This window comes from Pseudoalteromonas sp. MBR-15 (assembly GCF_053628915.1).
This window is the reverse complement of record NZ_JBRJHH010000021.1, coordinates 1-43,173: the sequence shown is the minus strand read 5'-3', so window position 1 is coordinate 43,173 and position 43,173 is coordinate 1. Positions and strand designations below refer to the sequence as shown.

Genomic DNA, 43,173 nt, shown 5'->3' with positions numbered 1-43,173 from the left:
AATTATCATAGCGTAGTTGCTTTAGCCTTCTCACTGATGTGGCTACCCATGTGGGTTGATTGAATTATGTACACCAAAGATCAACAGGCTCTAGTTTTTGTTCATTAAAAAAAGCTAACGATTTTCTGTAGGCTCTTAGGTTATTTTTTTTCTTGACTGATTCTTTTGGAAACTTATTGATAAACATATCAATGCGTTTTAAACGAAAAGATGAGTAGCTAGGGTTATTAATAACACCTTCTAGTTCTTTTAAGGCATTTTCAGTCATAACTTCATCACCATCTAAATTTAAAACCCATTCATTTTTACATAACTCAAGGGCAAACTGTTTTTGTTTAGCATAACCTTGCCATGGATGATACACTACATTAGCGCCCAAACTTGTGGCTATTTCTTGGGTACCATCGGTGCTGCCACAATCCACCACTATAATTTCATCACAAGAATCTACGCTTTTTATAGCCTTAGCTATATAAGCAGACTCATTCAGCGTTACAAAAAAAACACTAATAGGTAATTTTTCCATCATTGCCTCATATTTATTAGCTTAAGCGTCTTACTAGCTATGTACAAAACGAGCAAAAAACCAATGATAGTAATTAACAGACCAACTATGACAAGACGCGGCGACTAATTACTACTATTAAATTTTAAAAAATGATTTGAATATATTACAGCGTAAAAGCGACTTACACTTAGACTAAAACATTCAATACTGTACATTTTGGCAGTCATTCTAGCACCAGATGATGTAGAGTCGAACAACTCATGGTTTGTGAGCAACTGACACACGCGATCACTCCACGCTGCGACATCATAGGATGTTTTATAACCGTTCTTACCGTTATCGACAATGTCATCAATGCCACTAGATCGCACTGCAACTACTGGCATTCCACCCGCCATGGCTTCGAGAATTACCATACCTTGGGTTTCCGACATCGATGCGAAGAGAAATACTTCGCCCAATTGGCAGAAGAGCGGGACTTCTTCAGGACTTATACTCCCCATTAACGAGATATGACGTTGCAGTTTTCGCTTCGATATTTCACTTTGAATTCGCTGTTTATCAGGACCATCACCAATAATCAACAAGCGAAACGGTTGTTTGTATTTCGCCTTCAACAATTCAACGCCAGCAAGAAGAAAGTCAATATTTTTTTCCTGACTCAACCGAGAAATACTAATCAATATACGCTCATTCGGTTCAATATATTTTCTTTTCAGATCGTCTAATTTCTGAACTGAAAAATTACTGCTTTGTGCAATGTCAATACCCGTTGGCTGTACCAAAATTCGACGTTTAACACCTATGGTTCTCAAATACTCTTCTGCACATTCAGTGGGTACAATTACACCGTCACATTGATTTGCAAAACGCCTTATCAATGAGTGAGCAATAAGATTTCTAAATACCGAGCTTGGTAGTGGCACATAGTGTGCGTAGTGCTCTAGCCTTGTATGATAAGTGTAGACAACAGGAATCTTTAAAAATTTGGCTAGATATAGCCCTGCTCGCCCCAACCAAAATGGATGATGAACATGAATGATATCAGGTTTAAAACGAACAACTTCGCGATAAAGCTTCAAAGAAAAAATATTCGCAACCCGAAATTCACTATTTCGACCAAAAGGAATGAGCGAGTTCACTCTGAAAATACCATTCTCACCACTTTCCATTTCCTCTGGGTAATTTGGTGCGACAACTAGTATGCTATGCCCAAGTTTTTCTAGACCATTTCGTAACCGCTCTACCGACAGAGGAACTCCACCAATAAATGGCAGATAGTTATTAGTGAAATGAACTATGCGCAGAGACTTGTCACTCTGGCAATCCAAATCAATATCGTAATTTGGATAGTAGTCCTTGTCACTTAATACTCTTTCATGCAACCAATACGCGAGGACAATAAAGGTACTCACCAACAGTATAAAATTTAGATACCCAACATAAAAAAGTGAATGAATAAAGAACCAAGCACTTTCAACAGTCCTAAAAATTGGGGACTGACCAACCTCCAAGGGGCGTTCCAGTACTTCAATCAAGTTATCTTTTACCGTAACCGATACAAAATGATAGTGACTCTCTTCGTCATTAATCACAAATCCACCAGCCCCACCAGTTGTGATAAAAGTTGTATCACTATGAATTTGTTTATCAAAAACAGGGGAGATTGAGGAAAAAACAACATCAACACCAAATTTCTCAATCAATGATGAGAACTGTCTTTGATAACCCTCTGTAAATGTATCCTCGTGAAAGTCAAATACACCCTTTTTTCCACTTCTATAAAATGGATGCGCGCTGAATAGGAACAAATTCTCTTCTTGTGAAGAAATCAATTCCTCCTCCAACCAGCGATACTGCCAACTAAAGTCTGTGGTGCCAGTGCTATCGATAAAAAGAAAACGACTTTTACCAGACTTAAAACTAAAATGTAAAGGCCCGAAATGATCGTAAAATCTAAAGCCTCCTAGCCGACTTTCTTCTTGAGGCCCAAATGTTAATAGGTAAGGCATATTTAACCGGGATAAAGTTCGGTAAATCGCTCTATACTTATCCTCTCCACCCGTCGAAACCGCGTTTCCCGCAGATATAACAAAATCGTAGCCTTGCTCGTTAAGCAAAGGAATAATCTTCCGCTCAAAAATACCCACAGAGTTACTAATGTTACCTACTACCGCAAATTTAAACTCGTCTTTAGTGTTTAATATGCTTTCTATTTTCTCTACCTGAGCTGCATGTTCTGCTATGAAATCCTTTTCAAAAAAATTCAAATAAATTTTATAGAAAACCAAAAGAATAATTACAGTAAAACATGCTCTATATAGCCAGCGAGCATACTTTTTAGTCATTTTTAGCTCCTGACAAAAACTCAAATATTGTGAAAAAGATACCGATGAACATTCCCAGATGAATGGTGAGAAAACGCCATGCAATGATTACAAATACTAAATCAGGCGCTTGGACTATTGCACCAAAGAATATTGCAAACACGCCCTCCGCAATACCTGAGGCACCTGGCGTAGGTGCAAAATACATTATAAAAGTGTTCACAAGCATTAACGCTAATACTGACGTGTATTCTACTTGATAGCCCAATCCCCAAAGCAGCAAAGCTGGAAATGAAAACAAACTCACAAGAAACAAAATAGTTGAACCAATAGCCATAAGCTTATCTCGCCAATTTCCCATTAGGAATATTTTTATGCAATAGGAAAAGTGAAAAAGCTCTCTGGTAACTTGCCATGTTCGGCGTTGACATGTGTTCTGACTAATTAAACCAAAGCGGTGAGTTTGATTTAAAATTACTTTAAGCGTATGAATAACCCATCGAATTCTTAAAAGCACGACTGCACTCAATAGTACGTATCCAATAGCAAATACAGACAGAAAAACGCCCCAACCGTCGTGTAGCAAGTCCGAGGATAATTGAGGGTTTATCATAAACAGAAAAGGCGTAGGTATAAAAATAAGTAAACTAGCTAATACTGTTCTTATAGAAGTCGCGGCTGTTGCAGCTCCTAACATTACACCCCGTCGATGCAGAAACCACACCTGTGCGATACCACCGCCGGTAGCCATTGGTGTGATATTAGAAAAGAGAAAGTTTATGAACACAAGAGGAAAAATAGACTTCAGTGCTTGGCTGCATCCAATAGCACGCAAAGTAAACCATAGTCTCATAGCATCACTTGTATAATAAACCAAAAGCAAAGCGAAACATGCTAAAAAGAACTCTAGGGTGAAAATCTGTAGTAACTCAGAATTAAAACTGGAATCTACTTCTCTATACAAACTAAAGGGAACAAAAAAGCTCAACAGAACAAATAATGTCGAAAAACCAACTAGCTTCAGCCATGACTTTTTACCTTTTATAAAGAAGTGCTTGCCACTTTTTACCTCATCTACCATAACGTTTATTTAAGCCAACCTTTACGCTTAAAGTATAGGTATGGCGCAAAGCCAGCGGCAACCATCAACCCAATTGCCCATGGGTATCCCAACTTCCACTGTAACTCAGGCATAAATTGAAAGTTCATACCATATATACTTGCAATCAAGGTTGGTGGCAAAAACACAACGGCTGCAATAGAAAATATTTTGATAATTTTATTCTGCTCAATATTGATGAAGCCTTGTGTAGAGTCCATTAAAAAGTTGATCTTATCGAATAAAAAAGTGGTATGTGACTGCAAAGTTTCAATATCTCGAATTACCTCTCGGAGTGTTTCTTGCTCTAATGACTGAAAAGACAAATGACGCAGCAAAAAAGAGATATCCCGCTGTGTATCCATTAAGCAAAGACGAATTTTTCCATTCATATCTTCTGCTTTTGCCAACTGTCCAATAGCCTCTTCCAATTCGGACGCTTCATCTTCTAACACTAAATAACTAACTTTTTCTAATTCTCGGTGTAAATCTTCAACTAAGTCAGCATGATTTTCAATTTTCTGCTCCATCAATCGGATTAACAGTTCTTGCGCTGATTTAGCCTCAATTTGCCCACGTTTTGCACGCAACCTTAGCAATCTAAAATCAGCTAGTTCGTTTTCACGAACTGTGATAAGACGATGTTTTTGTAAAATACACGCAACGTTAGCTGTGTGATAACGCCCTTCAGAGAGAGTTAGAAACAAAGAATGAACGTGAACCCCTGCATGATCAACAAAGCAACGCGCCGACGCCTCAATTTCATTAATTTCACCTTGGTCAGGTAAGTCTGTACGTAATATCTGTTCCAGTAGTTGACGTTCCTCATCTGTTGGCTCATGCAAGTCTATCCAGTCAGCTTCAGATATAAGTTGGCTATCTTGATTCTGATTTTCTACTTCATGAATAATCCCATCTAGTATTTTGAAAAATTTAATCATATGTATTATTTGACACCTCTATGAACAAAAAACAATTTTGAGCGACAGTGAGCATTTCAAGCACTCTGCTTAATTTTCATAAGCTATTTTGTATAACTCTCTTTGATAAAGCTTCTCACCGAGTAAAGCATGTGACAAGGCTCTGCTGACCTCACTCGCTGTTGCAGTACTTGGTATTAACTCTTTATCATTAAAGTCATATACGTAAGCAATCGGAGCTTTTTCAGGCTGCAATACCACAAGCTTGTTCTTAGTCAAATAACCAAAATTTTTATCGAATTGCATAATTGCCCTTTGTTTTTCAGGCGCTACAAATTTTGTCATATCGTGGCCTATCATTGGCGATACACTTCTTGCGCCAATTAGTGAAAGCAACGTAGGGGGCATATCAATATTACTTGCCAAACGATGGTCTTGCTTGGGCTCTATATCTGCACCTATTATTAATGCAGGTATATGAAAACGATTCACTGGAACAGGAACACTTCCCGTTGCTCTGGAGTCATGATCGGCAATGACAATAAATATAGTCTCCTTCCAATACTCAGATGACTTAGCACGAGCAAAAAATTCGCCTAATGCTTTATCTGAATATTTAATGGCATTATGGCTTGTCTGCTTTGGCTGTTCATACAGTTCTATCTGCCCATCTGGAAATTCAAATGGTGTGTGATTAGTACTGGTAAATACCAAACTAAAAAATGGCTTATCCTGCTTCGACAATTTTAAAAACTGAGTGTGTGCCATTTGGTAAAGATCCTGATCAGAAGCTCCCCAGGAACCTACAAATTTGGGATTTTCAAATTGCGGTAAGTCGACTATGTCTTGAAAACCATTACCTAGAAAAAATGACTTCATATTATCAAAGTGGCTTTCTCCACCATATATAAACTGAGTATGGTATCCTTGCAGAGCCAAAAGCTCAGCGATCGTAAAGAAACCTGATTGACTTTTACTGAGTTTTACCACCGCACGTGAGGGAGTCGGTGGAAATCCAGTTGTTATTGCTTCAATACCTCTTACGGAACGGGTGCCAGTAGCATAGAGCTGAGTAAAATTCCAACCTTCGGTCATTAACTGGTCTAAATTCGGAGTAAGTGGTAAACCGCCAAGTGCCCCAACAAACCTAGCCCCTAGGCTCTCCTGAAGTAATATCACCAGATTCTTTTTCTTGCTAAAACTTGGTTCATTGATGTTAAGTGTTGGAATATCTTCGGAGATATAACTGTCTTCGCGCTGTGAGTAACTCCTTACCTGATGAATAATGTCTTTCAGTGGTAAATCCCCATAAAACCTTTCAGCGCTCTTTTCTGCTGTTAAATTCTTTGCTGCAAACATCACCGAATAGGATGAATTTAAAACTAGATCATTTAACAAGGGGTTGGTCGAGAAAGCTACAAGAGCAGGATTCAGGGGTCTATGCTGAATTGTAGATCTTGCTCCCATCCCCCCTACTACTATAATTATTAAAATCAAGACAGGTCTCCAGTACCAGACTGGATAATACAATTTATCTGTTACGCTTCGACTCAACCTCCAACCCCAAAATACAGTGATAGCTGAGCCGACTAAACCGACCATTAACTCTAGCTTGTATCCAACCCAAAGCATACTGAACACCTCTTTAGGATAAATCAGATATTCAATAAATAATCTATTTGGACGCAAATTATACTCTTCAATAAAGCTCGGAGTCGCAAGCTCCATATAAACAAGAAGCCATAACCCAAGCACAAGCCAAACTCTTAAAACGATTAAGCCGAAACGTTGAAATTCACTTTTAACAGGCAGTAGTAGAGTAAATACGGCTGGCAATATATATAGCCAGCAGATTGTCGCAACATCCACCCTAGCTCCTTGGATGATAATGTGTAGCCAATCTTCTATAGCTGTAATATGCTGCGCTTGCCAAATGGTCAAAGCCAGTCTTGAAAAACTCAAAACACATAATGCAAAAAATGAAAATACAATAACTGGGTAAATTGGCCCTGTAATACTCTTCAACCTATTCAACAATAGTTCCTTAAAATTTTATTTTTTGATTAACTCAAAAATAATTGTCACCCACACATAACCAGCGATTAGGAGAGAAATAAATACAGCGGCTGATCCTAAATCTTTAGCTCGCCCACTTAGCTCGTGATATTCGCTCCCAATTCTATCAATTGCGGCTTCAACAGCTGAATTTAAGAGCTCAACAATTAAAACACCACCAACAGCTACAACTAGTAAAATACGCTCTATTAGTTCTACAGGAAGTAGAAAAGCAATTACTATAAGAAAGGTTGCTAAAATAAACTCCTGTCGAAAAGCCGCTTCATATTTCCATGCAGCTTGCAAACCTTGAAATGAATATTTTGTAGCTTTAATAATTCTGACTAAGCCAGTGTCGTTTGGTTTCATGTGATTCACTATTTAAATTGTCTATTTTTGTATATTATGAAACGTGGAACGTTTATAAAAAATGAGTATCCACCTAATTAACTTTAATATCTCTTAACATCATCCAATGGGTACTTTGTTCTTCTTGCAATTGACCTTCAGATTCAGAGATAAATAATGCTGCAAGACCATATTCTTTTGCTACCCGCTTGCCTTCTTTAGCCCCAAGGCACAGCAATGCCGTTGACCATGCATCTGCTTGTGTTGGGTCATCATGAAGCACTGTGACTGATAATGTTGAATGAGTAACGGGGTTGCCAGTACGTGCATCTATAATATGGCTATAGCGCTGACCTTGTTCATCGAAGTAGTGTCGGTAGGTGCCTGATGTCATAATGGCAATTGAATCATCCTGCTTAATATCAATGACCTTGTGTACAGCCCTATCACCAGGCAATGGCCGCTCTATAGCAATACGCCAAGACGAGCCATCTGGTTTATGTCCACGTGTTTGCATTTCACCACCAATTTCAACTAGGTAATTGGTTATTCCAATTTTCTCAACCACCTCGGCTATACGTGAAACACTGTAACCTTGTGCAATAGAAGATAAATCAATACTTAATTGAGGCAGCTTTTTCTGCAGTTGCGTCTGAGTTGGAGCACTAAGATATTCCAGTCCGGTATCTTTCAATGCATTATCAATATCCAAGCCTGAGGGCTTGTTAAATGTGTCTTTGTTAAACCCCCACAACTGAAAAAGAGGTTTTACCGTCAAGTCATAACAACCGTTTGATGCTTCACTTACCTTACGAGCAGCATTCACCAAACTTACAATTTCCTTACCAACCTCAACCGAGAGGGATGTTTGATTAGCATTAAACTGTTCAATGACAGAGTCTGGACGGTAATTCGACATTAATTTATCAATTCGCAGGAACTCAGCTTCTATCTCTTGCTGTAATCTTTCGGTATCAATTACAGAGTCGCTCCACACTGAAACGTGCCAAGTGGTGCCTTGCGCAGCACCACTTAACATTTTTACCTCAACAGGCTTAGAGCATGCCACCAAGCCAAGCATTAAGCTGGTCAGCGCCACCAAAGTTAATCGCTTCATGACTTATCCTTTCCGGTAGGTAAACGTTGCTCGGATACAACGTGCAGTGTACGTTGTGGAAAAGGAATCGTCAGGCCAGCCGCTTCAATGGCTTCTTTTACCTGTTTATTCAAATCCCAATAAGCTGACCAATAGTTTTCATTGGTTGCCCATGCTCTCAGCTGAATATTTACTGCACTGTCGGCCATGGACGCAACCATTACCTGAGGCGCTGGATCAGTCATTAATCTTGATTCATTTTCTGCAACACCTTGCAATATTTTAAACGCGTCATCTATCGAGTCTGAATAGGAAATACCCACAACAATATCCATCCGTCGTTTACCATTACGGGTGAAGTTTTTAATATTATTTCCCCACAAGACGCTATTCGGAGAAGCAATATACAATCCATCTATGGTTTCAAGCACCGTTGTAAAAAGATTTATCTCTTTAACTGTCCCTTGAGTTGAACCAAACTCAATAAAATCGCCAGATTTAAAAGGTCGAAGGATCAGTAGCATGATTCCCGCTGCGATGTTGCTAAGCGTATCTTTAAGCGCAAGACCAACTGCCAAACCTGCCGCACCAACCAGAGCAATAAGGCTGGCAGTATTTACACCAAAGATGTCTAAAATAAATACACCACCGATGACATATACCGCGTAACTAGCTACGGTTGAAAATATTGGTATCAGGGTCGCGTCAACTTTATTCAACTTAGAGTTAGTGTTTTGAATCGCTTTGCGCACTGCTCTTGCAATAAGTGAGCTTGCCACCAAAATAACAATAGCTAATATCAAATTGTAACCTAGCGCTACTATTATCTCTGAATGATTTTGCCAAAATTGAATAAATGAATCTTTCATATCTTTCATATCTTTCTCTATCATTGTGCGCATGTGCGTTGAACCCACATGTTCACTTGTTATTTTTGATTTTGCTATTAAATCACAGACGAAACTAACCAAGTGTTGTAGGCACAAAATGCGACTAGCAGGCCTGCACCTTCCAATCTGTTAATCCGTCCAGCGCCACGAAATCCATAGGCCATAAATAGCAAGGCGATTGTCAAACCCATCATCACTAACCAGTCACGAGACATAACCTCGGAAGACAAGCTCGTTATCGGAGATATAACGCCTGCTATCCCCGTTACTGCAAGCAAGTTAAACATGTTTGACCCCACCACGTTGCCAATGGCAATGTCATGCTCACCCTTTCTAACTGCAATAATAGACGCTGCCAATTCAGGGAGTGATGTGCCCAAAGCAACAATCGTTAAGCCGATGATTAAATCACTTACACCCAATGCCTCTGCAATACTCACCGCTCCCCAGACAAGTACTCGTGAACTCACTATCAGAAGTACCAAGCCAATCACCAGCCAAAAAACAGCTTTTTTGATAGGCATTTCGTGCTCAACCAGTTCTTGATCCATTTCACTTTCTAATTTATCCCCTTTGCCTTTCATAGCAGAGTAAATACTCCAGCCAATTAAGCTAAAGAACCCAACCAAAAGAAGAACGGACTCAAAGCGTGTTAGTGAGCCATCCCAAAGGAAATAACCGAGCACTGAACTAATTAGCAATAATAAAGGGATCTCTTTTCTGACTATTTTTGATTGCACTAATATTGGGGTAATAATGGCTGTTAACCCTAAAATTAAACCTGTATTGACGATATTTGAGCCGAGCGCATTACCGAGGGCTAAATCTGGATTGCCATCAATGGCCGCCATTGCAGAGACAACCATTTCAGGGGCTGATGTACCAAAGCCAACAATCACCATACCGATTAATAATGAAGGCATACCTGCATGTTTAGCCGTAGCAGCTGCACCTTCTACGAAGCGGTCTGCGCTCCAAACCAATAAAATAAAGCCACCTAAAATGGCCAAAATCGCGAGAGTCATAGTGTTACCTTAAGTTAAAAAGAAAAAGTAAATTAAGCCTGCTAAGAGGATGCGGTAAATGACATAGGGCCACATACCATATTGATTTAACCATTTTAAGAAAAAATGAATGGCAGTAAGTGCCATTATAAATGATGAAATGCCTCCAATAAGAAATGCCAGCCAATCAACACTTACATTTGACTGAGCGACATCTATCAGTTTTGCTGCTGAGGCAAGTGCAGTAATCGGTATCGCCATCCAAAAAGAAAAGCGGGATGAAGCTTCTCTACTGAGTCCCAAAAACAAGGCCATAGTAATGGTCGCACCGGAACGTGATGTCCCAGGGATAAGCGCAACAGCTTGCGCCAAGCCAATTAACATGACGTCCACTAATTTTAAATCATTTAATTGGTGTTGTTTATTTGGCCTTAAGTCTGCCCAACCTAAAAGTAAACCAAATAATAATGTGGTAACGAAAATGATAGCAACAGAGCGCAACTGATTATCAATTAGCTCCATAAGTAATAATCCCGCAATGACAGCAGGGATAGTGGCGACAACAATATAGAGTGCCAGTTTACCTTGCCCGACAAATTGACGATGCTGAAAAGACATCACGCCATCTCGGGTTAAAGCAGTGACATCTCGCCTAAAATAGAGCAGGACAGCCAGTAATGTGCCGACATGTACAGCAAGGTCAAACGCTACGCCTTGATCTTGCCAACCGGCTAGCAATGGAGTAAGAATAAGATGAGCGGAACTTGAAATCGGCAGAAATTCTGTTATTCCTTGCACAACTCCAAGAAAAATTGCATTAATAATATCCATACGCCCCTCTTAAATGAAACAGAGCACGTTGGACTGAAGATTTAATCATGACTATACCTTGGGGTGGATGAGACACAGGCAAACGACACTCCCACCCCGAGAGCGCCATTTGCCTTAAGTCTTGCCAATCCAGATATGGACATAACCGCCACGAACTGCTGTTCGGAGACTGTTGACGGTTATCACAGTAAAAACTGAGAGACTACTCCCCTAAGGTTAGAACGGAATGATATAACCATTTATAGCCATTTACAACTTAGCAATAAGCATTCACTCTGCGACGCAGCATGTTGAGCTTATCAACCTGGCGGCGAATATCACTGAAGAATTCTTCTTTCTCCATGGCCAGCGCTAGCTCCCACTCTTTGGCCAAACCTTGGCAGTCCAAAAATGAGTATCTCAGCTTCGTCTTTGAAATACGCAGACCTTTACTAAAGACTACGCGCTTGCCTCGTTGACCGTGAAAACTGTTGATGTACCACTCAATGCCAAAGCCATACTTAAAGTCTCTGATACGGACACCAAGCAGCCCCCAGTCTTTAAAGGGCTCATTCTCACGAACCTTGTAATGGGTAACCCAAAAGTCATCAACTTCAGCTCGTGCCAGCGCTTTTAGCCTGTCCGTTTCTTGCTGAAGTAAATCTGATACCTCTGCTTTCCATTGTTCATTGTCGATTTCTACCAAACCAATTTCCCCATCCAATTAACCCCAAAAGCCAAAACCACTATCCGTTTGGCTTTTGGATCGAAACGCCAAACATAAAACTGCCGTAGCAATCACTGTTTGGCGTCTCGATATAAATCAACTCGCGCAACCCCATACCTGACAAGGGATACAGGCCGATTTCACTTAAAAACGCCTAAAAAGACGTATCGCCATGAAGATACAAACCGTTTGGCGAGTTCAGGCCAGAATGCAAACGACGTTTGGCGTCTCGATTTTTTTGGCTCAGTCATCCGCCGCCAAACAGAGTCTATTCTCATACTTTTGCGAAAATGCAATAGGCAGATAGATGAAAGGATTTGTCACCTTTCTGCCCACCGCCAGTGCACCGAATCCTGATAATGACATTTGAGTGAACCGCCAGAGCACTTGGAAAAGCCCAAGCGTAAACAGCGCGGTTGATTGAAAACCGTTAGAGCACTTTGAGTGCACAGGAGATAAGTATGTTTGTACTAGGCGTAGATATCGGTTACTCGAACCTGAAGCTGGCAATTGGCCAATCAGGCAGTGAACCGAAAACCATTATTCTGCCTGCGGGTGCCGGTCCTGCGGATCGCATGCCGGAGCGTATCGGTGGAGGCGATGATGAAACTTGTTTGTATGTGTCTGTCGATAATGAGCGTTGGGCGGCTGGTGTGCCTGCTGGACGCCTTCAAGGCTGGGAACGAGAGCTTCACCCGGAGTATCCCACCACAAAAACCTATAAGGCGCTTTTTCATGCCGCCTTGTTAATGGCTGAAACAGAATCCATCGATTTGGTTGTCACTGGATTACCGGTTTCCCAGTTTCATGAGCCACAACGTAAGTCTGACCTTGTGCAGCGTTTAAAAGGTGTCCATCAAGTGACGCCTAAGCGCAGCATCACTGTTCATGACGTCAAAGTGCTGCCGCAGCCTGCCGGTGCCTATATGGATCTGGTTCAAACAGGTGGTGATTTGGGCTTGATTGAAGAAGGTCGCGTCGTCGTCATAGATCCAGGCTTCTTTTCTGTTGACTGGGTTGCCCTTGAGGCTGGAGAAATTCGCTACAGCTCATCAGGAACCAGTCTTCAGGCAATGTCCGTGCTACTGGAAACCATCGATAAGCTGATATCAGAAGATCACGGTGCCAAAGTAGGTATGGATCGACTTGAAAAAGCCATGAGAACCGGCGACTTACAGGTCCTGCTATTTGGAGAAAAAGTCGATATTTCACCTTATCTGAATGCTGCCATGAAAAAAGTAGCGCCTGTTGCTCTTACAGCTATGCGCCAATCCATGCGTGACGAAAGCATCAATGCGGACTTGGTATTGATCGCCGGAGGTGGAGCCTTGGCTTATAAGGAAGCTGCCAAGGAGATTTTTTCACGAAGCAAGATCATTGTGCCGGAACAGTCTGTTTTGGCGAACGTCCGAGGCTTCTGGTTTTATGGGGCTTGATCATGAGAGTCGTCGTCAACATTCCCCCAGGGAGCCACCCTGAACTGCTCAAAGAATTGGAAAAGACGCCGCCACGGGAACGTGCTGAGCGTCTGAGGATGCTGGCCACCTTTGGGCTAATTCACATGAGCCAGCCCAATCTATCCACCACATCTGCACAGGTGGATGGCCATGCACCAGATGGTGAAGTGACTTCTATGAGTACAGCGCCAGAACCCAAAGCAGAATCACGTAAACAATCATTAAAATCGAAACTAGGGCTGGGCTTATAACATGGCGTTATCAGTTAGCTGGCTCGATGCCAGGTTAAATAAAGAAGCAAAAGAAACCGTAGTAAAAGCTGACCGAGATGGACTAAGTGCTCGGGTATCGCCCAAGGGCAAAATTGTTTTTCAGTTTCGTTATCGGTTCGATGGCAAGCAACAGCGGGTAGACATAGGTACTTACCCACTTATGAAGCTTGCTGAAGCCAGGAATGAGCTGGATAGGTTAAGGGCGGTACTCGACCAAGGCAGAAACCCCAAGCTCTACCTACAGCAGGAACGGGCCAAGTATTCTGCCAATCAAAGCTTCGAATCGATTTTTCGAGACTGGATAGACTCTGCCGGTAAGCAAGGGCTAAAGGAGAAAACGTGGCACTACCAAAAACGCAGCAGTGAAATATATTTACTGCCCCGACTTGGCAAGTACCCATTAACTGACATCAATGAATTGTCCTTGCGAAACTGTCTTCGTGAGGTTTCGGAGTCGTCCCCATCAAACACAGAACGTCTGGTGTCTGTGCTGCACAAGTTTTATGACTGGCTGATTGATGAACAAATTTTGGAAATTAACGCTGCCGCTGGTATCACAGCAAAGAAAGTCGGCGGTAAGAAAGGCAAACGAACTCGGGTGCTAAATGACAACGAGATCAGGATACTTTGGCGCTATTTGCACGAGTCAAAAATTACTGAGAAGAACCGCATCTACATAAAATTGCTTCTGCTATTGGGCGGTCGCAAGGGCGAACTCATTCAAGCTGAAAAGCATCACTTTGATTTGCAATCTGCAATGTGGACAGTGCCCATAGAGATCCGCAAACAAGGAGAGAAAATAGGAGCGCCGATCATGCGGCCATTAATCAAACCAGCTATCGAGCTGATTGAACTGGCGATGCAGATGAGTAAATCAACTTACTTGTTTCCCGCTAACGGACAAGAAGAACTTGCCACAAATGGCTTTGATACCACTATTCCTAACAATGTGAAAATCTGGGCTCGCAGGTCGCTTGGTATTGAGATGGAACACTGGTCTATGCATGATCTTCGAAGAACGATGCGAACGCGAATGTCGGCAATCACGACGCAAGAAGTTGCCGAGTTGATGATTGGCCACAGCAAAAAAGGGTTGGATGCTATCTACAACCAATATCAGTACCTGGATGAAATGCGTCATGCTTACGACGTTTGGTATCAACAACTAGAAACCATCATCGAGCCGACAGGCTTTCCGTTCAACTGGCGTTTCGGACAGTAAAAGAAAGAGGCTCAGTCCTCTTTCTTCTCATACTCTTCCAAGTCTTCAATGTGCCACAGCTTGTTTCGTGTATTTCGGTTGATACGAGGTTGCGGCAAGCTGCCATCTTTTATTCTTCGCCAGAGCGTCGTATAGCTAATGTGGTAACGAGCCATAACTTCGTAAGACGTTAGAAAAGGGGTTACCTGGTGCGCTACTGCTGTCATCTGCATTCTCCTGAAAATCAATGTAAAGCTATCATCGCCTGATTCATCATTTGTTGATGGTCAGAAAGATGCATGATTTGTTAAGAAGATCAGCCCAGCATAAATCCCTGTATTTTTGACATCAAATACCAAGAACATCTTTCAACTTTTCTAGGGCTTGTGTATGTTTGTCATTCGGCATTTTTGCCAAATTGATTTGTTTCCATTTAATGGCAGGAAGCTCACTGACTCCGTCTAAGCCGAGTAGAGACCAATCAGGCTCTCGATTTTTAAAGGATAGCAAAAAAGACTTTTCACTATCGGTCAGGCCTTGGTGAATGAGGTCTACTAGGCGCCCCCTTACGGCTTCCAGCTCCACCAACGGAACATCCGTCTCGGCCATGTTGGTAAATTCACCTTCATAGGTGGCAGTAATATCCTTAAATTGCGGACTGAGTAACTCAGCCATTGGCCGATTATGGCTTGATAAATAAACGAGTAATGCTTTACGAATTTCATCCGTTAGGCCTTCATTCTCCAAAAGCCACTTCACATCAAATAAGTCTCTTGGATGCTGTCTATCTAATGCTGCACATATCTTTCCTGCATACAAATCAGCTAGATCAACAACAGGCATTTCAACATAGCCAAATTCGTCTTCTACAGCTGCGCAAACTTCCATCAACTTTGGTTCATAAACAGTACCGCGCAATACAGGTGATAGCTCGACTTTGATCTGCACACCGTTGCGAGCAACGATCAACCTTAGAGCATCGCGTTTTGAGCGATAAGCTTCCGTTAGCTCGATATCTTTAAATGCTATTTTTAAATCTGAGCTAATAGCATCAAGTGCATCGCAAATTTCCTGCAAGGCATCATCACGGCTCTTCATTGGCAGATACACCAAATCAATATCGACCGATAAACGAGGAAAGTCTCTGACAAATAAATTGATTGCTGTACCACCTTTGAGGGCAAAGCATTGCTGTTTGGCAACGAAAGGCAATACCTGTATCAAAAGCTGTACTTGTTTGTAATAAATACTATTTCTATCCATCGCTGAACTTATCCTTTACTTGCTAACGCCATATGCTGAGGTACGGTTATCAGATACTCTGTATCCAGCTTCCCACCTTTAGCAACAACACGCTTACCTGAACCTAAGTCGTAATTTTCTACATTTAACTTATCAAACCAAGGATAAGCTTGGCGTTTTGCAAACCAAAAGAATAAGCGTTTGACCTTTACGCTTTTACACTCCTTTAAGAGCGCATCAAGCTTTCTTGGAGATAAGTTCACCAACCCCTGCATTAGCTCATCGGCATGTTCAAATGACACACTTTCAGGCAAATCCATCAACACTTCCAATATGGCTTTTTCCGGACATGAAAAATATACAGGTGGTAATTGCTCTCCCCATTCATGCTTTTTAACGAACGCTATATCTTGGGATAAGCTATCAGGCCACAGTTTACTTGTACTATGTCCTTCGAACTTAATTGGCAATGACAGTCTCGCAAGCCAGGAAGGAAGCTTTTTCGTTGCATATAAATGAATATGAGGCGTACTTCCTAATGATAAATATTGCGACAAACCAGATATGGACAATGCCGACAATCCACCGACCACGATAGACGGAAGTTGTTCATCGACACTTTTTTCCATCATACGCTGCATTGAAGCTACTACGCCTTCCCAAGTGACTGCTCGGGAATACTGACTGTAAACACCTGTAGCTAGTAGCAACAACGTATCGGTTTTGACAGCATTATCTAACGCATGAGCACTCAAGCCTTGCTCTGCAAGCCACTTCTTTGTAGCTAACATGCCATAAGGTAAAAGAGTTTTAAGAGATTGCTTATATGACTCTTTCACCGTTTCACGCTGGGAATGACTAACCATTTCTAAACACCAAACCCTTCTTCTAGTTTATCTCTTTAGGATTTCGCGGCGCATATCGCCGTAAAACCTAGCTTTAATAAACTAACACAACAAAGAAAAGTTTACCATTCTTTCTATTTACGGCGCATAACGCCGTATAATTGCCATTTATTAAACCAGCCCAGCTATTAACCCTAGCGATAAAATATCAAGCCCCATCCGCAGAGGTACTTATTGGCTCAAACCTATGAATAACATGGGCTACAAGGCGGTTTGTGTCATGAATTGCAAGCAACACGCCCTACGAGAAAAATTTGTACACACTGTTTGTACACTCGTAACGATGACACATCAAAAACCACAATAATTAACCTTTTAAATTCAAAAACTTACAAACAAAAACTAGAGATGATCGCATTTATTCCGCTTTTGTAATGTCGAAACCAAAGTACCAAAAGCAGGAGGTACTTTCTTCATCATACCCAGTAACCACAGGGCCTACAGCCAGATTTGTGTCATGGAATTTTCGCCAAAGGCCTCTAAAACGGAATTTGTACTCAAGTTTGTACACACTTTCCGAGGTTACGCTTGAACATCATTGAAAAGCAAAGAAACGAGAAAAAGACAAAAATCCTTTAAATTCAGTACGTAGAGATGTGATTGTGGTGTGCAATGAAAGGTGGTTTTAAGCGTTGAAAGACTGGGCGGCATCAGGGTGCGAGATAATCGCAAAGGTGCGTCGTTTATTAATTTCGGTAGTTAAATTAGACATGTAAGCTGCTTTTAGTCATAACAAAGCACACCTAGCGGCTCTAAAAACGAGAGTCCTCGGTGCGCACTGAAAAATAAAATAGAATTGCGGGCATTATACCCTGTTTGTCTTAGCCAAAAAAGCAGCGATTGTAAGTAATTATTCCCCCTTGATAAGCAATTTTCGTTGTTCACTTTTTTGCTAAGCTTGTGTAATCAAGTTGTAACGCATACTATTGACAAATTGCACGGAGGGATATCAATTTAGGTCATGAAAACCAGTAAGCTCAGTATTCGATTATTATGGTATATCACGCCATTAGTGATCTTACCTTTGTTGTTTTTAGGTGGCTTTACGTTAACCAATGTGACCAATTCAACAAAAAAACAAGCAGAGCTTATTGTGAGTCGCTTTGTTGAGCAGCAACAGCATAAAATTTTCAACTATATTGACTCATTTCATTCCATCACTCGCCTTTTATCAACCTCTCCGGTACTTGCCGATTTTTTAGCACGCGAGCCTAATTCGAAAAATCAGTATATAGAACACCTCGGCGAGTTAATGAATGTATTTGCCAGTTACTCAGAAGCGTACCCTGATATTGTCAGCATTAACTATGTTGACTCGCAAGGTAAAAGTGATGCGTTTTATTCGAGCCAATTAACTCCTGCGCCTAAAAGTTACCCGTTTTTTGATCAAGTTCTACAGTCTAATTTACGTCAACAACAATTTATGATCCCCAAAGAAGACGGCTCAACCAGTCTTTATTTTGTGCACCCTATCTACAATATCGACTATTACTTAAAACGACCCCAAGAGTTAGGCTTTATCGTTGTTCATGTTGAACCATCAATTTTGAACACCAGTATTTTAGAAGCCCCTTTTAATAACACCTTAAACCTATTTTTGACCAGTAAAGGGCAAATACTCTTTAGCTCCGACTACGATTTACGGGGCAACTATTTAAGTGAGTATGAATTAGAACAAATTAAAGGCTTGGCCGATTATGGCAAGCTGTCTAGCATTGAACTGTCGAGTATCGATAAAGAAGAGCGTATTATTTATGCGGTACAAATGACCGATGGCGATTATTACGTATCGACCACGCCCAAAGATTTACTTTACCAATCTGGTAAAGCCATTAGTTTAATCACCGCGCTGATTGTGATCATCTCGGTTATTTCGTTACCCATTTTAATTTATATTGTGGTACGCAATTTACTACTCACCCCTGTTGAGTTATTGGGTGCGGCCAGCCATCGCGTTGGAGATGGTGACTTATCGGTGTATTTACCCGCCCACACCAATGATGAAGTCGGTGTATTATTTAACGACTTTAACCACATGGTGAACCAGATTCGTCATTATCAAGATGAGTTAAAAGAGTATAAACACCACCTAGAAGATAAAGTTGAAAGCCGTACAAAAGCACTTGAAGCAATGAACAACAAGCTTGAAATAGCCATTGCACAAGCTGAACAAGCGAATCAACTTAAAAGTCGTTTTTTAGCGAATATGAGTCATGAAATTCGCACGCCTCTTACTGCCATTATGGGGTTTACCGAACAGCTACTTCACAATAAAGATGCCGTGAATGACGACCAGCATTTAAGCACTATTTTAAGAAACTCAAAACACCTGCTTGAGCTCATTAATAACATTCTCGACTTATCAAAGATTGAAGCTGAGAAGCTTGCTGTAGAGTGTGGGCCATGCTCAGTCGTCCAATTAATTCATGATCTTGATTCGATTATTCGTCCACTGGCAAACGAAAAACGATTAGAGTTTACAATTAACTACAGCCTGCCAATTCCTAAAAGTATTAACAGTGATACGACCCGTTTAAAGCAAATATTAATCAACATAGCCAGTAATGCGGTGAAATTTACCGAACAAGGGCATATCTCCATTGATATTCGCTACAACAGTGCAAAACAATATTTAGAATTTGCGATTCAAGATACAGGTATTGGTATGTCAGAGCGCGAAGTTGAACGGGTGTTTAAACCGTTTGAACAAGCCGATGCCACAACAACTCGCCGCTTTGGCGGTACTGGGTTAGGACTTTGTATTTCGAAAAACTTGGCTCAGCTATTAGGAGGAGATGTTTACCTTAAGAGCGAGCCCGGTATAGGCAGCTGTTTTACAGTGCAAATTGCGTGTCACCTAAAACCAGAACAACAACAAAATGACGCCTTTATTCACAACTTAGAGCAATTGTCTCCAAGCAAAGATCTACAGCTTTCTTTTGCCTCAAATAGTTTTGATGCAAATATATTGGTCGCCGAAGATAACCCTGATAACCAATTGCTTATCAAACTGTTATTACAGACCTGGGGACTTGAGCCAGACATCGCGAAAAACGGTGCAGAAGCCGTTGAAATGGCACTCGTCAATGACTACCAACTCATTATTATGGACATGCAAATGCCTGTTATGGGTGGTTTAGAGGCGACGCAAATGCTGCGCCATGCAGCCTACGATGGCCCAATCATCGCGCTTACGGCAAATGTAATGAAAACCGATGTTGACACCTATCTCGAAGCAGGCTGTGATGAAGCACTTGCAAAACCGATTGATAAAAATGCCCTTGAGCAAGTGCTGGTTAGTTATTTAAATATTGAAAAAGACAGTCAAAACAAGTGGGAAAATTTACTCAAAAGTGAGAAGTTCCAGCAAATTAACGACAACTACCGTTCTAAATTACCTGACTACCTCAACCAAGTCGTGCAGTTGTACCGAACTAAAGAGTGGGAAGCATTACGCTCGCTGGCACACAGTCTAAAAGGCAGTGCGGGTTGCTTTAGCTTTGAGGAAATCCATGATACTGCGGGGCAACTCGAAACGGCACTACGCAGTAACCAAGCCCAGCAAATAGAACAAAGTTACGAAATGCTTATTAGTGCGTTAAAAAAGGCTTCTTAAACGCTAGAAGCGTAAAGTTAAGCCCATTAAAATGGCATCTTCGTTACCTGTTGCTGTCGGATAATAATTTTTTCGCACCGACATATGAGAAAAACCTGCACGCTCGTATAGTGCAATGGCACGCGTGTTTGACTCTCGCACTTCTAAAAATAGATTTTCAGCGTGCTGTTGCTCACCATGATGAATAAAAGCATCTAAAAGCTGCTTTGCAATGCCCTGCCCCTGATGATTTGGCGCCACACAAATATCCATTAACGTGTAGTCAGGCCCAGCTTGCTCACCAATGTAAAAACCAAGCATCTCATCACCTTGAAAAGCGGCAAGATTAAAGTAACGTCCAGCTAAACACGACAACATGGTTTTTTCGGTCCATGGATGACTGTGACAGGCATTTTCGATTGTCATTAGCTGAGTTATATAATTTGCATCAACAGGCTTAAAGCTTATCAAGTTGTTCACCAATTAAAGACCACAATTGTTTTTTTTGCTCACTGTTAAGTTTCTCACTTGGTAAGGCTAAACAGCCATCCTGCCAGCTTATATTTGGCGCTTTGACAACGTGTGTAATCACCAAAGGAGCACATGCTTTTTCAAGATCGTGATGAAACTGTAACGAGAGTGTAAGCGGCGTTTGCTCAGACATTGGCGCATGTTCTACTTGAACATCAGGCACTGTTCGATAGTGTTGGTTTAACTCTAAAGATTGTACAGAAAATATCGCAGCGTAACTTGGATTCATAACAACTCAATCATGATTAAGAGCAAGTAATATAGGGAGATTTGCGATTAAAGTAAAGCGGGAAGAAATGGCAGGGGCGGAGAGATTCGAACTCCCAACCGTCGGTTTTGGAGACCGCTGTTCTACCAATTGGAACTACGCCCCTGCAATGACGATGAATTATATAGAGCTTTTTATAAAGGTAAAGTAAAAAAACACAGTTTATGGTTCAACTGCTTTCAAAATAAACAAAACGGCGAATTAGCAAGCTAACCACGCGCTTTATTAAAACATTGCTGACTAAAAGTTAAACTTAAACAGGCATAACCTTTCTAGTAATACCTTATTTGGTTAATTAAAAAGAGAAAAATTTATTCTTCCAAAACATAACATTGCTGAATAACGCTCTGAATATGAGCAATAAATGCTTTCACTTTTGTGAGTGGATATCTACGTCCAGAATAAAAAGCGTATAGAACTAAATCTTCAGGCTCATCAGCTAGTGAGTCAATTTTAGTTAATAACCCTGCATTTAACTCTTTACTGCACGACTCATCAGGAAGTATCGCAAAGCCTAAGCCCTTGAGTGCTGCGGCCTTTGCCATATGCCCACTATTCACTTTGTAACGGGATGCAACATTAACGGCACCTGCTCGTTTGAATCTCCAAGGCATACCCTGCAATACTGATAAGCTTGTAATGCAGGGAAGCTTACAGAGTTCAGCAGTTGAGCTTGGTTTAGTGTATTTTTCTAATAAACAAGGGGATGCCACAACACAACTAGGCCAACGCACTAACTCTTTTGCAACCCACCCCGAATCTTCCACAGGACCTCGCCCAAAACGTATCACAACATCAAACCCTTCTAATAACCCCTCTTCGGGGTTGAGCTGAGTATCACAACTTAACTGGATTTTAGGGAACTTATGGCAAAACTCAGCCATAGCCTCAGCCATAAAAGGTAAGTCAGGCGTAATCACTTTTAAATGCCCTGACACTAAATCACTATTTTGATGGACTTCTTGTAAAACATCTCCCATCGCAACAATAAGCGGCGTTAAGTTGTGATACAGAAGCTCGCCCGCTTCTGTTGCTACCATTTTTCGCGTTGTACGTTCTAATAATCGTATATTCAACGCCTGCTCAAGAAGCGCAACATGACGACTCACATTAGATTTAGGAATTTGGCACAGCTCGGCTGCCCGCTTAAAGCTCAGTTGTTCATATACTTTCTTAAAGCTCAGAAGCCACTGTAATTCAATATTATTCAGCAAAACTATCTCACTATATGGGATTTACAAACCAAAATTACCATATTTATCCTATTTATTGGACTAGTGATAATCATCTTTCTTCTTAACAACTGGGAATATTCAGATGAGTTCAGTTAAACATATAGCCATTATAGGTGCGGGTGTTGCGGGTCTTACATTAGCGATATTTGCACGAAAACAAGGTATCAAGGTCACTTTATTCGAAAGAAACAACAGTTTTTCTACAATCGGTGCGGGTGTTACTCTGTGGCCCAATGCGACCTTTGTGCTTGAGCAACTTGGTTTAATAGATGATTTCATCCACTGTGGTGGGCAGCCAGTGGCAATGCGACAGTACGACAAACAAGGCACCCAACAGACTGAGTTTAACATTCAAACATTAAATTCTTTGTGTGGGTTTCCAACTATAAGCATATTACGGTGTGACTTAATAAATAGGCTTGCAGAGCAGCTCGAGGCACTCGGCGCCAATATTCACTTTAATCAAGCAATCAATACTCATGACATTGTGCAATTAAAAGAGCAGTTTGATCTTGTGGTTGGCTGCGATGGGCGAATGCAGTCGAAAGCAAGAGAGTACCTGTATAAAAAACCTATGCCAGCTAAATACCAAGGCTTCATTAACATCATAGGCATCAGCAAACTCGAACGGCTCCCTTTCGAGCAAACAATTCATGACTTTAGAGATAATAATGAACGCTTTGGCATAGTCCCCGTTGCAAACCAGTATTGTTACTGGGCTGCGGCATGGCCTTGTCACCTTGATAAAACGAAACCAATAGAGCGGTGGTATGAAGAAATGCATCAGCGCTTTCAGGACTGGCCTAAAAAGGTTCAGCAGGTGCTTAATAGTTATGATCCAGGGAGTTTAAAACGTATATTTGTACATGATATCGACCCACTCCCCTATTGGCACCATGAGAATCTCATTATTATCGGTGATGCCGCACATGCCCCCTTACCCACATCAGGTCAAGGTGCTAGCCAAGCGCTTGAGGATGCTTGGCACTTAGCTCTATTATTCAAGACAGAATGTAGTCTTAATGTTATCTTGGAAAAGTTCTATGAAACTCGTATTCATAAAGCCACCAGTGCCCAAAACATCGGTAGACTGGTAGCCCAGCATATCTTTGAACAAGCATCACATTCAAGCAGTGAGGCACCTAGCATATCAGCACATCAACTCAGTCAACTCTATATGAAAGGGCTAACTAGATAATATTTATACTAATTCACTAAATGATACCATTGCGCTTAATTAAGCGGTCTATTTTGAGGCAATAAAACCGCATTGATAACAAGGCAAAAATGTCGTTATTTAGTTGTTATTAACGCGGGTAGCGACAGGCTTAATCACTCAAAATGATTAAGTATTATTGCAAATTGGTATGATAGGCGATTAAATAGCAAAAAGCCCGCTTGAAAAAGCGGGCTTTACATCTTTATTAATGATCAGTGTGAGGGGTTACCTCACAGTGAATTATTCCCACTCGATAGTTGCAGGTGGCTTACCTGAAATATCGTAAACAACGCGTGAGATACCATCAATTTCGTTAATGATACGGTTAGACACCACACCCAAGAACTCATAAGGTAAGTGTGACCAACGCGCTGTCATGAAGTCGATTGTTTCTACACAACGCAATGATACAACCCAATCATACTTACGCGCATCACCCATTACACCCACTGATTTAACAGGTAGGAATACCGTAAACGCTTGGCTTACTTTGTGGTAAAGCTCAGCTTTGTGTAGCTCTTCGATGAAGATAGCGTCTGCACGGCGAAGTAAATCACAGTATTCTTTCTTGATCTCGCCCAGTACACGTACACCTAAACCTGGCCCTGGGAATGGGTGACGGTAAAGCATGTCGTACGGTAAACCTAGCTCAAGACCGATTTTACGTACTTCGTCTTTGAATAGCTCACGTAAAGGCTCAACAAGACCCATTTCCATGTCGTCTGGTAAACCACCTACGTTGTGGTGAGACTTGATTACGTGTGCTTTACCTGTTGCTGATGCAGCAGATTCGATCACGTCTGGGTAGATAGTACCTTGACCTAACCAACGTGCATTCTTCAGTTTCTTCGCTTCTGAATCAAATACTTTGATAAATGTATGACCAATTGCTTTACGCTTGTCTTCTGGGTCTGATTTACCGGCAAGATCTGCAAGGAATTGATCTTCAGCATCTACTTTGATGATGTTTAGGCCAAACTTGTTACCAAACATATCCATGACTTGTTGGCCTTCGTTTAAACGAAGTAAACCGTTATCAACAAATACACAAGTCAGCTTGTCGCCAATCGCACGGTGAATAAGCATCGCAACAACCGATGAATCAACACCACCTGAAAGACCTAAGATAACTTCATCGTCACCGACTGTTTCTTTAATTCGCTCAATCGCATCGTCGATGATTTTTGCAGGTGTCCAAAGCTTTTCACAGCCACAGATATCAATCGCAAAACGCTCAAGAAGACGAAGACCTTGGTGAGTATGTGTCACTTCTGGGTGGAATTGTACGCCATAAAAACGCTTTTCTTCCCATGACATAGCAGCATGTGGACACGTTGATGTTTTAGCGGTCGTTTTGAAAGTATCAGGTACTTCCATTACTTTATCGCCGTGGCTCATCCATACATCAAGTACGCCTGCGCCGCCATCTGTAATGTGATCTTCAATAGCATCGAATAACGCACAGTTGCCTACTTTTTCAACTTGCGCATAACCAAACTCTTTCTTATCTGAGCTGTGTACACTTCCGCCAAGTTGCATTGCCATTGTTTGCATGCCGTAACAAATACCAAGTACAGGCACGCCTGCATTAAATACATACTCTGGAGCACGTGGGCTGTTATCAAGCGTTGTTGACTCAGGGCCACCCGACAAGATAATACCTTGTGGGTTAAACTCGCGGATTTGCTCTTCTGTTACATCCCAAGCCCACAGCTCACAGTAAACACCAATTTCACGTATACGACGTGCGATTAATTGCGTGTATTGCGAACCAAAATCTAAAATGAGAATTCGTGAATCGTGAATGTCTTTGCTCATGGAGTATCTCGTTAGTCAGGAACTGCTCTCCCACAGGGGAGATGAAAAATAAATAAGGGCTAGCATATGCTAGCCCATGTAATTTCAATACGTTACGGTTATTAACCTAAACGGTAGTTTGGCGCTTCTTTGGTGATTTGCACATCGTGAACATGTGATTCACCCATACCAGCCGACGTTACACGGACAAACTGAGGTTTAGTATTTAACTCTTCAATTGTCGCACAGCCAGTTAAGCCCATTGCACTGCGAAGACCACCCACTTGTTGGTGAATGATTGTCGCAATAGGTCCTTTATAAGCAACACGGCCTTCGATACCTTCAGGAACAAGCTTGTCTGCTTCGTTCGATTTCTGGAAGTAACGGTCTGATGAACCTTCTTTTTGGTTCATCGCACCAAGGCTACCCATACCACGGTATGACTTGTAGTAACGGCCTTGATATAGCTCAACTTCACCTGGTGCTTCTTCTGTACCCGCGAGCATTGAACCCACCATGACACATGATGCACCCGCAACCAGTGCTTTTACGATATCGCCAGAGAAACGAATACCACCGTCAGCAATAACAGGAATGTCACGGCCTTTTAAGCCTTCAACTGCATCTGAAATAGCGGTGATTTGTGGTACACCACATCCTGTAACGATACGTGTAGTACAGATAGAGCCTGGGCCAATGCCCACTTTAACGGCATCAACACCCGCATCAGCAAGGGCAATTGCACCTTCAGCTGTCGCAACGTTACCCGCTACGATTTGTAAATCTGGGTATGTTTGACGAGTTTGTGCAACACGGTCGATAACACCTTGTGAGTGACCATGTGAAGTATCGATAAGTAATACGTCAACACCCGCTTCAACAAGGGCAGCGATACGCTCATCAGTACCTGGGCCAACACCTACAGCAGCGCCTACACGTAAACGACCTTGTTCGTCTTTACATGCGTGAGGTTTGTCTTGTGCTTTTTGATAATCTTTTACAGTGATCATGCCTTTCAGTTTAAATGCATCATCAACTACAAGAATTTTTTCGATACGGTGCTCGTGCATGAGACCTAAAATTTCATCGCGGTCTGCACCTTCTTTTACAGTCACTAACGATTCTTTTTTCGTCATCACTGTAGAAACAGGCTGCTCAAGTTTAGTTTCAAAACGCATATCACGGCTTGTAACAATACCTACAAGGTTATTGTCAGCGTCGGTTACAGGGAAACCTGAAAAACCTTTTTCTTCTGAAAGCGCGATAGCATCAGCAATTGTTAGATCCGCAGTCACAGTAACAGGGAAAGAAACAATACCTGCCTCGTACGTTTTTACTTTACGTACGTTTTTAGCTTGCTCTTCGATTGTCATGTTTTTGTGGATAAAACCTAAACCGCCTTCTTGCGCTAGCGCAATCGCCAAGCGAGCTTCTGTTACAGTATCCATAGATGCTGAAACTAGCGGCAAGTTAAGTTTGATACCACGCGTTAAGCGAGTTGAAATATTTGCCGTGTGTGGCAAAACAGTAGAATGACCTGGTACTAAAAGTACGTCGTCAAAGGTAAGAGCTTCTTTAGCAATTCTAAGCATTTTGGCAACTTCTCACATGTGGATCTGAGTATAAGGAATTGCGGCCAAATTTTATCAGCGTTATGCGCATGAGTAAATAAAATTCCGCATTTATTTATGATAAAGTAGACGCAGTTTATTTTATTGGGGTTTTAAATGGCTTTAACGCACTCAACACAGCCTATTTATACGGTCTCGCGCCTAAATAAGGAAATTCGCCATGTTTTAGAGCAAGGCTTTTCATCACTTGTGTTAACGGGCGAGATTTCTAATTTTATTGCCCCGGCTTCAGGCCATTGGTATTTCACTTTAAAAGACGACAGAGCTCAAGTGAAAGCGGCTATGTGGCGAGGCAATAACCGTGGACAGACTTTTCGCCCAACAAATGGCGCGCAAGTCACAGTGCGTGCTCGGGTTTCATTGTACGAACCGCGCGGTGATTATCAACTCATTGTTGAGCATATGGCACCGGCTGGTGAAGGGTTACTAAAACAAGAATTCGATGCACTGAAAATGCGCCTTGCCGCTGAAGGCCTTTTTAGTTCTGCACATAAAAAGCCCCTCCCCACTACGATAAACCGCGTTGGTGTCATTACCTCTGCGACCGGGGCTGCCATCCGCGATATTTTAACCGTTTTAAAGCGTCGCGCACCGCAGCTTGAAGTTGTGATTTACCCTGCCATGGTGCAAGGGGCTGATGCCCACAGCCAACTTATTGAAAAAATTAATATTGCTAACCAACGACATGAAGTTGATGTATTAATACTCGGTCGTGGCGGTGGCTCATTAGAAGATCTATGGTGCTTTAACAATGAACAACTCGCCCGCGCTATATTTGCCAGTGAATTACCTATTGTCAGCGCAGTTGGGCATGAGGTCGACACCACAATCAGTGATTATGTAGCCGATATACGTGCCGCTACACCTTCTGCCGCTGCCGAGCTTGTTAGCCCTAACACGCAGGAGCTACACAATAAAGTCAGTCAGTTAGTGAAGCATTTACACCATGCATTTAAACATACACTGTCTGTTAAACGCAGCACTGCGACACAGTTTGAACATCGTTTGCAGCTGTGTCATCCGCGTAACCAGTTAAACCAGCAAACTCAAAAATTAGATGAGTTAACCCTCGCATTGCACAGCGCTATTAACGGTAAAATTCAGCATTATGAGCGCGTTCTTGCAAACTTAACACCGCGTTTAATGCAGCGTTCACCTGAAAAGCAGCTGGCCAGAAGCGAACATCAATTAGTGCAATTACATGGCCGTTTAACGCAAGCTATGCAACAACAGCTCTCAATCTCTCGTAACACCCTTTCACTGCAAGCAAGCCGTTTAGACTCGGTGAGTCCGCTAAGCGTGCTAGCACGTGGCTACAGCATCACTAAAAATGAGCACGGTCACGTTGTGAAGTCAGTGGCTGATATCAAATCAGGGGAATTATTGATAACTGAACTAGCGGACGGCCAATTAAAATCAAACGTGATCTAGCTGTGCGTTATTTACTGTTCAGTACTAACAATGATGCTCAGAGTATCGTCGCTTGATGTGGAAGAAGAGTATTTAAACTGCTTCCACCAGCCTTGCTCCATCAACTTATCGCTGATATTTCGCCAATAATGTGCAGGAAGTGAATCAACCCCTTCAGGCTGTTGCAATTTAAATTCACAGACGGAGGTTTTACAGTTGGCAACAGTCATATCTGGCTGTACAGGTAAATCGGCCATGATGAGAAAGTCTGCCATGGCCGTTTCTGTTTGATACGCCCATGCTTCATCACGCGCCTGCTCTTCTAATAAACTGTGCAATGCCTCGGTACGCGAATTAATCTGTTGAGGTGAGACAACCGCCGCTTTGTAACTGGCTATAATTGTTTGTTGATTTGCCACTTGCTGCTGTAACTCTTCAATTTGTTGCACAAGCTCAGTTGCCGTAGCGGATTCTATAGGCGCCTTGTTGAGTGGCTCATTTTGAGCGCTCATGGTTTCAGGTTTTTTAATGCTCACAGATGAGGTTTCATGCGGTTCATAACCAGCAACACTCGGCGCTGCTGGCTCAATGTCAGGCGTTGTTGTAGCAGAAAAAGATTGATAGAACGACATCGCAGCAGCGCCACATAAAAAAGACGCTGCAACGACTAACCCTAAAGATAATTTAGACACTTCCGTTGCCCTTTAAATAACAATTAATTGAAATTACAACATAGCACTCGTATGCGATTCATTGCTAGGGGTGGCTGCACTGTCATCTAAAAAGTTTTGATTCATGCTTTCTGCGGGGCATGGGCAGTTTGGTTTACCAACCACCTTAGCTGGCACCCCAACCACCGTTGTATGGGCAGGAACAGGACTCAATACCACAGAGTTTGCGCCAATACGCGCACCCTCACCGACTTCTATATTACCAAGTACTTTTGCACCCGCGCCAATTAAAACGCCTGCGCGAATTTTAGGATGGCGATCGCCTTGCTCATTACCCGTACCGCCTAATGTCACAGACTGTAGAATCGATACGTTATCTTCGATAACCGCGGTTTCACCAATTACAATCCCAGTTGCATGGTCAAACATAATACCATGACCGACTTTACAAGCAGGATGGATATCAACGCCAAATACTTCTGAGGTTCTACTTTGAATAAAGCGAGCAAGCTCTTTTCTGTTTTGCAGCCATAAACAATGTGCGAGTCGGTGTGCTTGTATTGCATGGAAGCCCTTTAAGTTAAGTATCACAGTTAAATAACTATCGGCTGCGGGGTCACGATCTTTAACAGCTTTTATGTCATGGGCCACATGCGTTAGCATTAAGTCACATTTTACAAAGGCTTGGTCAAATAATTCACGAATAGTAAATGCTGACACGACGGCATCTGCCAGCTTATTAGCAACAATAAAACTCAGCGCCGACCCCAAACACTCATGATTTAACACACACGAGTAAACATGACTTGCTAATAATGGTTCGCGAGTAACGACTTCGTTTGCTTCTTCGCGAAGCTGTTGCCAAATTTCATGACGCATATTTTTGCCTTTCTGGTTGTACCTAACTGCTATGCCTTAAGTTTAACGGATTTGTAGCAAGATGTACTAACCCGTTGTTTATTTGTTCTGGTTATATCTAATAACCAGAGTGTCATCGCTACTTTTTTGTTATCAAACGGTTATTTTAGTGCAAGCCAATACGACAGTGACCGATACAACATCAATCGAACCACTTAAAATAATTCGCTTATATTTCAATAACAAAACCAATATGACATCTTGGCTGTCATATGCCAAAATAGGGACTGGCGTATCGCTGACGGCGTAAAAAACAAAAATAATCATTAAATTTACATCATCAACTTAACAAGGAAACGATGATGAAAAACGACGTACTAAACTCACATAAACTAGGTTATAAACTTTACTTTCAAGATGGTGATAACCAAATCGCATGCTTTGGTCACATTATGAGCGGCAAAGAAGAAATATATGTAAACGATGAATTGGTTAGTGAAAAGCGCAGCTTCGGCTTTAAAAGTCGTCACGACTTTAACTACCAAGATAATGCGTATGCAGTCGAATTTAAGATGCAAAATATGCTAACAGGCAAGCTTGAATGTTCGTTTTTTAAAGCTGGCAAATTGGTAAAGCAAAGCACGCAAACCGCACTGACTGATAACCCAAAACAAGTTGCTATGGTTACCTTAGGTTGCTTTATTGGGGGGGCTATTTTTGGTTTTGCCTTTATCACACTTATCGAGCCGTTTATTGGGAAGTAAGTGATGCAATTAAACCCTAATACAATTAAAACATTAAGGCTTAAGTTCGACTGGACACAACAGCAGTTGGCCGACGCCTGTGATGTGAGCCTACGAACCATTCAACGCGTTGAAAAAGAAGGTGCGGCATCAAAAGAAACCACCATGAGCCTATGTGCGGTATTTGAAGTACGCCAAGGTGAGCTTATCAAACTAGACGATGAACCAGCCGTTGAAAGCGAAGCAAAAGCAGTATCGAAGCAAAACTTGGCCGCAATTGTTGCAGCTTCATCGTGTGTTAGTTTTGCACTGGGTATGGCAACAGTATTTGTTATTTTTTAGGAGTGAACGATGAAAAAAGAACAGCGTGGTCACGCAGTACTCATCGCCTTTGTTGCAGCAACCTTGTTGTTAGCTATCGGCGTGGAAGTTGGCGCATTGTTATAACAAATAGATTAACTGTCAGAGTTGAGCCTTGGTGTGATTCTGGCAGAAAACTAAATAGCAAAACCTTAAAACCGACTCAACAGCCTCTCTATTACGTAAAACAGGTTACTTAAAATATGAGTAACCTGTTTTACTGTTATTTGAAGTATCGACTTATTCCCTGTTGTAACACCTTCACAATGCAGTAAAATGAACTGCGCAATAAATTAAGTGCTTCGGATTATTTTTTACATCAACAACAGTGAAAACTCAGCATTTATTGCTAATCTTAATTGAGTAGTCATGGTCAGGAACCAATGTGGTTGAATCAAAAGAATTTTTGAAATTAATACTTGATACCATCTCAGAGCATATCGTTGTTATCAATGAGCTGGGCGATATCATATTTGTTAATCGCAGTTGGCAAACGTTTGGCGATGAGAATAACTGTGACTGTGATATTCAATGGCAGAAACAAAATTACTTAGCTATCTGCAAGTCAGCCGCAATACAAGGCGATGATTTTGGAATAAAAGCCTTAGCAGGTCTCAATAAAGTCATCAATAATCAAGAACCTGAATTTTACTTAGAGTACCCTTGTCATAGCGACATCGAAAAACGCTGGTTTATGATGCGTGCTGTGCCACTGGAGTATAATGCGCAGCGTTTCGTGGTGATTAGTCATTTAAACATCACTGAACGAAAACTTGCTGAACAGCAAGTTCAAGAGTTAGCGCATATTGATGGTCTGACACAAATTGCTAATCGACGTCATTTTGATGACTTTTATGAGCAAGAGTGGAGCCGCTGCATGCGACTCAAACTTCCCATATCGCTGGCGATGATTGATTTAGATAACTTCAAACTTCTCAATGATAACTTTGGCCATGTCGTTGGTGACACCTGCCTAAAAGAAGTCGCAAAAATACTGCCCGACTACGCGCGTAGACCTGGCGATTTATGTGCAAGATACGGTGGCGAAGAATTTATATTAGTGATGGGAAATACTCACTGTTTACAGGCTCAAATGCTATTAACGCGTTTTATGGCCGAGCTTACAGCATTAAAGCTCCCCGAACTGGCTGGCCACCCTTTAACAGTCAGTATTGGTTTGGCAACACTTGTGCCAAACGTCGCTGATAATGCCATGCAATTGATCGAAATGGCCGATAATGCACTTTATCAAGCGAAGGATACTGGCCGCAACAAACTTGTTGTTGCTGATCACTACCCACAAACAAATAAAGAAGAGTGCCCCTAAAGGAGCACTCTATTGTGTGTTATTGAAACACCTTTTCTACATCAACGACTGATATATTTTTCGCTGGAATAGCGAGCTTATAATCAGCAATCACGTTGTCTTCCGCGACAAGTTCTGCTGGTTTTTCTGCGTTATAAACCATAGGCGATGTTTGCTCTGACGCTAAGCGCTTTTGCATGTCTTTACCGTCACCTGTAATAAACACATAGTGAATATTGTCGGTTTGCAGATTCTCGCGAATAACACGGTTCACATCCTCAAGTGTTAGCTTTTCAAGCTTGCCACGTACATAGTCAACAAAGCTCTCTGTATTATAAAACTCACTATCTAGCGCGTAGCCTAGTTGGCGGTCTTGGCTTGCCACCATTTGTGGCACAAAGTTAATTAAGAAGTTGCGCGTTGCTTCAAAATCTTCTTTGCTGATGCCGTTTTTAATAAGCTTATCTAACTCGAATAACGCGGTACGGGTTGCAAAGTGCGCATCGTTATTAGAGCGCAATGGACGCAGCCATACTTGGAAAATTTGCTCAGAGCGGCCTAAGTTCGCATCAGGCTTAGTTTGGAACATACCACGTGGGAAGTATTCAATGTACGCATAGTCACCATAGTTCATACCACGGGTTTGACGAATACGCTGATACAAAAAGCTATTTGAACTTCTGTGCTCGCCAAAGTATGAACGCACTAACCATAATGCAGTCCAATCTTCACTACTACGAATCGTCTCTATTGGGAAACCAAACGACACGGCTGTTGATTGCGCCGACTTTTCAACAATGGTGGCATGGTGACCACTCAGTGCTGGCGCATCGGGAATTACTAAACGGCTTTCTTTGCCTTCTGGCAGCGATGTTAAATCTTTTAGCATCGCCGATTTTACATCGCTTGGAATCGCACCAATTAAACCTACGGTTAGTTTTGATTGTGTGAATTGCTTGTCGTAAAACGCTTTTACATCATCAAGCGTCAATGCTTCCAGATCAGATAAGTCACCATAGTTATAGCTTTCGTATGGGTGGCCTTTATACAGTTGATGATAAAGCACTTCTTTACCGAGCTCTTCATCGTTTGATGCTTTAAGCCCCGCTTTAATGCTATCGATAAGCTCTTTTTTCAGGCGTTTGAAGTCATCTTCTCTAAAACCTGGGTTGAGTAATTGTTCACTCACAAGCGCATACCACTGTGCCGCATTGTCTTTGTGTACACGACCGCGCAACGAAATCATCTCTTTATCGATTTGATACCCAAAGCTACCCGCGAGTGGGTATAACGCTTTTTGAATGTCTTTATAGCTCATCGTTTCTGAGCCACCTTTCGCAAGCATGGCTGCCGTTAATGCGGCGACGCCTTTTTTACCTGCTGGATCGGCCGCGGCACCGGTATTAAATAACCAGTTAACATCAACCAATGGTGAACTGTTGGTTTTATCGAGCACTTTAAAATGACGCTCTGTTGGCGCTTGTTCTGTACTTGCAACGGCTGCGTTTAGGTCAACTTCTTGCTCAAATCCTGCCACGTTATCTAAAGCCGACATCGTCACTGTAGTACGGCTTGAATCAACAAAGTATTTATTCGCTATCGCTTTAATGTCTTCTGGGGTGATGCTATCGGCAGTCGCATAGAGCTGATTGATTACCTCTGGATCACGCTCAAAATGCATGTAGCTTGCAAGTGTCGAGGCGATTGATTGCGATGAATCAAGCCCATTGATAAAGCTGTATTTTAAATTTGATTTTAAGTCTGCCAGTTTTTGGGCATCAACAAGCTCAGTGCGTGCTTGTACGTACGTGCGATTAATGGCATCACGTGCTTTTGCAAGATCGGCTTCGTTTTCTACTTTTACAAAGACATGCAATAACCCCGGATCTTTTGTATCAGGATTATAAGTGAACATTTGACTCGCGATTTGCTTATCAACCACCAATTCTTGATAAAGCGCTGAGTTATTTGAGAAATAAAGCTGTGAGATTAAATCAAGTGCGGCGCGATCTTTTTGCGTTGGATCCCACGCAGTGCCTTTATACGATACAAGCAACCAATGGCCTGGTAAACCGTCATTTTGCTCATGTATATATTTTGGCGCTTGTTGCTTTGGCTCTACTGGAATATCGGCTTGGTAATCACCTTTTTTCCAGTTACCCCAATGTTTTTTCACCATTGCCATGGTTTCTTGAGGGTCGACATCACCAACAATGACCAACGATACATATTCTGGTTTATAAAATTTTGCGAAAAACTCTTTCCCGTAAGCCATTTGATCTGGCATGGCTTCAATGTCTTCAAAAAAGCCCATCGTGGTGTGTTTATAAGTATGTTTCTCAAATGCTTCGTTACGCACTGCTGAAAGCAATTTACGAATTGGACTGGCATTATTTTTTAAGTACTCACCTTTCACTGTTAAGGCTTCTGTACGGAACTGTTCTTCGCTGTACGTGAGGTTTTGAAAGATATCAGCTTCAATTTCAAGCACTTTATCAAGGTGCTCTTTTGAGAAGTTTAAATGATAGTTGGTGTAATCATTAGTAGTATACGCGCGGTTATCAACACCCGAGTTTTTTAAAATATCTGAATACACGTCTTGTGGGAATTTTTCTGAGCCTTTAAACATCATGTGCTCAAAAAAGTGAGCAAAGCCCGTTTTGCCTTCTTCTACTTCGTTACGAGAACCTACCGACACGGGAATTTGTAATGAAACAACATCGGGGTAATCCGTTTTTACCACCATGACACGAAGACCGTTTTCAAGTTCTTCTAATACGTAATCTTGGCTAAATACACGGTTATCTTCTTGGCTGACAACCTGTTCTATTTCGACTTCTTTAACCATATTTGATTGTGAATTCGTCGCACACCCGCTAAGAGCAAGCGTTACAGCAACACTGGTCGCTAATAATCTAAATGTCATAATGATCCTTTAATTTTACTTGTTAGTTATTTTTCTCATAATCAGTTGTGTTTGATTATGCATGAAAGTACTGGAAAATATGAGGGTCAAGGGCACAATTAATGTAAACAGGTGTGTCAATTTAAGATAACACCTCACCACCAACTTGAATTAAATTCATGCTCATTGAAAAACTTTCAACAGAAAAATCTATCTAGACGTCTAAATGGCTGCTATATTATTTCCCATAGACGCAGGCACGAGCTGGAATGAGGATTATGGCTTTATCACTACAAGAGAAAATTGAAGACACCAATCAGGGTGTATACCTGATTGGTACCACACCGCCTAAATCAGGCACTGATAAAGCCATGCTTGAAACCATTGCACAAAAATTATTGGGTCGCCTTCATGAAATTGAATACGATGGTGTCATTATCTACGACATTCAAGATGAAAGCAGCCGTACAGAAAAGCCGCGTCCGTTTCCATTTAAAGAAACCGTAGACCCACGTGAGTACAGCCATTTGTTGCGTAGCCTGTCTCATTTAGATGTTATTACCTACAAAAGTGTTGCCCAGCGCGGTGAAGCTGAATTTACCGATTGGCTACACGAAACACGTAATGAGTTTGATTTAAAAAACCTAGTCTTGGTAGGTAGCCCATCTTCGCATGGCGATATCAAACTAAGTTTACCGGATGCTTATAACACCCTTGCTAAGCAAGACAATGATGTGTTTCTTGGCGGTGTGACTATTGCTGAACGCCATGCAAGCAAACGTAACGAGCATGACCGTCTATTAGAAAAAACAGAGCAAGGTTGTAAGTTTTTTATTTCACAAGCTGTGTACAACGCACAAGCTACCATTGATTTAATCACTAGCTATGCACGTAGCTGCAAAGCGTTAGGCATCGCACCTAAGCGTATAATTTTGACGTTTACACCCTGTGGTGGTGAGAAAACGTTAGATTTTATGGAGTGGCTGGGTATCTCTGTACCGGAGGCAACAAAATGGCGCATGCTTGATTCTGCAAATCCATTGAGTGAGTCAGTACGCATTTGCCGTGAAAATCTTGACCTCATATTACAAAGCTGCGCACATTTAGCGGTGCCATTTGGTTTGAATATTGAGAGCTTAACAAACCGTAAAGAAGAAATTGATGCGTCAATTAATCTTTACCGCTTACTTAAAGCAACCATGGAATTAAACCTAGCCGAAAAACAAATCGCTTAAATAATGTGCGTGTTTATACCAATACGTTTAATTAACAGCGATTTTAAAACAAGAAAACGTGGTCGCTAGCAAAGAAAATGCGGGTAAGCATAACAGTTCATTAAACGCTTTTGTTCACCAAGCTAATGTACACACGACTTTATGCTATTAGCGTGTTGATTAGTGCTAATTTAGGCTCCCTTAAATTAGCACTGATACAGCTTAATCTATCGGCGCCTAGGATTTTTTTGCCCTAATATACGTTTTTTGTCACGAGAGCGTCGTGCCTTATTCGTGTTTTTTCGGACTTGTTTTGGCTCTTTTGTTAAATCAGGCTCGTACCCTGGCAGCCATTGTGGTGTTAAGCGTGTATCTAATAAAACATCAATTTCATCCAGTAACCATTGCTCATCAATACTCACCAATGACATGGCCAACCCAGTTTCACCCGCTCGTCCTGTCCGCCCTATACGGTGAACATAGTCCTCTGCAACATAGGGTAGTTCGTAGTTAATCACATACTTTAATGAGGCGATATCAAGGCCACGCGCCGCAACATCTGTAGCGACAAGTACTCGAGTGACACCCGTCTTAAAATTTTGCAGCGCTTTGTCTCGCGCCCCTTGGCTTTTATCGCCGTGAATAGACTCCGTTTTTAAGCCGTCCTTACACATTTCTTTTGCCAGACTATCGGCCGTTTGTTTAGTGCGGGTGAATATAAGTACTTGTTGCCAATTTTTCATGCCGATCATATGTGAAACGAGTTCGCGTTTACGATCCTCATCAACCGCATACACAATCTGCTCAACTTCAACAGCAGCCGAATTGCGTTTATCAACCTCAACTAACTTAGGATCATTCAACAACTGTTTACTTAGCTCAAAAATGCTGTCATCAAATGTGGCTGAAAAGAGTAAGGTTTGGCGCTGTTTTGGAACATGACGAAGAATACGCTTTATTTCATCAATGAACCCCATATCAAGCATGCGATCTGCTTCATCAAAAACAAGGGCACTAATGGCAGATAATTTAATGCTCCCTTTGATCACATGATCAAGTAATCGTCCCGGTGTAGCCACCACAACTTGCGCACCTTTAATGGCTTTAATTTGTGGGCCAATACTGGCGCCGCCATAAGCAAGCGCGGCTTTAATAGGTGTATTAGCTGCATAACGCTCAACACTGGCAAATACTTGCTGTGCAAGCTCTCGCGTTGGTGTCAGGATTAAAACTTTTACAGCCTCGGGCAGCGGCTCTTCACGCAATAAGTTATCAAGCAGTGGTAATACAAAGGCAGCTGTTTTACCCGTGCCTGTTTGTGCACTTCCCATAACATCAACCCCGGCTAAAATAAGCGGGATAGTTTGGCTTTGAATAGCCGTTGGGGTGTGATAATTCTCTGCTTGCAATGCTGAAAGGAGTTCAGGCGCAAGGTTTAACTCTGAAAAGCTGGTTACTGACATGATAGGATGCACAATTACTGTAAAACGTCTATTGTACGCGCAACACTAAAAACAAAAAAGGCGCCTTAGCGCCTTTTCTTACAAGCGTTGCCGTTATGCAGGTTTAAGTGTTTCTTTGCGTTGATTATAAAACGCAATCAAATCATCCACGGTTGCTTGGCAGTATTCACGAATACCTGACACCACCATGTGCTTTTCGCCTGACCCGACTTTTTCACCCTTTTCTAATAAATCGAAACGTAAGGTGATTTTTCCTCGCTTACCTGTATAAGTGAAATCAGGCTCCGCGAATTGCAGCGCTGGTGACGTAATATCAAGTCGGTCTAAATTAATAAGCATTGACTCATAGATAACCATAGGTCGTGCTGGATTGATCATTACATCTTGCTTACCCATTAATGGAATGATCACATGCGGGAAAGTGGTACCAGAAAACTCAACGTAGTTTTTAATTAAGCTATTGATCAAATCTGGACATTGACTGACCGCCCCCTCACGTTTCACTTTAAGCATTACTTTATCGCCATCAGTGATATCAAATTCATCGGCGCCTTCTGGAAAAGAGAGCTTTGATGTCTCATCAACCATGCCAGCAAAAGTGAATTCCATCTTTTCGCTGATCCCATAACGGCTGAGTACAAGCGAAAAAAGTAAATCGCCAGGTACACAAAACTTTTTGGCATCTTTGTCGTGTAACGGATTAAAGTCATCTGCCACGGACTTAGCAAAACGACAGCCTTGCTCACGAGTAATAGAGACGTAATCAGCATGTTGCTGATAAAATGGACTTAACATAATTGTTCACTGCTTAAACTGCTTATAACCTGCCTATACTACCAGAAAAATTTATAGGAGAGGTCGAATCTGTTAAATATATGTCACACGCTCAGCGAGAGTTTAGCTACAATTACTAAAATGTTGGTTTTTATATCTAAAATGAACTTTGTATCAATTTGTACGCAACAGTTAACAAATGAACAACAATAGTGAACACTAAAGCAGCGCCAGAGCGTAATGAAAAGTTATTAATTTTAACTAAATATAAATTCAGATTCTATTTTAAAACAAGGCGCTAACTTAGAAGTGGCGACAATAACACAAATAGGTCTGAAAGCGCTGGCAGTTCTTAGTGCTATTTGTGGCGGGAACGGTAAATAAGGTATGATGAACACGTTTTTTATCGTGTAATTGCCACTCATAGGCTGCATAATCATAATTATAATAAGCGGCATAAAAATGAGCTCTCATATTGAGATAGGTACGTTACACCAACGTTCAATGGTTAATATTACTTTGAAAAAAAGACTTTTAGAAAACAGGGGCTTGGTTAAATGATAAACCGATTAAGCTGGTCATTACTGTTTTTATGTTTGTGCTTTTCAGCAAATTTGCTGGCCGATGAAAGTACAGACCAGCCTTTTTTTAAAGTATCACCCATTGTGTGTGTAACAGATACAAAACAAAAAGTCTGTGAATTTAATATTCAAGTTCACTTTAGGTTAGCCCCATTTAAAGAACTTTGCTTAGAGGTAACACAACGCCCACAGTACACACAGTGCTATACACAAAACGGCTTAATTATTGAAAAATTTATAATAAAAACCGAGCACCCGCTGACTGTTAAACTAATAAATCCGATAAACAATGAAGTTGTTCAACAACAATTACTTTCAATAGCAAACTATGAAGCTAAAGATTATCGTATTAAACGGCGTTTTGGCTGGAGTTTATAATGCACCATATTTTTTTAATTGAAGATGATGTAAAGCTAGCTAGCTTAATTCAAACGTATTTATTGAAGCATGGCTACACAATTGATGTTTTTAATACAGCAAAGGCATATCGCCAAAGCGAAATTACCTTTATTCCATCACTTATTATCTGCGACATAATGCTCCCAGATGGTAATGGTTTTGAACTAATTTCGCAGCTGAAAGAAAAGTTCAGCTGTCCGGTGATCTTTTTAACCGCCTTAGATTCAGTGCAATCACAAATTAAAGGGTTAGATTTGGGCGCCTATGACTACCTTTTAAAACCAATCAAGCCTGAATTACTACTGGCCAAAATTAAAACCATTATTACCCACTCTGTTGGCCAAGATAACTTTTCTAAGCAAAACGATATTTTGCGCATCGATAATAAAAAAAGAGATATCTTTTTCCATAACACAGCGCTTAACCTGAACGACAGTGAATTTGAAATTATTGCCTACCTTGCCAAAAACTCACCGCAACCCGTTTCACGTGAAGTCTTGTTCAAACATATTATCGGTCGTGAGTACGACGGCCTTGACCGTGCTATCGATTTAAAAATCAGTCGACTCAGGAAAAAACTAAAAGAAACCATTAAAGATCATAAAGAATCTTTAGATATCAAGTCTGTGCGAGGTAAAGGATACAGCTTGGATATTTCAGAAATATGAAGCAGCAGTTTTTTAAACTTTATTTAATCATCACCGTAAGTTTAATTGCCTTAGTGCTTGCATTTGGCCAACTCTATAATCAGTTTTTCTTAGAGCAAACCCCTAGTATTCAACTCAGTGTGGATGAATTAGCACTCATCGCTCAACATAAAGACACGCGTATTAACGCATTTAATCAAAATGAGTTAATTTTACCTGACTCTTTACAGGCATCATTCGACAGAGATGGCATTATCAGTGTCAATGAAAACGGCCAACAATTTGTTTATTTGAAGAGCGATAATGGCGCAATACAAAGAGTCGGCCCTATTACGCTTATTTCACAAAGTAAAAATGACTGGCTCGCTTTTTTTGCATTTTACATTTTGCTTGCAGCCATGATCTTAGCCTTTATTCGCCCTGTATTTCGTGATTTAGGGTTATTGCAACGTGCCGCATACCGTTTCAGTAAAAAGCCGCAACGTATTGAGCTGGATATCAAACCAAACTCCTCCATTGCGCCTTTAGCAAATACCTTTACTCATATGTCTGATCGCATCACACAGTTTGTACAACTTCATAATGATTTATCACGCATTATTTCCCATGAGATTCGTACCCCACTCTCGCGAATGCGCTTTGCACTGTCGATTTCTGAATGTGAAACAGAAGAAAGTATTCAAATAGAACGCGATATCGATGAAATTGAATTACGCCTTGAACAATATTTGTCATTTGCACGATTAGAGCATCAACAAAGTGTCTTTAATCAAGAGAAAACCAACCTGACAAGGTTGATTGAGACTGAGATCCACAAATTTGAACTCTACAAAGAGCTTAAGTTTAGCGTTAAATTAGACGTAGTAAATGCCTATTGCGAAGCAAGTTTTATGGCCATTGCCGTTCAAAACTTGCTGATTAATGCCACTAAGTACGCAAAACACACCATTTTAATACACAGCGCGGAAGAAAGTGATTTTTATACCATTAGTGTGACTGATGACGGGCCCGGACTGCCTATAAATGCTGACGCACTCATAGAGCCTTTTAAACAAGGTGAAGGGGATAAACTCGCAAGCGGCTATGGGTTAGGGCTCTACATTGTGCATCGCATTGCCAGCTGGCATGGTGGGGTCATAACACTTGCAAACAACACAGACACCGGTGGGGCTGAAATTGCAATACGCTGGCCTAAAAGTGGTAAGTAATTCCAGCAAAACCCGAAAAGTAACCATTTTTTTCGATCATGTGTGAACGTGCCAAATGGCTATCAAGCCACGTGTGTTTAAGCTTAAAGTCGATACTAAAACTGTCACTCAGTGGGTATACGTAACTCACTTTTAAGTGATAATTAACCGCACTCTCTAAATCATATTTAGGTAAGCGAACCACACTTTCTGATGGTGAAACGGTGTAGTAATAATCGATTAATTCTTCATTCTTATAGGTCGCGCCGGCCTCTATACCCGCAATACCCGAAAACAATTTAAATTCACGAGAGCCAGTCAAAAGTAATTCATAACCGTCATGTACATGCGTTACATCGTGAAAATATGCAGCACTTAACCACACAGAGTCGTACACGTTTACCGCTGAGGCTACCCCTGCCATATACGATAAATCACGTTCAATGGGGGTCAGGTTTATTGGTGAAGCTGAGGGTCTTGTTGGTCTACCCGTGCCTGTTCTAATGACACCCGTGGCATACAGTTTATCGATACCATCCAACTCAAAAAAGAAACCATCATCGTTAAAGCGGCCGAGTAAATCGACATAGTAATCTGGGGTTTCGATTAAGCTGTAACCGAGCGAAAAGTCGTCGAAGTACCAATCATCACCATAATAAGCCACGCTTGGTAAAACAGGAGACGTGACGTTATCCGCACCAAGAACAGGGTTCTCTATACCACCGTATCCTAGTGTAATACTGGCATGAATTGTCGACTTTTTTATCAACTGTGGTTGTTTTACATCTCCCTGCGCATAAGCGGTAGACGTCGTTAAACAACACAGTAAGCCAAGCAATTTTTTCATCAACTTAATTCACCTTAATAGCATTATTAATGATTATAATGATGCCTAAACACGATTAATAACCCACAGGTTTCCACCCTTCTGGGTGCGATCATAGCGTTTGCACACATTTTTGTATAATTTTTTCACTCAACAACTATGTTAATGTGAGGCTAATCCCTCGCTTACTTCAAACTAACACACTGAAAAAAATATGAAATACTCTGTACATTTTGCTACAGAGGATTTTCAATCGCTTTATTACTTTTAGTTATAAAATAAAAACCCATCTTTCTAAGATGACTTATTTTTCCTTATAAAAGAGTAACATAAACACTCACCTTCCCTAAAAACCCCCTTTTACAATCTGGCTTTTGCCCCCATTTTTAATTAACTGCAAACGTTAATAAAACAGCCTGACTAAAAAGCGAAGTAAACACGACATATAGGCCACATCCTTTTATGTTGAGCAGAGTACACAAACGAAAAAAGGGCCCGAAGGCCCTTTGTCACATAACACACTTAGGGAGTGATTAGCTGCGTTTTGCTTTACGGCGTCTTAAGCCTGCAAAACCTGCCATTAGAAGTGTTAGCCACGCAAGTGAGCCGCTTGAATCCTCATCGTCATCTGAGTCATCAACCTCGGGAGCTTCTGTTACTGATAACTGTAAGCTTTGTTCAACCGTTGTTGT

At 41.4% G+C, this 43,173-nt stretch carries 39 protein-coding genes and 1 tRNA gene; 13 read left to right on the top strand and 27 right to left on the bottom strand.

Translation table 11 applies throughout. The annotated features are described in order from the left end of the window. Positions 1–64 precede the first annotated feature (64 nt). From ACSSVW_RS19605 to mobI, 11 genes are all read right to left on the bottom strand, one after another. On the bottom strand, positions 65–529 hold the full coding sequence (locus ACSSVW_RS19605) for a glycosyltransferase family 2 protein (protein ID WP_454179999.1): 465 nt from the start codon (positions 527–529) through the stop codon (positions 65–67). A 101-nt stretch (positions 530–630) separates the two neighbouring features. Beyond that, positions 631–2,856 carry a glycosyltransferase gene (locus tag ACSSVW_RS19600; protein ID WP_454179998.1) on the bottom strand — a complete coding sequence of 742 codons (2,226 nt, stop codon included), beginning with the start codon at positions 2,854–2,856 and terminating at the stop codon, positions 631–633. Then, complete coding sequence (locus tag ACSSVW_RS19595; RefSeq protein ID WP_454179996.1) at positions 2,849–3,916, bottom strand: lysylphosphatidylglycerol synthase transmembrane domain-containing protein; 1,068 nt, start codon at positions 3,914–3,916, stop codon at positions 2,849–2,851. Before ACSSVW_RS19595 ends, ACSSVW_RS19600 begins: the two co-directional genes overlap by 8 nt. Before the next feature lie 5 nt (positions 3,917–3,921). Then, on the bottom strand, positions 3,922–4,875 hold the full coding sequence (gene corA / locus ACSSVW_RS19590) for a magnesium/cobalt transporter CorA (RefSeq protein ID WP_454179995.1): 954 nt from the start codon (positions 4,873–4,875) through the stop codon (positions 3,922–3,924). Between the two features lie 69 nt (positions 4,876–4,944). Further along, entirely contained in the window at positions 4,945–6,888 is a 1,944-nt protein-coding gene (locus ACSSVW_RS19585) for an LTA synthase family protein (protein ID WP_454179994.1), read from the bottom strand. 18 nt (positions 6,889–6,906) lie between these two features. After that, positions 6,907–7,278 (bottom strand): diacylglycerol kinase, encoded by a 372-nt coding sequence (locus ACSSVW_RS19580; RefSeq protein WP_454179992.1) that lies wholly within the window; start codon positions 7,276–7,278, stop codon positions 6,907–6,909. 73 nt (positions 7,279–7,351) lie between these two features. Beyond that, a complete protein-coding gene (locus ACSSVW_RS19575) occupies positions 7,352–8,374 on the bottom strand; it encodes an FAD:protein FMN transferase (protein WP_454179990.1) in 1,023 nt (340 codons plus the stop codon). Continuing rightward, the gene (locus ACSSVW_RS19570; RefSeq protein WP_454180002.1) at positions 8,371–9,222 is read right to left on the bottom strand and encodes a mechanosensitive ion channel family protein; all 852 of its coding nucleotides are present in this window, start codon (positions 9,220–9,222) and stop codon (positions 8,371–8,373) included. Before ACSSVW_RS19570 ends, ACSSVW_RS19575 begins: the two co-directional genes overlap by 4 nt. A gap of 77 nt (positions 9,223–9,299) precedes the next feature. Then, positions 9,300–10,268, bottom strand: a complete 969-nt coding sequence (locus ACSSVW_RS19565; protein ID WP_454179988.1) for a calcium/sodium antiporter — start codon at positions 10,266–10,268, stop codon at positions 9,300–9,302. 9 nt (positions 10,269–10,277) lie between these two features. Continuing rightward, positions 10,278–11,078 carry an undecaprenyl-diphosphate phosphatase gene (locus tag ACSSVW_RS19560; protein WP_454179986.1) on the bottom strand — a complete coding sequence of 267 codons (801 nt, stop codon included), beginning with the start codon at positions 11,076–11,078 and terminating at the stop codon, positions 10,278–10,280. A gap of 256 nt (positions 11,079–11,334) precedes the next feature. Beyond that, positions 11,335–11,763 (bottom strand): conjugative transfer protein MobI(A/C), encoded by a 429-nt coding sequence (gene mobI / locus ACSSVW_RS19555; RefSeq protein WP_454179984.1) that lies wholly within the window; start codon positions 11,761–11,763, stop codon positions 11,335–11,337. Positions 11,764–12,245: 482 nt separating this feature from the next. Between mobI and ACSSVW_RS19550 the strand changes: the two genes are divergently transcribed. From ACSSVW_RS19550 to ACSSVW_RS19540, 3 genes are all read left to right on the top strand, one after another. Further along, a complete protein-coding gene (locus ACSSVW_RS19550) occupies positions 12,246–13,220 on the top strand; it encodes a ParM/StbA family protein (protein WP_000497807.1) in 975 nt (324 codons plus the stop codon). A 125-nt stretch (positions 13,221–13,345) separates the two neighbouring features. Beyond that, the gene (locus ACSSVW_RS19545) at positions 13,346–13,492 is read left to right on the top strand and encodes a hypothetical protein (RefSeq protein ID WP_454180004.1); all 147 of its coding nucleotides are present in this window, start codon (positions 13,346–13,348) and stop codon (positions 13,490–13,492) included. A gap of 1 nt (position 13,493) precedes the next feature. Further along, on the top strand, positions 13,494–14,735 hold the full coding sequence (locus ACSSVW_RS19540; protein ID WP_025441390.1) for a tyrosine-type recombinase/integrase: 1,242 nt from the start codon (positions 13,494–13,496) through the stop codon (positions 14,733–14,735). A gap of 327 nt (positions 14,736–15,062) precedes the next feature. On the opposite strand, the gene ACSSVW_RS19535 is transcribed toward ACSSVW_RS19540, so the two are convergent. Together ACSSVW_RS19535 and ACSSVW_RS19530 are read right to left on the bottom strand one after the other, a co-directional pair. Beyond that, the gene (locus ACSSVW_RS19535) at positions 15,063–15,977 is read right to left on the bottom strand and encodes a nucleotidyl transferase AbiEii/AbiGii toxin family protein (RefSeq protein WP_454179981.1); all 915 of its coding nucleotides are present in this window, start codon (positions 15,975–15,977) and stop codon (positions 15,063–15,065) included. Between the two features lie 8 nt (positions 15,978–15,985). Then, the gene (locus ACSSVW_RS19530; RefSeq protein ID WP_049874721.1) at positions 15,986–16,822 is read right to left on the bottom strand and encodes a type IV toxin-antitoxin system AbiEi family antitoxin; all 837 of its coding nucleotides are present in this window, start codon (positions 16,820–16,822) and stop codon (positions 15,986–15,988) included. 1,000 nt (positions 16,823–17,822) lie between these two features. Here ACSSVW_RS19530 and ACSSVW_RS19525 point away from each other — a divergent pair. Then, on the top strand, positions 17,823–20,477 hold the full coding sequence (locus tag ACSSVW_RS19525) for an ATP-binding protein (RefSeq protein WP_454179980.1): 2,655 nt from the start codon (positions 17,823–17,825) through the stop codon (positions 20,475–20,477). 3 nt (positions 20,478–20,480) lie between these two features. Here ACSSVW_RS19525 and rimI read toward each other — a convergent pair whose 3' ends face one another. The 4 genes from rimI to ACSSVW_RS19505 form a co-directional block, all read right to left on the bottom strand. Then, complete coding sequence (rimI, locus tag ACSSVW_RS19520; protein ID WP_454179979.1) at positions 20,481–20,927, bottom strand: ribosomal protein S18-alanine N-acetyltransferase; 447 nt, start codon at positions 20,925–20,927, stop codon at positions 20,481–20,483. After that, complete coding sequence (locus ACSSVW_RS19515) at positions 20,914–21,216, bottom strand: hypothetical protein (protein ID WP_036970608.1); 303 nt, start codon at positions 21,214–21,216, stop codon at positions 20,914–20,916. The genes rimI and ACSSVW_RS19515 overlap by 14 nt, the downstream gene beginning before the upstream one ends. Positions 21,217–21,284: 68 nt before the next feature. After that, positions 21,285–21,361, bottom strand: a tRNA-Trp gene (locus ACSSVW_RS19510). 205 nt (positions 21,362–21,566) lie between these two features. Beyond that, positions 21,567–22,469 carry a LysR family transcriptional regulator gene (locus ACSSVW_RS19505; protein ID WP_454179977.1) on the bottom strand — a complete coding sequence of 301 codons (903 nt, stop codon included), beginning with the start codon at positions 22,467–22,469 and terminating at the stop codon, positions 21,567–21,569. Positions 22,470–22,572: 103 nt separating this feature from the next. Here ACSSVW_RS19505 and ACSSVW_RS19500 point away from each other — a divergent pair, with 103 nt between their 5' ends. Then, the gene (locus ACSSVW_RS19500; RefSeq protein WP_454179976.1) at positions 22,573–23,688 is read left to right on the top strand and encodes an FAD-dependent oxidoreductase; all 1,116 of its coding nucleotides are present in this window, start codon (positions 22,573–22,575) and stop codon (positions 23,686–23,688) included. 261 nt (positions 23,689–23,949) lie between these two features. Here ACSSVW_RS19500 and guaA read toward each other — a convergent pair whose 3' ends face one another. Continuing rightward, on the bottom strand, positions 23,950–25,527 hold the full coding sequence (guaA, locus tag ACSSVW_RS19495; protein ID WP_065978447.1) for a glutamine-hydrolyzing GMP synthase: 1,578 nt from the start codon (positions 25,525–25,527) through the stop codon (positions 23,950–23,952). Between the two features lie 101 nt (positions 25,528–25,628). Then, positions 25,629–27,098: an IMP dehydrogenase gene (gene guaB, locus ACSSVW_RS19490; RefSeq protein ID WP_036970614.1), complete on the bottom strand. Its 1,470-nt coding sequence runs from the start codon at positions 27,096–27,098 to the stop codon at positions 25,629–25,631. 135 nt (positions 27,099–27,233) lie between these two features. Between guaB and xseA the strand changes: the two genes are divergently transcribed. Next, positions 27,234–28,568, top strand: a complete 1,335-nt coding sequence (gene xseA, locus ACSSVW_RS19485) for an exodeoxyribonuclease VII large subunit (RefSeq protein WP_036970617.1) — start codon at positions 27,234–27,236, stop codon at positions 28,566–28,568. A gap of 11 nt (positions 28,569–28,579) precedes the next feature. Here xseA and ACSSVW_RS19480 read toward each other — a convergent pair whose 3' ends face one another. From ACSSVW_RS19480 to ACSSVW_RS19470, 3 genes are all read right to left on the bottom strand, one after another. After that, complete coding sequence (locus tag ACSSVW_RS19480; RefSeq protein ID WP_304635662.1) at positions 28,580–29,239, bottom strand: hypothetical protein; 660 nt, start codon at positions 29,237–29,239, stop codon at positions 28,580–28,582. A gap of 33 nt (positions 29,240–29,272) precedes the next feature. Then, the gene (gene cysE / locus ACSSVW_RS19475; protein WP_036970620.1) at positions 29,273–30,097 is read right to left on the bottom strand and encodes a serine O-acetyltransferase; all 825 of its coding nucleotides are present in this window, start codon (positions 30,095–30,097) and stop codon (positions 29,273–29,275) included. 132 nt (positions 30,098–30,229) lie between these two features. Continuing rightward, a complete protein-coding gene (locus ACSSVW_RS19470) occupies positions 30,230–30,403 on the bottom strand; it encodes a hypothetical protein (protein ID WP_155950843.1) in 174 nt (57 codons plus the stop codon). A gap of 32 nt (positions 30,404–30,435) precedes the next feature. On the opposite strand from ACSSVW_RS19470, the gene ACSSVW_RS19465 reads away from it, so the two are divergent. The 3 genes from ACSSVW_RS19465 (at position 30,436) to ACSSVW_RS19455 (ending at position 32,506) form a co-directional block, all read left to right on the top strand. After that, positions 30,436–30,840: a hypothetical protein gene (locus ACSSVW_RS19465; protein WP_065978449.1), complete on the top strand. Its 405-nt coding sequence runs from the start codon at positions 30,436–30,438 to the stop codon at positions 30,838–30,840. Between the two features lie 3 nt (positions 30,841–30,843). After that, positions 30,844–31,161, top strand: coding sequence for a helix-turn-helix transcriptional regulator (locus tag ACSSVW_RS19460; protein WP_074989757.1), 318 nt, complete (start codon positions 30,844–30,846; stop codon positions 31,159–31,161). Positions 31,162–31,564: 403 nt separating this feature from the next. Further along, on the top strand, positions 31,565–32,506 hold the full coding sequence (locus ACSSVW_RS19455) for a sensor domain-containing diguanylate cyclase (protein WP_421419364.1): 942 nt from the start codon (positions 31,565–31,567) through the stop codon (positions 32,504–32,506). Positions 32,507–32,525: 19 nt separating this feature from the next. Here the strand turns inward: ACSSVW_RS19455 and ACSSVW_RS19450 are convergent, their stop codons facing one another. Next, a complete protein-coding gene (locus ACSSVW_RS19450; RefSeq protein WP_454179975.1) occupies positions 32,526–35,411 on the bottom strand; it encodes a M16 family metallopeptidase in 2,886 nt (961 codons plus the stop codon). Between the two features lie 257 nt (positions 35,412–35,668). On the opposite strand from ACSSVW_RS19450, the gene ACSSVW_RS19445 reads away from it, so the two are divergent. Further along, positions 35,669–36,625, top strand: coding sequence for a methylenetetrahydrofolate reductase (locus ACSSVW_RS19445; protein WP_454179974.1), 957 nt, complete (start codon positions 35,669–35,671; stop codon positions 36,623–36,625). 206 nt (positions 36,626–36,831) lie between these two features. Here the strand turns inward: ACSSVW_RS19445 and ACSSVW_RS19440 are convergent, their stop codons facing one another. Together ACSSVW_RS19440 and ACSSVW_RS19435 are read right to left on the bottom strand one after the other, a co-directional pair. Next, entirely contained in the window at positions 36,832–38,067 is a 1,236-nt protein-coding gene (locus tag ACSSVW_RS19440) for a DEAD/DEAH box helicase (protein WP_036970629.1), read from the bottom strand. A gap of 93 nt (positions 38,068–38,160) precedes the next feature. Further along, on the bottom strand, positions 38,161–38,862 hold the full coding sequence (locus ACSSVW_RS19435) for a DUF3581 domain-containing protein (RefSeq protein ID WP_036970634.1): 702 nt from the start codon (positions 38,860–38,862) through the stop codon (positions 38,161–38,163). Between the two features lie 536 nt (positions 38,863–39,398). Between ACSSVW_RS19435 and ACSSVW_RS19430 the strand changes: the two genes are divergently transcribed. The 3 genes from ACSSVW_RS19430 to ACSSVW_RS19420 are packed head-to-tail and all read left to right on the top strand — an operon-like array spanning position 39,399 to position 41,676. Then, positions 39,399–39,800, top strand: a complete 402-nt coding sequence (locus ACSSVW_RS19430) for a DUF3019 domain-containing protein (RefSeq protein WP_036970636.1) — start codon at positions 39,399–39,401, stop codon at positions 39,798–39,800. Next, the gene (locus tag ACSSVW_RS19425; protein ID WP_036970639.1) at positions 39,800–40,489 is read left to right on the top strand and encodes a response regulator transcription factor; all 690 of its coding nucleotides are present in this window, start codon (positions 39,800–39,802) and stop codon (positions 40,487–40,489) included. Before ACSSVW_RS19430 ends, ACSSVW_RS19425 begins: the two co-directional genes overlap by 1 nt. Next, the gene (locus ACSSVW_RS19420; RefSeq protein WP_036970642.1) at positions 40,486–41,676 is read left to right on the top strand and encodes an ATP-binding protein; all 1,191 of its coding nucleotides are present in this window, start codon (positions 40,486–40,488) and stop codon (positions 41,674–41,676) included. The genes ACSSVW_RS19425 and ACSSVW_RS19420 overlap by 4 nt, the downstream gene beginning before the upstream one ends. Here the strand turns inward: ACSSVW_RS19420 and ACSSVW_RS19415 are convergent. Both ACSSVW_RS19415 and ACSSVW_RS19410 read right to left on the bottom strand, forming a co-directional pair. Then, complete coding sequence (locus ACSSVW_RS19415; RefSeq protein WP_454179972.1) at positions 41,660–42,502, bottom strand: MipA/OmpV family protein; 843 nt, start codon at positions 42,500–42,502, stop codon at positions 41,660–41,662. The genes ACSSVW_RS19420 and ACSSVW_RS19415 overlap by 17 nt on opposite strands. Positions 42,503–43,014: 512 nt before the next feature. Next, positions 43,015–43,173: GlyGly-CTERM sorting domain-containing protein (locus ACSSVW_RS19410; RefSeq protein ID WP_454180001.1), on the bottom strand; the 159-nt coding region annotated here is incomplete at its 5' end.

Excerpts from the sequence above, each read along its gene's own strand:
- ACSSVW_RS19425 (WP_036970639.1), top strand. The coding sequence starts at position 39,800 with ATGCACCATATTTTTTTAATTGAAGATGATGTAAAGCTAGCTAGCTTA.
- ACSSVW_RS19550 (WP_000497807.1), top strand. The coding sequence starts at position 12,246 with ATGTTTGTACTAGGCGTAGATATCGGTTACTCGAACCTGAAGCTGGCA.
- guaA (WP_065978447.1), bottom strand. The coding sequence starts at position 25,527 with ATGAGCAAAGACATTCACGATTCACGAATTCTCATTTTAGATTTTGGT.
- ACSSVW_RS19435 (WP_036970634.1), bottom strand. The coding sequence starts at position 38,862 with ATGTTAAGTCCATTTTATCAGCAACATGCTGATTACGTCTCTATTACT.
- ACSSVW_RS19575 (WP_454179990.1), bottom strand. The coding sequence starts at position 8,374 with ATGAAGCGATTAACTTTGGTGGCGCTGACCAGCTTAATGCTTGGCTTG.
- ACSSVW_RS19420 (WP_036970642.1), top strand. The coding sequence starts at position 40,486 with ATGAAGCAGCAGTTTTTTAAACTTTATTTAATCATCACCGTAAGTTTA.
- ACSSVW_RS19465 (WP_065978449.1), top strand. The coding sequence starts at position 30,436 with ATGATGAAAAACGACGTACTAAACTCACATAAACTAGGTTATAAACTT.
- corA (WP_454179995.1), bottom strand. The coding sequence starts at position 4,875 with ATGATTAAATTTTTCAAAATACTAGATGGGATTATTCATGAAGTAGAA.
- ACSSVW_RS19460 (WP_074989757.1), top strand. The coding sequence starts at position 30,844 with ATGCAATTAAACCCTAATACAATTAAAACATTAAGGCTTAAGTTCGAC.
- ACSSVW_RS19470 (WP_155950843.1), bottom strand. The coding sequence starts at position 30,403 with ATGATTATTTTTGTTTTTTACGCCGTCAGCGATACGCCAGTCCCTATT.
- ACSSVW_RS19515 (WP_036970608.1), bottom strand. The coding sequence starts at position 21,216 with ATGAATCCAAGTTACGCTGCGATATTTTCTGTACAATCTTTAGAGTTA.
- ACSSVW_RS19570 (WP_454180002.1), bottom strand. The coding sequence starts at position 9,222 with ATGAAAGATTCATTTATTCAATTTTGGCAAAATCATTCAGAGATAATA.
- ACSSVW_RS19545 (WP_454180004.1), top strand. The coding sequence starts at position 13,346 with ATGAGCCAGCCCAATCTATCCACCACATCTGCACAGGTGGATGGCCAT.
- cysE (WP_036970620.1), bottom strand. The coding sequence starts at position 30,097 with ATGCGTCATGAAATTTGGCAACAGCTTCGCGAAGAAGCAAACGAAGTC.
- ACSSVW_RS19580 (WP_454179992.1), bottom strand. The coding sequence starts at position 7,278 with ATGAAACCAAACGACACTGGCTTAGTCAGAATTATTAAAGCTACAAAA.
- ACSSVW_RS19450 (WP_454179975.1), bottom strand. The coding sequence starts at position 35,411 with ATGACATTTAGATTATTAGCGACCAGTGTTGCTGTAACGCTTGCTCTT.
- ACSSVW_RS19595 (WP_454179996.1), bottom strand. The coding sequence starts at position 3,916 with ATGGTAGATGAGGTAAAAAGTGGCAAGCACTTCTTTATAAAAGGTAAA.
- ACSSVW_RS19605 (WP_454179999.1), bottom strand. The coding sequence starts at position 529 with ATGATGGAAAAATTACCTATTAGTGTTTTTTTTGTAACGCTGAATGAG.
- ACSSVW_RS19525 (WP_454179980.1), top strand. The coding sequence starts at position 17,823 with ATGAAAACCAGTAAGCTCAGTATTCGATTATTATGGTATATCACGCCA.
- ACSSVW_RS19500 (WP_454179976.1), top strand. The coding sequence starts at position 22,573 with ATGAGTTCAGTTAAACATATAGCCATTATAGGTGCGGGTGTTGCGGGT.
- ACSSVW_RS19530 (WP_049874721.1), bottom strand. The coding sequence starts at position 16,822 with ATGGTTAGTCATTCCCAGCGTGAAACGGTGAAAGAGTCATATAAGCAA.
- ACSSVW_RS19560 (WP_454179986.1), bottom strand. The coding sequence starts at position 11,078 with ATGGATATTATTAATGCAATTTTTCTTGGAGTTGTGCAAGGAATAACA.
- ACSSVW_RS19415 (WP_454179972.1), bottom strand. The coding sequence starts at position 42,502 with ATGAAAAAATTGCTTGGCTTACTGTGTTGTTTAACGACGTCTACCGCT.
- ACSSVW_RS19540 (WP_025441390.1), top strand. The coding sequence starts at position 13,494 with ATGGCGTTATCAGTTAGCTGGCTCGATGCCAGGTTAAATAAAGAAGCA.
- ACSSVW_RS19440 (WP_036970629.1), bottom strand. The coding sequence starts at position 38,067 with ATGTCAGTAACCAGCTTTTCAGAGTTAAACCTTGCGCCTGAACTCCTT.
- ACSSVW_RS19565 (WP_454179988.1), bottom strand. The coding sequence starts at position 10,268 with ATGACTCTCGCGATTTTGGCCATTTTAGGTGGCTTTATTTTATTGGTT.
- guaB (WP_036970614.1), bottom strand. The coding sequence starts at position 27,098 with ATGCTTAGAATTGCTAAAGAAGCTCTTACCTTTGACGACGTACTTTTA.
- ACSSVW_RS19445 (WP_454179974.1), top strand. The coding sequence starts at position 35,669 with ATGGCTTTATCACTACAAGAGAAAATTGAAGACACCAATCAGGGTGTA.
- ACSSVW_RS19535 (WP_454179981.1), bottom strand. The coding sequence starts at position 15,977 with ATGGATAGAAATAGTATTTATTACAAACAAGTACAGCTTTTGATACAG.
- ACSSVW_RS19430 (WP_036970636.1), top strand. The coding sequence starts at position 39,399 with ATGATAAACCGATTAAGCTGGTCATTACTGTTTTTATGTTTGTGCTTT.
- ACSSVW_RS19600 (WP_454179998.1), bottom strand. The coding sequence starts at position 2,856 with ATGACTAAAAAGTATGCTCGCTGGCTATATAGAGCATGTTTTACTGTA.
- xseA (WP_036970617.1), top strand. The coding sequence starts at position 27,234 with ATGGCTTTAACGCACTCAACACAGCCTATTTATACGGTCTCGCGCCTA.